This window comes from Collinsella sp. OM08-14AT, from assembly GCF_003438115.1.
In the GTDB taxonomy this organism is placed as follows: Bacteria; Actinomycetota; Coriobacteriia; order Coriobacteriales; family Coriobacteriaceae; genus Collinsella.
In genome coordinates this window covers 94,864-152,534 of record NZ_QSTE01000002.1, presented here as the reverse complement: position 1 = coordinate 152,534, position 57,671 = coordinate 94,864, and the positions used below count along the sequence as shown (strand labels likewise).

Sequence of the window (57,671 nt, the reverse complement as noted above, 5' to 3'; positions counted from 1 at the left end):
GCCGCGCCTCCGCGCAAGGACGAGATCATGCGCTCGGTGGAGTATTACGAGAAGATTCTGCCCGGCCTGGGCGTAAAGGTTGAGCTCAACCATGCCGCTACGGCCGAGGACCTCAACGCCGCCGACGCCGCGATTGTGGCTGTGGGCGCGCACGACGTGGTCATCCCCGTTCCGGGCGCCGATTCGGACAAGGTCGTCTCGAGCTGGGACGTGCTGGCCGGCAAGGCGGAGCTCGCGGGCTGCGTCGCCGTTATCGGCGGCGGCCTGGTGGGCACCGAGACTGCCGAGTACCTGCTGCAGAACGGCTGCGAGGTGGCGATTGTCGAGATGCTCGACAAGATTGCCGCAGGCGAGTCCGAGACCATTCTGCCGCTGATTATGAACGACTTTGCCGCCCACAACGTTGAGCAGCATGTTAAGACCCGCCTGACCGCCATTACCGACGAGGGCGTGGAGGCCGTTCGAACCACCGAGGACGGCGCCGAGGAGCCGGTGAAGATCGCCTGCGATTACGTGGTGATGGCCGTGGGCTCCAAGGCCAACGGGTTTGACCTGGACGGCGTAACGGTGCCCGTGACCTGCGTGGGCGACTGCTCGGGCGAGCGCACCGCCGACATTGCGAGCGCCATTCGCACGGCGTATCACGCGGCCAACGAGCTCTAAGTAAGAAAGCTGTCGCGTATTGAGTGGGCGGGGAGTGCCGTATCGGCGCTCCCCGCCTTTTTTGCCAATGAGGGCGCCCCTGACCAGCGGGTTCAGAAAATCCGAATTTCATGCACCAGAAAATCCGACTCCTTAGAACATGAAAATCCGAATCGCAACCACCCGAAAATCCGAATTTGCTACAGTGGAATAGAGGAATCAGAAAGCAGGAACTGGAAATCTGCGGGGGTGGCTCATGGCGGGCGAAAGGCTACATCGGGACGGATACATCCCGCGTATCGTGGATGCGCAAATCGAACGCTACCTTCGCGTCTTTGGCGCGGTCGAGATTGCGGGCACCAAGTGGTGCGGCAAGACGTGGGCCGCGCTTGAGCACGGGGCGTCCGCCTCGTATGTCGACGAGAATCTCGACCTCGCGCGTGCCGACCCGGCGATGATGTTGCTGGGAGACCGTCCGCATATTATCCATGAGTGGCAGCGAGTTCCCCAGATTTGGGACTACGTTAGACACGAGGTTGACCGCACCCGGGGCACGCGCGGCGCCTATATCCTCACGGGTTCCGCCACGCCTGCGTTTGGCTCAAAGACGGAGGCACCCGCGCATAGTGGAGCCGGCCGCATCGGCCGCGTCCGCATGTACCCCATGACGCTTGCCGAGACAGGTGAGTCCAGCGGCAAGGTGAGCCTGGCGGGCTTGTTTGAGCATCGTTTTGAGCCCTGTCGGTGCAATGGCGATACACCGGGGCTTGTCGAAGCCGCCTGCCGCGGCGGCTGGCCCGAGGCGATCGATATGGTTTCGGCTGACGCCCAGCTCATCGCTCGCGAATATCTCAACACTACGTTTTCGAGCAGCTTCCCGGCGGTTGGTCTCGACCCCGATATTGCTCGTCGAGTCTCCGCATCGATCGCGCGCAATCTGGGACAGGCGACCACGTATAAAACGATTCTTATGGATATGTTCGGTGCCGAGGGGGAACCCGCAGCGTTTGCCGACGAGACCAAGGTGCGCAGGTACCTGGATGCCCTCAAAGGCATGTTCATTCTCGAGGAGGTCCCCGGTTGGGTTCCCGCCGCGCGCGACAAACGACGCTTTACCGTCAAGCCCAAGCGCTATCTGGCAGATCCGAGCCTTGCTTGCGCCTTGCTAGGTATGTCCTTGCAGGCGCTGCTTGCCGACTGGCAGACATTTGGTCTGGTGTTTGAGAATTTGGTCATACGCGATCTTTCGGTCTACGCACGTTCGCTCGACCTGCTGGATAGCACGCCCGTGCGCTATTATCGCGACGATTCGGGCCTTGAATGCGATGCCATCGTGCAGCTAGCCGATGGACGGTGGGCCGCCTTTGAGATTAAGGTGAGCGAAGATAAGGCGAGCGCCGGCGTTGAGAGCCTCAAGCGCGTTCGCAAGAAGGTCTGTGGAAATCTTCGTTCACGCACACGCGAACCGGAGTTTATGGCCGTGATTGTGGGGGTGGGTGAGTACGCCCGCGAGGTCGAGGACGGTATCTACGTGATACCCGTGCGCGCGTTGGGGTGTTAAGGGGCGGCACGCCGTGTGCCCGCTGCCCGGTGCTGCGGATTGGTGCAAGTGGTCAGGTTTGTTTGCACCATGTCCTTGGCATATGGAAGAAGCTGCTATTCGTAATCTTTAAGACATCATTAAGGCTTGCGCTGTGGAGCAAACCGCAGGTCAATGCTATTCTTTTACCTTATCGTATGGTGTTGTATTCTGCCTGAATTCTATGCCTACGAGCAACGGATTGATCGCGACCAAGCGGAAAGGACGGCACGCCCGCTAGCAGGGCAAACGCAAACGATGAGTGGCATGGACCGACATAGCGAGCTCCAGCAGCACAAGACGGCGGCCGAGTACCGCCAAGCTGCCGACGAGCATGTGCGGACCCTCAAGGATTTCTGGAAGGATTTCCTGGTGAGCGGTCTGTTTGTGCTGGCCGCCATCGTTGCCATCTTTGCATGCCTTGCCTGGTTTGCCGCGAACAATCGAGTGAGCGCCACGGGGAGTACGATCGGGGCGAAGGGCCCACGGTTTGTGCTCTCGGGAACGCAGGGCGGCACGGCAGGTAAGTACGACGCCCAGGACAACTACGCGTCGGACAGTACAAGCCTTGCCGTGAACAATCTTTTCAACCTCAATAACATGAGTGCCGATGGCAGTCTTTCTCCGGGGTCGGCGGGCCAGCTTCAGCTCAACGTCAAGCCGCTCTGCAACGACCTGCACGATATTACGGTGGAGATGACCTGGGAGATTTCTGTCCAGACGAGCGTTGCGGGCACGGACTCCGTTGTGGACGCATCGACAAACGAAGAGATCATCAACTCGCTTAAAGATTTGGTGCGCGGTCATATCCTGGTTTTCCAGGGCAAAGACACCTCTGGCTTTTACTCCAATCCGCTGGTTCCCACGACAACCACGGTGACCCAGGACGGAGCGAGCGTCACCGTCATTACGCAGAGCTTTACCATCCCGGCGCGGAGCTTTTGCGCTGAGGGCTCAAATAGCACGACCAAAACCGCAACCAAAACCCTCTACTGGATTTGGCCGGAGCAGTTCAAGAGCTATGTTCGCACGGGCAACGCCGGCTACGGTGGCAACCTTTTCGCTAACACAGGCGACGAGGGGGGATACACAACCCTCGTCGGCGACATCAACAATAACCACGCGCGCTATTTCCGCGCCGATAGCACGAGCGTGCCAGGTCAGGCGCCTAGCGCGGTTCCGCCTGTCGGAGCCGGCATGTCCTCTGCGGATGTGGAAACCTGCGCCAGCTACTACAACAACGCCGACGAGATTATCGGCAAGAACGTCAAGTACATTCGCGTGCGCTTCACCGCCAAGGAGGCGGATAAATAAATGGACGAGCAGCTTAATGCCCGCGAGCAGGGCGATATCAAACACAACGAAGGAGCGGCAAACCCCGGCGGCAACGGGTTCGGCTCGCACGGCGAAGCGCGTCCGGCTGGCCGCATCGAGCGCATCAAGGCTTGGGTGAGCGACCACCGTCGCGAATCCCTGGCCATCGTGGGTCTGGTGGCCGTGCTTCTCGTGTTGCTGGGATTGACGCTCGGATGGTTCGTCGATGCCAATCGCGGCTCCACCGTTGGCAAGATCAAGGAGCCGGCGGAGCTCAAAGTGCTGGGCCCCAACGCTACGGCAACAGAGCAGGTCGACCTGAGCTACAACCCCGAATACGGCGATACCAAGACCGGCAACACGGTGACGCTCAAGCGTGCGTTTTGCGTGCAGACGGGCGGTGACGGTTTTGAGCTGCAACTCGCGAATACGACCAACATTACGGGTCTCACTATTGAGCTGTACAGAGCCGAGAACACGTCTGCGCTCCAGACGCCCGACGTGAGCGGTACCGCAGACGGCAAATCTTATAGCTGGAAAGCAACCGGAGAGAACCTGCTGACGAGCTTCGAATATATCAACAAGGAGAACGACGGTCTGGCAGCCGTGCCGGGCGAGGGCGCAAGCGACCCTACATTCAAGGACTATCAAAACGTCCAGCGCAACGCGCGCCCGCTCTACCGATACAAGAAATTCGGCAAAGGCGACCTCAACGCTAAGACACTCGACAACTCGACTGGCAATGACACGCTTAACTTTATCATCAAGCTTTCGTGGGACGAGAGCGCCAAAGAGACCGACGTGATTTACCTGATCGCGCGCAACACGAGCGGCAAGTAGGAGAGGGGGCGCACATGGAGAAGCAAGAGAAACAGCAGGATGCCGAGCGCGAGCAGCTGGCAAAAAGCAAGAGCCTAGTCAAGAACAAGCTGGTTGTGGCGGCAATCGCACTTATTTGCGCCGTGGCGCTCGTGACGGGTGGCTACTTTACCTATTCCGCCTACACCGCCAACGGATTTCTAAAGTCCGTCGCCGCAACGGGCACTGCGCAGAGCCTATTTGCAAGCGATTTGCTCACGGGCTATATGAGTGCGCCTAGCCCCGACGAGCTCGCCCGTGCCCAGCGCTCCGTTACGGTGTATCCCAACAACGGGCAGTGCAACTTTACCTTTAGCATCTACAACTACTTGCTGGGCAACAGCAACTTCTGCAACGACAAAAATGTGACATACACCTTGACGGTCGAGGGGCACGGGCTCGATGGCGCCACGTGGAGCTATGCGCCCCAGCCCGGTAGCAGCGTCACGCTTCCGGAGAATCAACCTACCAAGAACGACTACACCGTGACGTTCCCTGAGGACAAGCTGGGACATGCCTACTTTGTGATTAAGGCCACGGTCGTATCGGAGAAGAGTCCCGGCACCGAGCTTACCTGCCTGGCGGCGAAAGTCGTGCCGTCAAAGAGGGCCGAGGTCAAGACCGCGGCGGTCGAGGGCGCGCTGGTCGATGAGGCTGGTAAGTTTACTGATTACGCTGCGTATAACTACCGCGTGACGGTCACGGGAGCACCGGCGAACGTCACGCTCACGTGGGGGGAGAACGTGGAGATCGACCCGTTCTTCGCGACCAACCATAGCGCGACGGTGGATGCTACAGCTCGCACGGCTACGTTCACCATGGAGCCGGGTTCGATGGTCGTCAACTTCTACCGAGCGGACGGCAAAACGCCTGGTGGCTGGGATGACCTGGGCATTAGCGCGAGCGGAACCACCCAAGCGGGTACGACGGAGACTCAATAACTCTGGCAGCAGAGTTTTTAGGATAAGAGGTACGGAATCGATGAGAACGGCAAAGCGCATACTCGCAGAGTTCATGACGGTGGTCATGGTGCTCCAGGCATGCTCGCCCACGGTGGCCGCTGTGGCGGCCGGCTGGCAGAACATCTCGAGCGAGATTGCCGCCGCGTCTGCGGAGGCATCGGACGCTGCCGAGAGCGGTGAGACCAACGGCGATGCCGCGACCGGGCCTGGGTCGAGTGATACTGGTGCCGCGGGTGACAGTGCCCAGGATGGCGCTGCGAATGGCGACGCCGCAACGGGCGATACCGTCGATAGTGCCACGGGTTCCGATTCCACGGGCGATCAGGCGGAAGGCGACGATGCGGCAGGGGATGCCGCCGCTGGCGATGCCGAGCAAGATGCCGATGCCGCGGTTTCGGAAGACGCTGAGGCCCAGGCCGATGCTTCGATTACAAATCTTGATGAGCTTGTCGACCTGCTCAAGGCGAACGGCGCGGAAAGCATCGTGTGCAAAGACGACAGGAGCGGAATCCAAAGCCTCAATGTCACGTTGTCGAAAGCGTTCGCCGTCCTGTCTAACGCCGACGCTTCGCTTTACTATGATGCGCAGATCAAGGTTATCATCACGGGCGATGCGAAGCTCACTGAGTCGGCTGATAACGGCATGTCTTTCCAGGGCCTTGGCAGCGATGAGCGTCCGTTCGAAGGCAGGATCTATAGGTCGCTGGACGATGATAGTCCCGTCGAGCTTACGACTGATCGGACGGTCTTTAATAACCTCAAGCTGTCTGGCCAAAAAAATAGGGTCAGGATAAAGTGGGTGGGCGCGACTAGCTATAGCGCGCCGATGGTCGCTTCGAAGGTCAGCGGTGCGGAAAACAGCGAAGAGAGCAAGGCGCTCATCGCGTCGGTTGACATCGCGGATCCCGTGAACGCTGATGTGAAGGACACGACTTCCGCCTTGACGGCACCTCTCCTGGGTACGACGACGGGCAACCTTACCGCGAACGTTACCTATAGCCTCACCCCCACCTGTTCCCGAAAGAATCTCAACGCGAATGCGACGGGCAACATTGGCTTGATTGCCAACACGGTCGAGAGCGGGACCTTGACGGTTGAGTCCGTCACGTTCCCCAACGATCTGGCCTCAGACGGAACCGTCAAAACGAGCTCTGGCAACGCTGGCCTGCTCGTAGGCGAAGTCAAGGACGGTGCGACCCTGAGTATCGGCGCCCTGACCAACGTTCCCACCACAACCGTCCAGTCCACAAACGGCTCCGCCGGCGGTGTCGTAGGCCTCGTTGGCTCGAGCGCAGGTGCCATGGTCAACGTCACGGAAGCTCTCGACCTACGCGCGCTCACCGTCAAGGGCACCACCGCCAGCGGCGGTTTTATTGGCAAAGCGACCGTGCTCACGCTGGGCGCGGATAATAAGCAGATTAGGTGTCCTCTAAATATTGGCGATGAGAACAGCGCTTGTTCTGGTGGCGTTATCGGCGACGTGAGCTTTGCGCAGGGATTTATCGTTAAGCCCAATATGTTCGACCTGGGCAACCTTGTGACACTTGGTGCGTCGCAGCGCGCCGGCGCTCTTTTTGGCATGGCCGATATCTCTAATGGAGACATCGTGGTGCAAGGCGGGGCGTATAAGAGCAAACTCGCCTTACCAGAAGATGTTAGTGTCAACGGCAGCTACGGCGGCCTTGTCGGCAAGGTGTTCGCGACGAAAACGGACGACAAAGGCGCTTTGCGTGCCTTTGTGGTCCAAAAGGATGCGGATAAGAAAACGTGCTCAATTGAGTTTGAACTTGCGGGCAAGCTGTCCGATACGGGCGGTGTTGTTGGCTATGTTGGCGATAACGCGGATTCCAATTCGCAGCCTGTCAATTCGCAGCCTGTCGCCGCTGTGCTCGACGGCGTGACGGTTACGTGCAAGGGAGTTGCTTCGGCACGAACGGACGCCGGAAAGTTCGGTGGCGCCGTGGGTGTTATCGACACGCGCAGCGTGCTCGACGTGCGCGATTTTACGCTTACAAGCGATAATGCCATTGGCGGTGCAGCAAACAATCGCGCGGCTGGTATTGCGGGCTCCGCACGGAATGCCGTAATCAAGTTCAGCGGCATCACAAACCTGTCGGGCGCAAGCTTTGCCGAGAACGCCACGACGGGTCAGCTTGTCTACGAGAACAACAACGCACTGATTTTCGCTGCCGGCGATGGCTCTAACGGTAACGTAACCGATGAAGGCGCTACGGGTTGGACCTATAGGCGCAGCAACAAGGCCTCGAAGACGGATGATATCGCGACCTATGGCGAAGTTATTCGCTTGGGCGATAAATTTATTACGCTTGACCCCAGCACTCACAAGCTGACCTTGCCGGCATCGTTGGCGCTGACTAACGGTGCCTACACCCTAACCTCTGTTGAGGATTTCGCCAAACTTGTAATCACCTGGCAAACCAACGGCTACTACTCCATGGTCGAGGGCGTTTCTGAAAACAACCCGAACATCTTGCAGTCCTCGACCATTACGGTGAACGGCACTATTGATCTCAAGGGCACGGGCCTGACGGGTTTCACGCAGGATCGTGCAGACGGCTCGCAAGTTTTCTCGGGAACGTTGAACGGCGGCGGCACAAATGGCAACGGCACAATCAACCTTGCCGTCGGCGAGCCGTACGGCAAGCGTGGTGAAGCTGTGCTTGACGGCAATGACACGAGCAACGGCAACGGCAAAATCTACCGCCACGGCCGCTTAGGCTTGTTCGCGGCCGTCAACGGCGCAACCATCTCCAACGTCACAATCGCTGGCTCCATGAAGTTCGATAACGGTTCGGCTGTCGATGCCGGGTCGCTGGCGGGTGCCATCGTCGGCAACCTGTCATTGTCTAGCGTAACGTGCAAAACGAATAACGCGTGCGATGATACGTTTGCCAATGACGTGAACATTGGTGGTATTGCGGGCAGCGTGTCGGCGGCTGCCACGGTTACGTTTAAGGGTAACAGCAAGGCGCAAACGACTATCACTGCAGCCGGATCGCTTAACGGCAATAGCCGTATTGGCGGTGCCATCGGCTATGTGAGCGATTGCGCTTCGACATTCAATGTTACGGGCCTCGAAGTCGGCGGCGAAATCAAAACCGGCGATTGCGCCGGCGGCAAGATTGCCCAAGTCGGTGGTCTTATCGGCTGCATCGCACAGAGTACCTACAATGCAGGGACAATAGCCAACTCAGCTGATAAGTACGTGAACATTTCGGGCCTTTCGTTCAATTCATTCAAGATGAACGTCGGTAGGAACGGTGATGCGCTCAACGGTGCCGGTGGCCTTTTGGGCTACAGCTGGGGCAACGCCATCGTCACCATTGGCGATGCTGCTGCAAACACCAGCGGCAGCACCTACGCCCTCAAAACGACCAACAACACGACTGTGGCTGCAAGCGACTCTACCGAGGTCGGCGGCCTCGTATACGCAGCCAGCGGTCACTGGATTATCAACAACTACGCCATCGATCTCTCGGGCACAAAGATTAATGCAGGCGCCGCTCAGACGCTCGGCGTTCTAGTTTGCCGCGGCTGCAAGGTGGATGATAAGACGACATATGGCGTCGAGAGCTACCTAGGCCTGTACTTGGAGGACAGGGCTTATTGGGATACCGCCTATAGGGTGCCCAGCGGCGAGGGGGCCATCGTTGCACCGGGCGTAACGTCCTTCGATGAATGGGTTGGCAGCGGTGTAAAACCAAACAACGGCAGCAAGCTCATGGACGCCGACTGGAACACGGTCGTTTCGCTACACACACAGAAAAACAAGCTGGACATGGACGGCGATTCCACAAAAGACAACAGCTACCATAATCGCTCGTCTTTCGGTCGAAGCCAGAATACGAACGGCAATACCCGCTACTTCTACAACCTCGACATAGCCTCTAAGAATTGTGAAGGCGGCTTTAGTGGCAGTCAAATCGATACAGCGGAAAAGCTGCTCTTATGGTCTGCTTACCGTTATGCTCCCGAAGGTATTCGTTCGACAATCGTTCCCAATGGCACGACAGGGCTCGATGATTCCATAACCATAACGGGTACAATCGATTTGGCCGGCTACAGCTATTATCCCACTCAGCCGAGCGGAGAGGTGACGGTTGAGAATGCGACCATTACCTTCTGTTACTCCAAGATCAAGGCCGAGCAGAATGGCAACAAGCTAAATTCCGATGCTACCCAGCACGAGAACATGCACTGCGGTCTTTTTCGAACGGTGGCAAACGGCGATCTCACAGTAAAAAACGTCACTTTGCGTGGTACTGTTGGGCCCGTTATTAATGACGGAAAGAGCTCTGAAGACACTGATGGAGCAAGCGGAAGCTCTTCGGGCGCGCTCGTGTGCCGCTACGTGTATGGGTCCAGCGACGGCAATGGCACCAAGATTAGAAAGATCTCAATTGATGGTCTTACGCTCAACAATCTGATTGTCGACGGCGCCAACAGCGCCACGGATGCTAACGCCTATATGCCTCTGCTCATCAACGAGATGCAGAAGTACGTGAGCCTGAACGCGAAGAATATCAAGACTACTGGGTACACGAGTGACACCAAGGCGGCTACGTCGCTGTTCGGAAAGCTTGGTGTAGGCAGTGAGGCCGATCAGGTGACGGCAAAGTTTGAGCAAATCAGCTTGCCCAGCCAAAAGAACAAAACGATCTTCACCCATGCGAGCCTGCTGGAGAGTTTTGGCTACGGAAGCACGAGCACGGGCTCTGCGGACTACACCTTTACTAAGGCCGATGCCGATGCCGATGCAGGCAAGGTGACATACGGATCTGAGATTGATGGGAGTACGGAGTACCCGGGCAAGCAGCTTTGGTATTACGACGAAGCGACGTATGGTGCCGTGAGCGGCTATGTGACGGTTGATGGTAAGAAGGACGGTGACGTCAGGCCTTGGTTTGGTGGCTATCTTCCTTATGTTTATAAGGGAAAGGCCACCGAGAGCGGCGTCCAATATCATGAAATTAAAGTCAACCAGCGCATTCCAAAGCTGGTAGAGGGATGCGGCACATATGGCGATCCGTATGCCGTTAAGGACGCGACTGAGATGAACGCCATCGCCAACTACATCAACAACCAAACTGCGCTCGACGGTTGGGAGGTCACCATTGCCGTCAACCAGAGTACGCTCTGTACTCGCCGCAGCGACAATAAAACCGACAATGAGGTTACGTACGTCTATAAGCAGGCGAAAGACACTGGGAAGAAGTGGGAAAAGAAGACCGGCGACACCACTGATCCTTCGGCCACACTTTCCGACGAGATGATGCACCGCTATATCCAAAGCGCGTACTACAGTATTGAACCTACCGGGGGTAATACGATCACCCTCGACGGCGCATCGTTTGGCGGTTTTGGCAACAAAGCCAACCCGTTCCGTGGCGTCATCGTTGGCAACCCTAAAGGTGATAAAAAGGCAACCATCAAGATAGAGAATAACGAGGGTTCGCTTCGCGGCCTTATTCCCTATAGTTACGGCAGCGTGGTGCGCGATCTGAATATTCGCTATGTGAACGCGTCGGCGACTATTACTTATTCTGCCAAGGATGCCGACGGTGTTCCGACGCCGTTCTTCGGTGGCGTTATCGGCTGCATCCTTGGCGGCGATAACATTATCGACGGTGTGGCCGTGAATGGGACAACGCCCGATAACTCCACAACCGGCTTTACGGTTGCTGGTGGCGGAACTAAGCCACATCTTGTTCCCATCGGCGGTTACGTTGGTGCCATTGCGGGCGGCGGTGTGATCTTCCGCAATATGTCAGGGACGTCTTGGCGCGCTGGAACCAGCGACAAGTCTCAGGGTCTTGGAACGGGCAACTTCCGGCAGTACGACAATCCCTACGTTGGTCGTGTGATTGATGGCTATGCCTTTAGCGAGGGCTGCAAAGTCGAAAACGGTAACGCTAACTACAAGATCAACGAGCTCACAAACAAGGGAGCTGCCTGCGTCACTACCACGGGCACCGACAACAAGTATATCGGCACTGATGCCGAGGCACCCGTGACCACGGTGGAAAACGCCCAGGGCCTTTTGGTGCTCTCGGCCATCATTAGCTCGGGTGCGGGTGCTGGAGCGGCACATACTGACTACGCTAATTATGGCGTGTTCCGCGGCTCCAAGGCGTACTGGGGCAGCGATAAGCAGGACCCGGCGATAAACGGCTACCTGTTTGGCAACAAGGAATATGGTAAGGTGCGAAATGCCAGCTACGACTGCGTGGGCAAGCCTGCGAGCGCTTCCGGCGATTTCGAAACCGCCAAAAACGATGACCAGAAGGCCCCGGGCAAACAGGGGTGGCACGGCCCGCTCAACCATGATGACGATGTAAATTCGCCCTACCTGGTGGCGTCCTACGCTGCCGACTACCAAACGGGCTACGTGTGCGCGTCGAAATCGATCGGCATGAGCCTGGAGTTCAAGGAAAATGCCACCTATGATATGACTGGCTACGGCACGGGATACGTGGGTCTCAGCGGCCGTTACTATTCCAATGCTTGCAGCTCGAACGAGGCGTCCACCGATCGCGACCGCATCACGCCGCACGTGGCAACGATCGACGGCAACGGGGCCACCATCACGGTGGGCACCAAAGATGCCACTTACGGCGTCGTCGAATATGCCGATGACGACTATAAGGTCTCGGGCGTGGGCGGCCTATTCAGCACCGTGATGTTCACCTCAACCAATGTGGGGCAGAGCGTCACCGCGAATGACGGCGCTCAGGTCAAAGACCTCACCTTTAGTAACTGCAACGTATCGCTCACGTACAAAGACGCCAACGGTAGCATTGCCTCGGGACCGGCATCGAACGACCTCATCGGCACCGGCCTTTTGGCGGGCGCAACGGCCAACTACGACGGCAACACGCGTGGCGTCTACCGCAACGTACAGATGAAGAACTGCACCGTGTTGGGCGCAAAGAGCGTAGGAGGGCTTCTTGGCAGCTCGGGCCGTACCAGCCGAAGGACGGATAACGACGTGACCTATATGGTCAATTTCGGCTCCGGCACGCAGGCGCCCGCGAATCTCTGTGACTGCTCATACACTGGCCTTAGCGTCACGGGCGAGAAGTACGTTGGCGGCTATGTGGGTGCGATCGCCTCGCCGTGCGGCGTGTGGACAACCGCGGCCACAGGGGTATACGAGAAGACTATTGGCAAAAACTCGACCATAACCGCCACGGGTACAACACCCTACGTGGGCGGCGTGTTCGGTTATACCTCCAGTAACGTATCGGTGAACACCAAAATTGGCATCACGGAAGCCGTCGCATCGAGCACGGCAGTCATCTCTGGGGTAAATGTACTCGCCACCGGGTCGAACACCGATAAGTACATGGGCGCCGGCGGTGTGGTCGGAAGCGCCTATAGAGGCGTTATTTCTATAAGCAACGTGCGCATTGATGCCGGAGGCGATGCCAAGAGCGCCATCATCGGCGATGCCACCGGAACGAACAATAGCATCCGTAATGCGGGCGGCTTGATTGGCGAGGTCACGAGCAGTGGCAGCCCCAACACGTACTGGTTTGAGGACTGTAGCGTCGAGAATATCAACATTGCCGGCACCGACCAATGCTCGGGCGGACTTATCGGTTACTACTTCAGCAATGTGAACATAGCCTGCAACAATATCGCGATTGAGAGCGCCACGATCAAGGGCAGGTGGAGCGGCGGTCTACTTGGCGCGATTAACAGCGGTGCCGACGTCATCAACGTCACCAACACAAAGGTATCTAACACAACGTTTGGCGGAACCTCCAACGGCGGCATTGCGGGCGACGGACGCGGCCAGTTCCATCTGGTAAACGTGCTCATGGACAGCAATACCTACAAATTGGGCTCTAAGCAGGGCGTGCTCTTAGGCGAGGTTGACACAAACGGCTATAGCCTCTCCGCAGCGGGCGTGAACGTAAAGCTCGGCAACGGCAAGACCACGCGTGATCTGCCGCCGATGGTTTACACGACCAATGCGGCCGCCGTAAACATGAAGTCGTATATCGCGTTTGGTGACTATAACGACACACTGGAAGCACCTGACAAGGGGATCACGCTCTACGGCGCGGACAATACCGCCACCACGGCAGCGAGCCCGTATGTGACCACGAGCCCCGTAAGCACGCTGGCGGCGCGTGCCTCCGACAACGACACCACCGATCGCTACCTGTTTGGCGACGGCGCCACCATCGACACCGCGGCGACCGTCCAGAGCGAGGCAGGCACCGGTGTTGCCGATCGCTACACCTACACGAATATCGGCGGCATTAATGACAACGGCGCCTATCAAAATAAGTCGAGCTACGATGCCTCATCCGTGGCCAGTAAGTTCAATTCGAATAATGATACAAGCAGCAACCAAGCCACAGCGGATTTCCCCGTTTTGGTGATCTCGGGTACCGATAATACGACGGTCAAGAGCTATCTAAACATCATCACGAACGGCGGCTTCTCCGACGCTTGCAGATTGAATAACGAGAATGGCACCAATCCGCACGTGACGGCCAAGGCGGAGGTGTTCCAACTCAAGAACGGTGTATTCGTTAAGGACGATGACGCGTCGAACAATCCCACGCTTCGCGTAGTGAACAATGGCAAGAACAATATGTCGTTTAGCCCAAGCTCCGATTGGGACAACGGCAAAGGTCGCTTTACGCTCCTGACCGTTACCTTTACCGAGGCGGGTCAGAGCTACAACGTTCAGGTGCCGATCATCGTTAAGCGCAAGCTCGAGATCGATTTCACTGCAACGTATGATTACGGCACTCAATTTAAAGAAAAAGACTACGCTAACCTTGGAAAAGATGCACACGTGCTTACGAGCTTTGGCGAGCCGATGACGGGTCTGCTTACCTGGACATACAATTCTGCCAATGGGAAGGAAGTCGACTTTGGCTGGGACAGCTATATGGCTGCTGGCGGCTCGATGAAGGGGCTCGGCAAGAGTATCCTCTTCAATGGTGCCGACGGAAGGTTGCCCCAGGGCACCCAGCTTACGCTCATCGATGCGAACGTTGATGGCAAGGCCGGTGGCAGAGAGTATCACTATACGGTGGGCGAAGGCGGAGCAACGAGCGTTTCGCTGAGCGGAAACGACGGCTTTAGGGATCCTGCGCGCAATCCATATCAGGAGCGATGGCTGAGCGAGATTTTGGATGTGTCGGCCACGCAGGATGGCGCCGGCACATGGACTAAGTGTGATAAGGAGGCTGAGGCGACCGCTAAGGCGAAACTCGATGGCAAGTGGACGCTGTTTAAGGTTGCGGGTGCTGACGTTCCCAGCAACAGTCGCTATACGCTAAAGGTACCTAAGGAGAAGGATACCGGCAGGGAGAAGCGTGCATCGGAGAGCGTCTACCTAGTTGTCAACGTGCCCAAGTCGGGCGACGGCGTGACGCAAGCTAGTATCAACGGTTTTACGGCTTCGTCTATTGACTCGAATTCTTCGGGTGGCCGCATATCTTGGAATCTGCATCATGTTTTACGCACTGATGGCAGCGACGATATTCAAAACAGTACGGCATCGACATACAGCATCTTGTCCAATTATGAGCAGAATGTAGTCGACAAAAAAGATGGGGCGTGCATTCCGGTTTCGAAGTCGGAGGACGGTGCCGCCTACGTTCTTTCTCTCGATGTCATGGATACGGTTGCGTTTAGCCCGAGCCAATACTATACAGAGAGCGACCATCTGTTCTATCAGCTCGATACATCGCTGTGTCGCTATGGCGCCAACAACAACCTAATGGGAGTAAGCAGTTTCCCGAGCGGAACCTCGGCAATTGCGAAGTTCTATGTTGCCGTCGGCGATCAGAACTACATGTGGAATGGCAGCGATTGGAAGAAGTGTGACGCTTCGACGCCTGCGTTTACACAGATTGTGACGGATACGGGTGATGACTCACTGAGGCTCACGCTCGACCATGATCTTGCCGGAATCCGCAAGCGTGCAACGGGCGGATCCTTTACCGTGCGTACGGCAGTGGAAGAGATTCGTCTTACGCCGGACGGCTGCAACAAGGTCATCTCCCTGTCCAAGCAGTCTGGCGAGGACGCCTGTACCAAGATGTCCTATACCGCCAACCTTTCGACGCGCGATTCTGGTCTTGCCACCTCGAGCCTGGCGATGACGAAGCGCGGTAACGTTGGATACTATCGCATGGACACGGGTGATACGACCATTACGCTATCGGCGCCTGAGAAGTCGCAGCTTGGCATTAACGTGGACGACCTGCGTCCGATCGCGAATGGCACGATTGGTCTGGGTGCCACGTATGAACTGGGTGGACTCAGCAACGCCGCCGAGGCAATTGCGAACGCAGACTCTGTTGTGTACACGCTCGAGCTGCAGCGCCGCGGAACCGACGGCACGTATGAGAGTGTAACGGATGATATCTCCAACTACGTAACAGTGACGGAGAGTAAGCTTGCCGCGGTCGCTCCCTCCGGTAGCACGATCACCTTCACTGACTCGAAGGAGAATGGCAAGTTCAAAACGCAGAACGGTGACACTACGTTTAGCCTGCCCTTTACCGTTAAGGTCAACACGCAGGTTGAACAGCGTGAGCAGTTCTACGCGAACTATCGCTTGGTGATGACAGCGAGCCTGGTTAAGGGTGACGTGGCGAGCGCAACGCCTCAATCGCCCGACTATGTGACCTATACGCTCACGAGGGTGAACCTCAACGGCATCGACCACTAGTTCCGAAGCCAACTGGCTTCGCAAAGGGGGCGGCAACCACCCGGTTGCCGCCCCTTTTCTTGTTCTCCTGGCCTGCTGCTGCCCCAGCTTCCCACCTAGCTTTCCAGCTTTCCACCTTAGGTGGTAAGTTAAGTGGAAAGCTGGAAAGCTAGGTGGAAAGCTGGAAAGTAAGTGGAAAGTTGACATGTAGGTGCGGGCTGAAGAGGGGTTAATAATTACACAAACCATACCAGCCAAACAAAAAGATACCAATCTGGTTGGTAAAACACCGTCAATGAGCCGCGAGCTAACTAGCTGCGTAAATAAAACCTAAAGAACTGTTGCAAATTAATGGCAAATGCCCAGATGCCGCCGTGCGATTTTCAATTAACTGTTACGCGCAAACAGCAAAATGCTACTATCTAACATGCACGTAAGAAAGCAGATTAACGGTTAAGGCTAAGAAGTGGCAGGTATGTCGGAAGCAACAAGGACTCGCACGCATGCGCCCGAGGTTAGGCAGCGCGCCGTCGAGGTCCTCCAAGAGGGGGTCGGTCATCGCGCCCTCGCCGCGGAGCTCGGCATTCCCCAGGCCACGGCTCGTCAGTGGGCCCGCGCATATGCCGTGGGCGGTGCCGACGCCGTTCTCAACGCCGGTTCGCATCATCACACCTATTCGTACGAAGTTAAGCTCGCCGTGGTCAAGGACCGCTTGGAAAACGGCTTAACGGTTCGCGAGGCCATGATCAAGCACAAGATTCCTAGCGAGTCTTCGGTCAAGGCTTGGTGCCGTCAGTACCGCGAGAGCGGTGAGTCCGCACTGGTCGATAAGCCGCGCGTTAAAAAGGCGGAATAGCAAACGGGATGGTGCACCCACAGGGGCGCATTTTTCTTGCCGCCCCTCTGCTCCAATGCGGGCGTGCCCTTACCCCGTACGCCTAAAACTCCCCAGTTGACCGAAAACCCGCCGCCGCTACTCCTCAATTGAGCTATAACGTTAAACAATTGCAGCGTTTTAGCATGGGGGAGTGATGGTATGACGCTACTGTATTTCCTTACCCTGTTTCCGCTGGTACTGGCGCTGGGCATGCTGCTCGCGCGCGGTGACCGCGCCCGCGATGCGGCGGGGCTCATAGGCTCCGGCATTATTATGGCGGTGACAGTTGTAGTCGCCGTCATGTTTTTTGGCACGGGTCCGCAGAGCTTTGAGGTTGCCCCCGGCACCTCGCATGTGCTCTCGATCATCAGTTCCGTTATCGACGTCATCCTGTGCGCTGTCATCCTGTACAACGCGTACAAATATAGGAACGCGCTCACCACGGTGCTCGGCATAGTCCAGCTGGTGGGCTCGCTCGCCTTTGCAGCCATGACGCTGCCCGCGGCCGAAGCCGTCACGGCAACGCCACTCTACCTGGACTACATGAGCGTGATCATGGTCCTCGCCGTCGGCATCGTTGGCAGTCTAATCTGCTTGTATGCCCTGGGCTACATGAAGGACTTCCAGGCCCATGACGAGCACGAGGCCGCGCTGCGCGGGCAGACCGCGCCCGACCGTCGCCCGCAGTTCCTGGCGCTCATGTTCCTGTTCCTCTCGGCCATGTTCGTCATCGTGACGAGCGACAACCTTGAGTGGCTGTTCTGCGGCTGGGAAATCACCACCGTGTGTTCGTTCCTTATGATTGGCTACACGCGTACGCCCGAGGCCATCAAGAACGCCTTTACCCAAATCATCCTCAACATGCTGGGCGGCATCGCGTTTTTGGCCGGACTTATGTATCTGCACGTTAACGGCATGCCGCTGACCATCTCGGGCATGATCGAGCTTTCCGGCACCGGAACCGCGCAGTCCGCGCTGCTGGTGATGCCGGTCATCCTGTTGTCGCTCGCCGCGCTCACCAAGGCCGCACAGATGCCGTTCCACACTTGGCTGTTGGGTGCCATGGTTGCACCCACTCCCACGAGCGCCCTGCTGCACTCGTCAACCATGGTCAAAGCCGGCGTGTTCCTGATGGTCAAGCTGAGCCCACTCTATGCCATCTACCCCGTGACCGGCTTTATGGTCACGAGTGTGGGTGCCATCACGTTTTTGCTCGCTGCACTCATGGCCATCTCGCAGAGCAACGCCAAACGCGTGCTCGCGTACTCCACCATTTCCAACTTGGGCCTCATCAGTGCCTGCTTGGGTGTCGGCGCGCCCGAGGCCGTATGGGCGGCCATCTTCCTGATCTTGTTCCACACGGTGGCCAAGTCGCTGCTGTTCCTGTGCGTGGGCACGGCCGAGCATCATATCGGCAGCCGCAATATCGAGGACATGGACGGCATGTTCAGCCGCATGCCGCACCTGACGCGTCTGATGATGCTGGGCATTATGGGCATGTTTGTGGCGCCGTTTGGCATGCTCGTGTCCAAGTGGGGCGCCCTGGTGGCGTTTGCGCAGACCGGCAACGTGCTCATGATCATGGTGCTTGCCTTTGGCTCGGCCGCGACGTTTTACTTCTGGGGCAAGTGGCTTGCCAAGCTTTCGGGCGTCGACCCCACGGCTCAAAACGTTGAGGTCAATGTCCATAAGACCGAATGGATGGCCCTCAACACCATCGCCGCGCTGCTGATTCTGTGCTGCGTGGCGTTTCCGGTTATCTCGAGCGGTCTGGTGTCGCCTTACTTGGCCATGGTGTTTGGCCGCGTGCCGTACGTTATTGGCAAGGACGCCATGTATCTGATGGTGGTTATCGTGGCTTTTATCGCCGTGGTGCTGCTGACGTCATTCCGCGTGAGCAACAAACCGCACGTCAACGTGTACCTTTCGGGCGTGGGAACCGACAAATATCGCCATTTCCGCGGCTCGATGGGACACGAGGTGAAGGCCGAAAAGCGCAATTGGTACTCGGAGGACGCCCTTGGCGAGAAGCGTATTGGCCCCGCGGGTAGCGTCGTATGCTGCAGCATTATCTTGTTTGCGCTGCTGTGTTGCGCATGGATTGGGCCCGAGCGGCTTGCCATGAGCGCGCCCTCGGTGCTGCGCGGCAAGTATTTCGAAGGTTCGGGCGTCGTGGGCATCTTTATTGGCACCGTGGCGTTTGCCTTGCTGGCGCCGCTTGCGGGCGGCTTGATCGACGGCATCGACCGCAAACTTTCGGCTCGCATGCAGGGCCGCGTGGGCCCGCGCCTGCTGCAGCCCTTCTACGACGTTGCCAAGCTGCTGCGCAAGGCCCCTGCCAGCGTAAACACCATGGACGATACCTATATGGCGTGCGCGCTCATCTTTACCGTCGTGGGCGGCGGCATCTTTGTGTCGGGCTCCAACACGCTGCTGTGCGCTTTTATGGTTACGCTCGCCGCGATCTTTGTGGTGCTGGCGTCCGCCTCGACGCAAAGCCCGTTTGCCCAGGTCGGTGCCGACCGCGAGTTGCTGCAGGTCATGAGCTACGAGCCCGCCGTTCTGCTGATGAGCGTGGGCCTGTACCTTGCCACCGATAGCTTTGATTCCATCGCCGTGACCGGACAGTCGGCGCCCATCATCGTGTACAGCGCGCCCATTTTCTTGGCGCTGCTTGCGGTGCTCACCATCAAGCTACGCAAGTCGCCGTTCGACCTTTCGTACTCGCATCACGCGCATCAGGAGATTGTCCAGGGCGTCGCCACCGAGATGAGCGGCGGCACGCTGGCCAAGATGACCCTTATGCACTGGTGTGAGACCGTGCTGTTTTTGATGTGGGTGGGCATGTTCTTTGTTTGGGACAACCCGGTGAGCTGGGTCGTAGCCCTGGTCGTGATGGCCGCGACGTATTTTGTCGAGGTGCTGATCGACAACACCTTCGCACGCAGCACCTGGCGCAGCTGCTTTAAGCTCGGCTGGGGCGTGGCGCTGGTGTTTGGCCTGCTCAACCTTATGCCCATCCTCGTCGACGTGTTTATTTAGGAGGCGGCATCCATGGATCATAAAATGTCGCGCTCGCCGTGGGTTATTCATTACGACGGCTCGAGCTGCAACGGATGCGATATCGAGGTGCTGGCCTCGCTCACGCCGCTGTTCGATGCGGAGCGCTTTGGCGTGGTCAACACCGGCAACCCCAAGCATGCGGATATCTTTTTGGTGACGGGGTCGGTCAATGCCCAGAACCTGCCCGTCGTGCGTCAGATTTACAACCAGATGCTCGAGCCCAAGTGCGTGGTGGCCTGCGGTATCTGCGCATGCTCGGGCGGCGTATTCCGCGATGCCTACAACGTGATCGGCGGCGTGGACCGCGCGATTCCCGTGGACGTGTACGCGCCCGGGTGCGCCATTCGCCCCGAGACGGTGATCGATGCCATCGTGGAGGCGTGCGGCATCCTGGACCAGAAGGAGACCGTGTTGCGCGCCGGTGGCGATCCGCTCACCGTGGGCGGTGCCGCTACCTGGGACGGTGGCGTTGAGCTGGGCGAGGACGGGTTTGTGGCTGCGGGGGCCGGGACTGACGGTGCCGGTGACGCGCCTGCCGGGAAGCCTGCTGCGCCCGCCGCTGGCGACGCACCTGCTGAGACGCCCGCCGCTGCAAAGGAGGCCGAGTAATGCAAAAGGCTATCTATACCACCGTCGGGATCGACAAGCTCCTGTCGCATGTCCAGGCGCTCAAGGGCGTCGGCGCGCGCTTTGTGCAAATGCATGCCGAGCGCAACGTCGACGACGGCTCGTATCGCTTGGTCTATACGTTTATCAACGTCCGTGCTGCTCAGGAGCATATTGCGCAGGACGGCAGCTATGCGATCGAGAACCTGGTGGTCGAGGGCATCGACCAGTACCAGGAGATTCCGTCCATCAGCTCGTATTACCCCGCGGTGTTCCCGTTTGAAAATGAGGCCCACGACCTGTTTGGTCTTGCCATCACCGACATGCAGATCGACTTTAAGGGCTTTTTCTACCAGGTCTCGACTGCCGAACCCATGAGCGTCATCACGCCCGAGGTGAAGGCTGCGCGCGAGAAGGCCATGAAAGTCCGCGCGGCCGCCGAGGCCAAGGCGCGCAAGGCCGCGGCCGAGAAGGCCGCCGCGGCTGCGGCTGCTGCGGGGGAGGGTGCCGCGGGTGCCGGCGATGCTGCGGGCACTGCCGCTGCTCAGCCCGCTGCTGCTGCCGGCTCCGATGCCCAGCATGACGATGCCGCTGCGAAGGCCGCGCTCGAGGCCGCCGAGATGGAGGCAAAGCTCGCCGCCATGGATCCCGAGAAAGCGGCCAAGGTCCGTGCGGCGCTTGCCGCCAAGGCCGCCCGCGACAAGCAGAAAAAGGAGGCGTAAGGTCCATGGCTCATCGCTCCGTAATTCCGTTTGGCCCGCAGCACCCGGTGCTGCCCGAGCCGCTTCATCTGGACCTGGTGATCGAGGACGACCGCGTCATCGAGGCAATTCCGCAGATCGGCTTTGTGCACCGCGGACTCGAGAAGCTCACCGAAAAGCGCGACATGCACCAGTTTGGCTACATCGCCGAGCGCATCTGCGGCATTTGCGCCGTGGGCCACAGCTACGGCTATGCCAGCGCCTGCGAGCGCATGCTCGACATCGAGGTGCCCGGCCGCGTGCAGTATATCCGCACTATTTTGCACGAGCTTTCGCGCATCCACTCGCACCTGCTGTGGCTGGGCCTGCTCGCCGATGCCTTTGGCTTCGAGGCGCTGTTCTATCGGTCGTGGACCCTGCGCGAGCAGATTCTCAAGATCTTCGAGAGCACGTGCGGTGGCCGCGTGATCCTTTCGATTAACGAGATCGGCGGCCTAAAGCACGACATTGAGGACTCCGAGCTGGCTGGCATTGTCCAGACGCTCGATGCCATGCGTCCCGACTACGAGGCCCTGGTGCATACGTTTTTGGACGACGTCAGCTGTGGCGAGCGCCTGCATGGCGTGGGCGTGATCAGCAAGAAGGACGCGCTGGATCTGTCGATGGTCGGCCCGTTTGGGCGCGCCTCGGGCGTGGACTACGACGTGCGCATGTTTAGCGACGGTGCCTATGCGGACCTGGCTGCGTTTGAGCCGGTTGTCGCCACCGATGGCGATTGCTATGCCCGCTGCCAGGTGCGCTGTGCCGAGGTCACGCAGGCCATGGACATCATTAAGGAGCTTGTGGGCAAGATTCCGCACGACGGGATCGGCGGGCGCACCAAGCTTACGCCGGCCGACGGCGCACGCGGCGAGGTTGTGATTGAGCAGCCGCGCGGCGAGGCGTATTACTATGTGCGCGGTAACGGCACCAAGAACCTGGACCGCTTCCGCGTGCGCACGCCGACGTCGCAGAACCTGGCGGGTCTGACACATGCGCTGCAGGGCGTGCTCCTTGCCAACGTGCCCATGATTATCCTGACCATCGACCCCTGCATTAGCTGCACGGAAAGGTAGGCGCGGCATGAGTTTGCTGACATTTGCCAAGACGGCCTTGGGCTCTATGGTCAAGCAGCCGGTAACGGTGTGCTATCCGCAGGAGAAGCTCGCGGCACCCGAGCGCTTGCGCGGGCATATCGTCAACGACATGGACGCGTGCATCTGCTGCGGCATGTGTGCGCGTCGCTGTCCGGCGGGCGCGCTCGCAGTCGATCGCAAGGGTGGAACGTGGTCGATCGACCCGTATGCCTGCGTGGTGTGCGGTGAGTGCATCGAGAGCTGCCCCAAGCACTGCCTGACTATGGACACCGCCCGCACCCCAGTCGCAGCGGACAAGACTCCCACAGTAGAAACCAAGCCGGAGTAGCGCAGGGGTAGAACTGGAATAGGGGCCGGCGGGGCAAAAATGCCCCGCCGGCCCCGCGCGTGAGCGCGCGGTTGTGCCGCTGCGAACAAAACTATGCCGGTTTACTACGACGAATTCGACATTCCCGACCATGACTGCATTTTTCTAAATATCGCAAGCGTTCTACCTGCGGTTTTGCAAGCGCTCAATTTGCCGTGATCGAAGGTGGGCGATTCATCGTAGTAAACCGACATAGTTTTGAAATGGCATTAAATCGGTAACAGCCATTTTACTCTGCCGGGGCGGTCAATCTTCGGGCAACTGCCCTCGCAGGTAGGCGATGGCGATCTGCGTACGGTTGCGCAGGTCCATTTTGGCCAGGATCGAGCTGATGTGGTTGCGCACGGTGCCTTCGCCCATGTAGGCTGTGGCGGCGATCTCCCTGTTGTCGAGACCGCGGGCGATGAGCTCGGCGACTTCGAACTCGCGGTCGGTCAGACCGGCAAAGGCCGCGGGCCGGCGGGTCGCACCGGCTTCAGCGTCCGCCCCATCAAAGTCGACATCCTCGATCGCCTTACCCTCGAGCACGCGTTTACCGTCCATGACCTGCGCCAACGCCGGTGGAATGGCGGAGACATCGGTTTTGATCAGATAGCCGCGGGCGCCCAGTTTAAGCGCCGACACAATGTACTCGTCATCCGAGAATGTCGTCAGAAACACCACGCGCGCCGCAGGGTCGCGCTCAAGGATCTCGCGTGCCGCCGAAAGTCCGTCGCGCCCCGGCATCTGAATGTCGAGCAGCGCGATGTCGGGCGTGTGCTCAGCGTAGAGCGCGACCGCGTCGTCGCCATTGGCGCCGGTACCCACCACCTCGATCTGCGGCTGGGCGCCTAGGATAATCTTGAGTGAATCGACTACCAAGTGGTCGTCATCGACAACTATGAGCCTCATCGGTCCTCATCTCCTTGCTGTTTGGGAACGGTGGCAAACACGCGCCAGCCGCCGGCGCCGGCGCGCGGACCGGCGGTGAAGGTGCCGCCAAGCGCCTCGATGCGCTCGCGCATGGAGACGAGCCCCATGCCCTCCGCGGCGCCACGGCCGATTGCTTGGACCCCGCCCACGCCATCGTCGGTAACGATGAGCTGGTAAAACGACGGATGCTCCATGCATCGTGCGGTGACGGTCTGGGCGCAAGCGTGGCGCATGGTGTTGGAGAGCGCCTCGCGCAGGACCGCCGCAAAGCAGTTGGCGACGTTGGCGGGCGCATGCTCGGCCAAAACTTCAAGCTCAATCTGTGGGCCGCTGTCCGAGCGTACGCCTTCAACGATGCGCTCGAGCTGCACGGAGAGGTTGGTTGCATTGTCGTTGAGCGCGTGGACGCTGGCGCGCACGAGCTGGAGCGCCTCGTCAACCGTGCGTTTGACATCGGCGAAATCGGCGGCGACGCCGGGCTCGTTGGCGTGGACCACGCGCAAGGCTTCGGTTTGGAGCGAAGCGCGCGTGAGCTGGTGGCCCACGTTATCGTGGATCTCGCGCGCGATGCGGGCGCGTTCGGCGAGCGTTGCGAGCTCGACTTCGTAGTCCTGGCGGTCGGCGAGGTCGCGGTTGCGTGCCTCGAGTACCAGGGCGCGTTCTTGCAGCTTGTCGCGGGTGCGACGCATGCGATCCTGTTCGCGCTCCAGCTGCGCGGTGCGCAGCGACAGCAACGTGGCAGCGATCGAAAGGATGGCGGTTAGCAACAGCGTTCGGGTGGTGAGCACGCCGCCACGAAGGTCCGCGACAAGCGCGCAGACAAACACGGCGCCAATCGCCAGCGCGGGCCAGATGCGTTCACGGCGCACGCGTCGCGCGATGTCATAGAAGGCAAGGGGTGCGAACGGCATAAATGGCGGCACGAAGACGGCAGCGATGATGTAAGCGTAGCTCGCGGCCTCGCTCGCGCGATGGGCGTGTTCTTCTCGTGCGACTTCCGACGCCGAGGTGGCCATAACGCCAAGGCAAAACGCCACAACCAGACGAGCGTCCACGGCAAGACCCATGGCGGCCGCAATACAGCACGCCAGCACAATCGATTTGTCGAAAAGCCTGTTCATACGGGTATTGTACGCGATGCTGCGCGCGGGGGAGGCGCCGCCCGGGGCAACCGTGACATTCCTCCCGCGCGGCAAAGCGGCGTCGATCGCTCGCGCGAGCGGGGGTTTCGCCTCTGCCCCCTCGCACTCGTGACAAAGCTCACTGGTGCGCGCCGTCCTCTCCTGCGATGATGCAATCGTACCGGGCCACGACCAACAGAAGGGCCGCCTCATGACAGATATCGTCCACGTCGAAAACCTCGTCAAGCGCTACGACGATCTTATCGCGCTCGACCACTTTAACCTGAGTATTGCCCCTGGCGAGATCTTTGGCCTGCTGGGCCCCAACGGCTCGGGCAAGACCACGTCCATCAACTGCATCCTGCAGCTGCTCGCTTACGACAAGGGCACCATCGAGCTGTTCGGCGAGCCCATGACGCCCACCCGCTACGACCTTAAGCGTCGCGTCGGCGTGGTGCCACAGCAGGTGGCGGTGTTTGACGAGCTCACCGTGCGCGAAAACATCGACTATTTCTGCAGCCTCTACGTCAACGACCGCAAGCGCCGCCGCGCGCTGGTGGACGAGGCGATCGACTTTGTCGGCTTGGGCGACTTTACCAAGTTTCGCCCCGGAAAGCTCTCGGGCGGCTTGGCACGCCGTCTCAACATTGCCTGCGGCATCGCGCACAAGCCCGAGCTCATCTTCTTTGACGAGCCCACAGTGGCAGTCGATCCGCAGAGCCGCAACGCCATTCTGGAGGGCATCTGCCGCCTGCGCGACGAGGGCGCCACGGTGGTGTATACCAGCCATTACATGGAGGAGGTCGAGCAGATCTGCAGCCGCATCATGATCATGGACGGCGGCCGCGTGCTGGCGCAGGGCACCAACGACGAGCTCAAGCGCATGATTCAGATGGGCGAGCGCGTGACCGTCGAGGTCGGCGCCGTCGAGCCCGCCACGGTCGAGCGGCTGCGCGCTCTGGAGCACGTGCTTTCGGTTGAGCTGTCCGGCGGCGAGCTCATCTGCACCTGCGAGGCGAGCCCACATAATCTGGTCGACATCCTTGACACGCTGCGCGCCGCCGACGTGGCACTCGGTCGCGTGTGGAGCGAGCCGCCGACCCTCAACGACGTGTTCCTCGAGATCACCGGCCGCGAGCTACGCGACTAGGGGGCAGCCATGATCAACACCATCATTATCACGGTCAAGACGCTGCTGCGCCGGCCGAGCACATGGGTCTGGGGCGCGCTCTTTCCCATTGCGCTTTCCACGATGTTCATGTTTATGTTTGCGAACCTCAGCTCCGACGGCAAGGTCGATCCGGTGCCGGTAGCCGTTGTCGCCGACGAGGCCTGGGACGCTTCGACCTTTAAGGACGTGGCGACGTCGCTTGCCAAGGAGGGCGACGACCAGCTGCTTAAGATCCACGAGTGCGACGACGCGGCCGAGGCGAACCATGCGCTCAAGTCCGGCGAGGTTGCGGGCGTCTACACGGTCGACGACGCGGGCGCGCCCAAGCTTACGTTGCTTTCGAGCTACGATAGCTCGCGCGCCAGTACGGTGCTCACCGACCGCAGCATCCTGGAGACGGTGGCGAGCTCGTATACGCAAAATGCCGAGCTCATGCGCCAGATTGCCCAGGACAACCCGGCGGCGCTCGCCGACCCGGAGGCGGTTGCGCGCGCCCTGTCGCTTAAGGGCGGCACTCGCCGCGTGAGCCTTACGCGCACCACGCCCGACGGTACGACCATCTACTATTACGCGCTCTTTGGCCTGGTCGCGATGATGTCTTCCGAGTTTGCGGCCCTGGCCGTCGTCGATCTGCAGCCCAATCTGTCCGGCCTTGGCGCGCGCCGCTGCGTGGGCGGCGTCTCCAAGACGGCGTCGCTGGCCGGCATTTTTGTCGGCTCGTGGCTGGTTTCCTTTGCATCGATGGCGGTTGCGATCGGCTACGTGCGCCTGGTCGTGGGCGTCGACTTTGGCGGGCGCGAGGGGTTGTGCCTGCTGGGCGGGGCTGCATCCGCGCTTGCCGCCACGGGCCTGGGGCTTTTTGTGGGCACGCTTCCCGTTAAGGGCGGCAAGGCATCCAAGTCGGGCATCCTCACGGGCTTTGCCACCACGTGCGCCCTGTTCGCCGGCCTCTACGGCGAGCCGGCGATGGCGCTTGCCGACGACGTCGCCCGCGCTTGTCCGGTCGAGTGCTGGCTCAACCCCGTCAAGCTCATCTGCGACATGTTCAATCGCCTGTATTTCTTTGAGGACCTGGGGCCCTTCGCTGTTCGCGCCGGCGCGCTCGTCCTGATGGCCCTGGTGTTTGTCGCCGCCGCTACGCTGATCTTTGGAAGGAGCCGCTATGAGCACCTTTAAGACCGCGCTTCGCATGGCGCTGGCGCACCCGTTTTACCTGCTCATCTATACGGTGTTCATCTCGCTCATGGGCGTATTCATCGCGGCTTCGGTGAGCTGGAACTCGTCGCAGCTTACCGAGTACAAGCCCTACGACACCAACGTGATCGTGGTCGACCGCGACAATAGCGACCTTTCGCGGGCACTTACCAAGCACCTGGGCTCACGCTTTGACCTGGTCACGGGCGTCGGCGACGACACGTACGACCTTGCGGATGCGCTCGCCAAGAGCAACAGCGCCAAGGGCAGCGCCGATTGCGTGTTCTTTATCCCGGAGGGGTTTGAGGACGATCTTGTTGCAGCCGCCCGCGCGGGGGAGGCCCTGCCCAAACTCGACGTGACGTACGGCTCCGGCACCATGGCGGCAGCGCTTTCGTCTGCCGAGGCCTCGCGCTGGATCTCGCTTGCGGGTGCTGCGGCGGCACTTGAGCCAGCTGCTTCCGACAGCGATGTCGCCAAAGCTGCCGAGCATGCCGCTGCAAAGCGCGCGGAGGTCCAGATCGAACAGGTCAAGGTCGACTCGACTGCCGCCGCCACGCTCGAATCGTACTTCAATTTTGGCGCGTACGCGATCATCTCGTCGGTCATCGTGTCGGTGGGATTGGTGTTCTCGGGCATGAATGAGCCCGAGCGCGTGCGTCGTATGGATGCCGGCCCAATCCCCGAGCGCCAGCGTTCGCTCGCTGTGTTCGCGGCCGCCGCCGTGCTCACCGTCTGCATCTGGCTCGTGTCGAGCATGATGGGCGTCGTGGGCTTTGCCAGCGCGGTTGCCGAGGTCGGCGTGGGTCGCGTGTGCCTGGCGCTGGCGGCAACGTTTGCCCTGGCGTGCACGCCGCTGGCCGTTGGCTTTACGCTGTCGAGCCTGGGCGCGCGCGAGGAGCTGCTCAACGGTGTGGGCAACCTGCTCGGCATGCTCATGACGTTTTTGGGCGGCGCCTGGATGCCGCTGTCGCTCATGGGCTCGGCCGTGCAGACGGTGGCGCACTTTGTGCCGACGTATTGGGTGAACGACGCGATCGGCAAGGCGCTCGCCGCGGACCTGACGTCCACCGTGCTGGGCGACATCGCCTGCGATCTGGGCGTCACGGTGCTCTTTGCCGCGGCCATCGCCGCCGTAGGCCTAGCCCTCGCGCACAACAAATCCCACGCCTAGCCACCTAGTCATTGGGGACGTTCTTAAACGACTGGTCGCTGGGGACAGTCTTTGCCGATTCGCCGGCTCGCCGGCCGGGCTGGCAAGGACTGTCCCAATATGTCGGCACTTGGGGACGTTCCTTTCCTGCCGGCACTCATTGGGGACAGACTTAAATGAGCGATTTCACTCATTTAAGTCTGTCCCCAATGAGTAGGTTGGAAAAAATCGCGCCTGTCGCTTAAAAATAGTTCACCTGGGTTTACTATTAGCCTAGAAAAGTAGCTGAAGGCTAACAACGGGGGATAGCATGGCGACAAAGCAAGCCTATGTCCAGGTCAGCGGGCTCAGGAAACACTACGGCGACGGTGATGCGCGCCTGACGGTACTCGATGGCATCGACACGTCCATCAACCGCGGCGAGATCTGCGTCATGCTGGGGCCCTCGGGCTCGGGCAAGTCGACCTTTCTCAACCTGATCGGCGGCCTGGAGGATGCCGACGGTGGTTCCATCATGGTGGACGGCTGCGACCTTACGGTGCTCAAGCCCGCCGATCTGGGCGAGTACCGACGTCGCGAGCTGGGTTTTGTCTTCCAGTTCTACAACCTGGTGCCCGACCTTACCATCAAGGAAAACATCGAGGTCACGGCGCACCTGTCCAAAAACCCGCTCAATGTCGACGACCTGCTGCGTTCGCTGGGCCTCTACGAGCACCGCAACAAGTTCCCGCGCCAGGTCTCGGGCGGCCAACAGCAGCGTTGCGCCATCGGCCGCGCACTCGTCAAAAACCCGGGCTTGCTGCTGTGCGACGAGCCCACCGGCGCGCTCGACTACAAGACATCCAAGGAAATCTTGCAGCTCATGGAGGATGTTAACCGCACCTACGGCTGCACCATCATCATCGTCACCCACAACGCCGCCATCGCCCGCATGGCCAACCGCGTGCTGCGCCTGCGCGACGGCCGCATCGTCGAGGATGAGCTCAACGAGTCGCCCGTTGCGGCCGCCGAGCTCGATTGGTAGGCGATGCCATGACACCTCTCGCAAAGCGACTCCCGCGCGAGCTGCGCCGCAATATCGGCAAGTACCTGGGCATCTTTTTGCTTATGTGCGGGAGCATCGCTCTCACCTCGGGCTTTTTGCTCGCGGCGCATTCCATCGGTTGCCTTATCGACGACATGCGCGATGCGTACACGATTGAGGACGGCCGCGTGACTACCTCCTTCGAGGCTACCGACGACCAGCTCAAGGCAGCCGAGGATGCAGCCGACGACGTCGGCGGCGTCACGCTCTACAAGAATTTCTCCATCGACGCCATCATCAAAAAGACCGCCGGCGACGACGGCACCAAGCGCACGTTGCGCACCTATGCGCACCGCACCAAGGTCGATATCGCGTCCTACTGCGAAGGCAAGCAGCCCAAGACGGACGATGAGGTGGCTATCGACCGCGTTTTTGCCACCAACAACGACCTTGTCGTGGGCGATAAGGTTGAGCTTGAGGGCCGCACCTACACCATCTGCGGCATCATGACCCAGCCCGATAGCCAGGCGCTGTTCCTCAACAATTCGGACTTTACGGTGAACACCATCACCTATGGTGTGGCCGAGGTCACCGACGCCGGCTTTGCCGCGCTCGAGGATGCCGGCGGCGCGCCTGCCTACACGTACTCCTTTACCTTTAACGACCGCGACCTCCCCACCGCGAATCGCATCGATGCGGAGCAGGATATGGTCGAGGCGCTGACCGATGCCGATGCGCGCGTGGACGATCTGATCGACGCCGATTCCAACCAGGGTATTGGCTACGCGCGCGACGACGTAGACGGCGACTCCATGATGTGGATGACGTTGCTCGACATCATCATCGTGATCATGGCATTTGTCTTTGTGGTGCTCACCGACGCCACCATCGAGGAGGAGAGCGCCATCATCGGCACGCTGCTCGCCAGCGGCTATCGCCGCCGCGAGATTGTGCTGCACTACCTCGCGCTTCCCGCCATCGTGGGCGTGCTCGCGGCGCTTTTGGGTACCGCGCTCGGCGTTGCGTTCTTTACCGAGCCCATGCGCGGCCTCTATTACGGTTCGTATAGCCTGCCTCCCTTCCAGGTGTACTGGAGCTGGGAGATCTTCGTGAAGTGCGCCGTGGTTCCCGCCGCCGCGCTCATCCTCATTACGCTGGTGGGCCTGCTCCGCAAGATGGGCAAGACGCCGTTGCAGTTCCTTCGTCACGAGGCGAGCGGTAAGTCGGGTACCAAGCGCGGTCTGCAGCTGCCGGAACGCATGGGCTTTGTCTCCCGCTTCCGTCTGCGCGTTTTCCTGCGCAACCTGGGCAACTTCGCCACGCTCTTCGTGGGCATTGCGTTTGCGTCGCTGCTACTGCTCTTTGGCCTGGCGATTCTGCCCACGATGACGCACTATGCGGACAACCTGGAGACGAGCCTGGTCGCCGAGCACCAGTACACACTCAAGGCTCCGCTAGAGCTCGAGGGCACTGCCGAGGAGCGCGAGCAATGGTCGGCACTCGAGCGCTTGCAGTCGGTTGACGGCGCGCTGCTTTCTGCCGCTCAGGATGCCGATGACGAGCTTGACGACGCGGCCGATGCCGCGCAGACGGCAGCCGATGCCGCGACCGCATCTCCGTCTGCCGAGAGCCTGACTGCAGCGCAGGATGCGCTTGCTAAGGTCAAGGACAAGAAGGATGCGCTCTACGCACGCCTCGACGATCTTGCCGATGCCCTCGGCTGCGACCGCGATGAGGCTATCGACCTGATCGACAAGGCCTCTAAGATCGACACTGACAACGACGATATCCACCCGGTCAATACGACCGACAACGGCGCGGGCGCAATCGCGCAGGCCGAGAAATACGCCGTTTACCAGCTGCAATACGACCGTGGCGATGGTAATGGCGAGGAGACGATTTCCGTCTACGGCATTTCATCCGATTCGCGTTATTGGAAAGACCTCGACGTCGGCGATGGGCGCGTCGTCTTTGGCGGCGGTCTGCTCGATAAGTTTGGCTGGAGCGAGGGTCAGAAGGTCACGCTCAGCGACAAGTACGAGGGCGAGCATTATTCCCTTGAGTACGCGGGCAAGGACTGCATCTGGGGTTCAAAGTCGGACATGAATATCTATATGAGCATCGATGACTTTAACGAGCTGTTCGGCAACGACGCCGCCTACTTTAACGGCTATGTGAGCGACGAGAAGCTCGACCTCGATGCTCGTTACTTTGCCGGTGACACCACGCCCGACGACATGCGCGCCGTGGGTGACCAGTTCATCGGCATGATGAGCAAAATGATCGGCATGATGGTCGGGCTCGCGGTGTTTATCTTCCTGCTGTTTATGTACCTGCTGACCAAGGCGGTGATCGACCACAGCGCCCGTTCGATCAGCTACATGAAAGTCTTTGGCTATCGCGATAGCGAGATCTCGCATCTGTACATCCGCTCGATCACGCTGTGCGTGGCGGCGTCGCTCGTGCTGAGCCTGCCGGTCATTATTGGCTCGCTCACGGCCATCTTCCGCTCGATGCTGCTCGCCTACAACGGCAATATCGAGATCTACGTGCCCGCTTGGTCCATGGCTGCATGCATCGGCATCGGCTTTGCGACCTACCTGGTCGTGGCGCTGCTGCACACGCGCTCTATCAAGCGCGTCAGCCTGGCCGAAGCCCTCAAGGTGCAGGAGTAGTCATTGGGGACGTTCTTAAACGACTAGTCGTTGGGGACAGTCTTTGCCGGATCGCCGGCTCGCTGGCCGGGCGGCAAGCACTCATTTAAGTCTGTCCCCAATGAGTGCCTAGCGACTCGGCGTTGCGCTTGACTTCAACCCCACTTCAACGGGTACCATCCTCTATGTCTGTAACGCCATATAGACCGAGGGGATAGATCTATGACCGCAACCGCACCCGCAGCACCGGCAAAGGTGTACTTCACCAACCTGCGCACGCATGCTCGCGAGAGCCAGCTCGACAAACTCAAACGCCTCATTCGCCGCGCCGGCATTGAGCAGATCGACTTCGAGAACAAGTTCGTCGCTATCAAGATTCACTTTGGCGAGCTGGGTAACCTGAGCTTTCTGCGCCCAAACTACGCCCGCGCCGTCGCAGACGTCGTGAAGGAGCTGGGCGGCAAACCCTTCCTCACCGACTGCAACACGCTCTATGTGGGCAGCCGCAAAAACGCGCTCGAGCACATCGACACCGCCTACCAGAACGGCTTTACCCCGTATGCCACGGGTTGCCAGATCATCATCGCCGACGGCCTCAAGGGCACCGACGAGGCGCTCGTTCCGGTCGAGGGCGGCGAGTACGTGCGCGAGGCAAAGATCGGCCAGGCACTCATGGACGCCGACATCGTGATTAGCCTCACCCACTTTAAGGGACATGAGCAGGCCGGCTTTGGCGGCGCCATGAAGAACCTGGGTATGGGCGGCGGTAGCCGTGCCGGCAAGATGGAGCAGCACGCCGCTGGCAAGCCGAGCGTCGATACCACCAACTGCGTTGGCTGCCGTGCCTGCGAGAAGATATGCGCGCACAGCGCCATCACGTTTGACGGTACGCGTGAGCGCGAGCTTGCCAACGGCAGCGCTCGCACGGTTCATGTGGCTGCCATCGACCACGATCGCTGCGTGGGCTGCGGACGCTGCATTGCGGCGTGCAACCAGGACTGCATCAAGCCCGACTATGATGCCGCGGCCGACGTACTCAACTACAAGATCGCTGAGTACACCAAGGCCATCGTCGACGGCCGCCCGAGCTTCCACATCTCGCTCGCCATGGACATCAGCCCCAACTGCGACTGCCATCCCGAGAATGACACGCCCATCGTCAACGACATCGGCATGTTCGCGAGCTTCGACCCGGTCGCCATCGACCAGGCCTGCGCCGACGCCGTCCTGGCGTCCGAGCCGCTGCCTAACACCGAGCTTACCGACAGCGCGGCCAAGATGGAGCATAATCACGAGCATCTGGAGGGCGAGCAGGCCAAGGATCCCTTCTGCATCACGCATCCCGACACCGACTGGCGCGCGTGCATCGCGCATGCCGAGAAGATCGGCCTGGGCACGAGCGAGTACGAGCTCATCGAGGTCAAATAGCGCCTAGCTATTGGACATATCAAGCGCTTTTGTAGCGCAACGTTAGTAAAAACCGCCCGTGAGCACAGCGCCCACGGGCGGCTTTTTGGAAGTGCTAGGGGCCAGATAGACCAGTAAACCGTACTATTTGCTTAAAAATTCTTGTCGAGGAACTCGTCGACCGTATTCCAGTAGAGCTCGGGGTCAACTTGCGCGCTCTTGGCGTGGGTGGCGCCATGGATGGTGAGCTTTTGCTTGACCTTGCTGGCGCACACGTCGTAGTTTTGGTCGAGCATGTCGTACGGCACAAAGGTGTCCTGGTCGCCGTGGATGAACAACATGGGAACCGTCGCGTGTTTGAGTTGCTCCACACTGCTCGCCTTATGAAAGTCGTAGCCCGCGCGCACGTTGCACACCAAGTTTGCTACATCGAGCAAGGGAAAACTGGGCAGGCCAAATACATCCTTGAGCTGCAGGGAAAACTCGTCCCAAACGCTTGTATAGCCGCAGTCCTCGATAATGCATTTCACATTTGCGGGCAGAGATTCCCCCGCTACGTTCATGGCAGTCGCCGCGCCCATCGACTCGCCAAAGACCAGGATGCGCGCCTTGGGATCGGCCGCAACAATCCGCCCGATCCACGCGACGACATCGAGTCGCTCGGGCCAGCCCATGCCGATGTAGTCACCGCCGGAACGCTCGTGGGCGCGGGCGGCGGGTGCGAGTACGTTCATGCCGCGGTCGTGGAATCGCTTGACGTATCGGGCCATACCGATGGGCTCGTTGGTATATCCATGCAGGCAGACGGCGTAGTCGTGCGTGCTCTCCGACGCAGCAAAATACCAGGCGGCAAGCTCGGTCCCGTCATCTGCGGTGAGGCTGCTGCTCTCGCGATTCTCTTTAAACCACGCCCGCGCCTCGGTTCCCTCGGCATCCGGCTGCTCACTTTCTTTGCCGTCCTTGCCGTCCTGCATCATCTTCATGGTGTATGGCGCGCGGGGATTCAGCGCGAAGTCAAACAGAAAGTTGCCGGCAAATCCGAGCAGCGCAATGACAACCACCAGCGCAACGACGCCGGCTATCTTGAGCTTTCGATGGGAACGTGCGTTTTGAGACATAAGAAGCTTTCCTATAAGATGTTAATACATCAACATTTAATGCAAGCGCATTATGGACGTTCACCGTTGATGCGTCAACAGGCAAAGAATGGGTAAACAAAGGGTCACGTATGGTGCAAATTTCGCACGCACCCAGACGCTTTGATATAGTGTTGAGAACTCTTTACGTTGGAGGATGTAACCGGCATGTCCGATTCGAGCGACAGTTCCAAGCCGCGACCCAAGGCCGCGGCCGTTCCGCACTACACGGTGGGCGAGGAGATTATGAACTCCGTCACCCATGGTGTCGGCTGCTTGCTGGGTATTGCGGGTCTGGTGCTCCTGATCGTATTCGCTGCACTGCGCGGCGGTGGCCCGGCCCACATGGCCGCGGCAATTGTCTATGGCGTCAGCATCATCCTCGAATACCTAGCCTCCACGCTCTACCATGCGATTCAACCCGCGCGCGCCAAGCGCGTGTTTCGCATCATCGACCACAGCTGCATCTACCTGCTCATAGCCGGCAGCTATACGCCGTTTTGCCTCATCACGCTCGCAAACGACGGCGGCGCTGCGCTGTTCTTCGCCGTATGGGCCATCGCCATTATCGGCATCGCCCTCGAGTGCTTTATGCGCGAGCGCCAGCCGCACTGGGTAAGCGGCCTGGTCTACCTGCTGATGGGCTGGCTCGTTGTCTTTAAGCTGCCCGAGCTCGTGTCGCTGCTCAACCCCGTGGCACTTGCCCTGCTCGCTGTCGGCGGCGTGTGCTATACCGTGGGCGTGCCGTTCTACATCGCCAAAAACGTGCGCTATCTGCATAGTGTGTTTCACCTGTGGGTGCTCGCCGGCAGCATCTTCCAGTTCATGGCGGTGATTCTCTTCGTAATTTAGCGACCACGCCTGCGCGCCCGCGTCCTCGTTTGGGCGCCGGTGCAATTGCCGTATCCGTCATCAACGTTTTGACCTGACGTCCCGAATCTTGGAGGTTCGAGAAACTCCCGATGGACATAACCATCTCCCTTATCACTACCCTCGTTTTGACCCTCATCAACGGCTACTTCTCTATGTCCGAGATGGCGCTCACCACGGCCAAGCGCGCCGTGCTGGAGCATGAGGCCGAGGAAGGCGACAAGCGCGCCGAGCGTGCCATTAAGTTGGCTGCCGACTCCGACCAGCTGCTCGCCACCATCCAGGTCGCCATCACGCTCGTGGGCTTCGCCTCGTCCGCCGTTGCCTCGACGAGCCTGTCCGACCCGCTCGCCACGTGGCTCATGAGCTTTGGCATCGCGCCGCTCTCCGCCATCGCGCGCGGCCTGGCGCCGGTCATCATCACCGTCGCCGTCGCCTTTGTGTCCATCGTGATCGGCGAGCTCGTGCCCAAGCGCATCGGCCTTGCTAACGCCGAGGGCGTATCCAAGCAGGTCGTGGGACCGCTCTCCGTATTCCAAAAGATCGCCCGTCCGCTCGTGTGGCTGACTGGCGCTTGCTCCGATGGCCTGGCCCGCATCTTGCGTATCAAGAGTGCCGACGACCGTCAGAACGTCTCGGAGGAAGAGATCAAGTACATGGTCTCGGAGCAGGACGACCTGCTCGACGAGGAAAAGCGCATGATCCACGAGATCTTCGACCTGGGCGACACCGTTGCCCGCGAGGTCATGGTGCCGCGCGTGGACACCACCATGTGCGAGGACGACGAGACGGTCGCCGACGTGTTGTCCACCATGCGCCAGACCGGCTTCAGCCGCATCCCCGTCTATCACGAGGACCCCGACAACGTCGCGGGCATCGCGCACATCAAGGACCTGATCCAGCCCGCGCTCGATGGCAAGGGCGACCAGCCCATCGCCGGCTTTTTGCGCGACGCCACCTTTGTGCCCGACACCAAGGACATCCTGCCGCTGCTGTCCGAGATGCAGACCTCGCACGACCAGATCGTGGTCGTCGTGGATGAGTACGGCGGCACGGCCGGCATCATCACCATCGAGGACATCGTCGAGGAGATCGTGGGCGAGATCGAGGACGAGTTCGACCCCGACAACAAGTACCTCACGCGCCTTTCGCGCCGCGAGTGGCTCGTCGATGGGCGTTTTTCGTGCGATGACGCGATTGAGCTTGGTTGGCCGCTCGAGGAAAGCGATGATTATGAGACCATCGCCGGCTGGATTTTGGAGCTTTGCGACTCGGTGCCCGACATCGGAGAGGTGTTTGAGGTCGCGGGGTACAAGTTTAAAGTGCAGTCGATGCGTGGCCAGCGCATCTCGCTCATTCGCGTGATCGCTCCGGCCGAAACCGATAAGAAGGATTCCGAGTCTTCGGCAGAGAAGCCGGCGGCGTCGGGTGCGGGCTCTGTGGATCCGCACGATGGCGACGAGTAGGACAAGGAAGAGTAGGGGAGAGTTATGGCAGGCCTGTTCAACATCCTTAAGGTCACCGTCAGCGAGGACAAGATCTGTGCGCATGTGCTGGTGAACCCCGGCATGCCGCTCATGACCTCGGAGGACATCGAGGCCACGGCGCGCGTGTACTACCTGGTACCGGCGATTGCCAAGCACCTGTGCCTGGGCGATTCCGGCCGCGAGTTCCAGGACTGCATGGGTCAGACCGAGCTCTGCCACCTGCTGGAGCACGTGACGGTCGAGCTCATGAACGAGACCGGTCTTGCCGGTAGCATCTCGTGCGGCCGCACGCGCGTAAGCGAGCATGACGAGCGTGTCTTTGAGGTCGAGCTTTCGTGTCCCGACGACGCACTGGCCATCGGTGCGCTGTCGTCGGCCACCTTTATGATGGACTGGGCGTACCTGCACGCCGACCAGCCTGCCCCCGACGTGGAAGGCACGGTCGCGGGCCTGCGCAACCTGGTGCTGGGCATGCGCGCCGAGGCCGAGGGCAAGGATCCTCACGAGGCCGTCGCTGCTGCGAACGGCGAAGATGCTGCCGAGGACGAGGGCGCTGACGAGGGCGATGTGCCGGTCGACGCCGAGCCCGTTGCCGATGCGACCGCCGAGCCCGTTCCCACCGAGCCCCAGGGCGTCCCCAACTTTGACGACGAGCCCCAGGTGGCGATTGATACCGAGGGCGCGGTTGCCGAGAACCACGAGGCCTCCGCTGCCGTCTTTGGCGGTGCGGCGACGGTTCCGGCAGGACCTGCGCATGAGGGCGGCCTGCCACTCGTGGACGGCGCCGGCGAGGACCCGGGTGCCACGGTGGCCATGCCGGCTATGCCTCAGGAGTAGGCCTACGCGTTTATCACCATCACGTACCTGCGCCTTTGCCGTACGCAGATGAGCGGAGCGGCAAGTGATGCGCTGCGGGTATAATGGACAGCATTCAAACGGTGGGCACCGACGTGCCCGCAGGAGAGGAATGATCATGGGTAAGACTTTCAGCTTTGTCTCCGGCGCACTTTTTGGTGCCGCTGCCGGCGCTATTATCGGTGTTGCTCTGGCCCCGCGCTCGGGCGCCGAGACCCGCGCCATGGCTGCCGATATCGCCAACGACGCCTGGGACAATATGCGCGACACCTACGAGCACAGCGCCGAGGAGGCCCGTGCTGCGGTGAATGACTTTGGCCCGATGGTCGACGCCAAGACCGACGACCTGCGCGCCAAGGTCGACCTGGCCCGCGAGCGCATGGACCAGCTGCGCGAGCAGCTCAACGACGCCATTTCGGGTGGCAACGTGACGCCTGCCGCCGACGTCATGGTCGAGAACGCCGTCGAGGCTGATGCCGAGGCTGCGGAGCCCTCGACCGAGGCATAATGCGCGCCGGGGATTTTGTCGGCGCCAAGATCTATCGCAAGCCTGCCGAGGACAAGCGCACCAAAAAGGACGGCACGCCGCGCAGCCCTAAAAAGCTCGGAAAGATTCACTTTCCGGTCTTTACCCCGGGCGGTACGCGCGTGGTCGGCTTTATGGTCCGCCAGTCCGATATCGCGGGCATGATCGAGCGTCCCGACCGATTCGTAGCGCTCGACGCCATTGGTGTCTACGAGGGCGCCATCGCGGTTGACGACGTCAAGGGCACCTACGATACCGCTGCGGCCAAGCGCCTCGACATCAACCTGGACGATTGCATCATCTGGGTCGGTATGGACGTGCGCACGGAATCGGGCGACGTCGTGGGCTATTGCTCGGACGTTGAGTTCAAGCCGCGCTCGGGCATCGTGCAGGCATTCTATGTGACCGCCGGCGCTGCTTCGAGTGTTTTGGTTGGTGACACGCAGGTGCCGCCGACGATGCTGCGCGGCTACGAGAACGGCGCGATGGTCGTCTCGGACGAGGTCAAGTCGCTCGGGTATTCGGGCGGTGCGGCTGCCAAGGCCGCCGAGGCCAGCGTCGTGGTGGGCGACAAGGTCAAAAAGGGCGCCAAGGTGCTCGATGACAAGGGATCGGTCGCCGTGGACAAGGGCAGCCGCGCACTGGGCAAGCAGCTCGGCAAGACGCGCGGTATGTTCAAGGCCTTTAAGGACGAATACCAAAAGGCGAGCGGAGGCTCGTCAAAAGCTACAAAATAGCGACGTACCAAATGATGGGAGGCAAGCCGGAGACCTGTTGCTCCGGCTTGCTGTGTTTATGGGGGAGGGCACATGCGCCAAAACGGATCCAACTTAAACGGGCGTTCGGGTGCGCGTCCGACGGCGCGCCGCGACCTGGGGCAGCTGCCCAGCGGTCAGCGCCGCCGTCACCGTAAGCCCGGCGCGATGTATCTCAACCATAGCCGCGGCTTTAGCGATCGCAGCGCGCGCATCGGCAACAGCCGCACACCCCGTCGTTCGTCTCGCCTGCCCTACGCGCTCATCGCCGTGGGTTGCGCGCTCGTGCTGTTTATCGCTGCCGTCGTGGGCTACGTCAACCGCAGTGTGGACGTGGAGCTCAACGGCCAGAAGACAGCGGTGCGTGTGGGCTCTACGCTGCAGAATCTCATCGACGACCAGGAGTTGACTGACACCTACGACGCAGGCGACCTGCTGGCCGTCGATGACAGCGTGCTCAAGCGCCATGGGGGCGAAAAGCTGTCGGTGAAGGTCGACGGCAAGCGCGTGAAGCAGGGCAAATGGGATAGCCGCGAACTTGAGGGCGGCGAGAAGGTGACGGTCAAGGATGGCCGTAACACCTACGAGAAGCACGAGGTTCAGGCTACGGTTATCGAGCCCAAGCTCAAGGTCGAGGGTACGGGCGCTATCGAGTATGTGCAGACGTGGGGTGTCCAGGGCCGCTCCGAGGTGTGGGTCGGCGAGCAATCGGGCAAGACACAGGACCGCGGCGAGGTCGTGCCCGCCACCGATTGCGTCGTTGCGTGCGCCAGCGTGGCGCCCAAGGGCAACAAAAAGTACGTGGCGCTGACGTTTGACGAGGGTCCGAGCAGCGCTACCAAGCAGATCTTGCAGGTACTCAAGGAAAAGGGCGTCACCGCGACGTTCTTCCTGTCGGGCGATGCGGCCGAGGCATCGCCTGCCACGGCCAAGGCGATTGTCGATGCCGGGTGCGAGATCGGATCCAACAGCTACAGCGACGATTCGCTCAAGGGTCAGGACCGTGAGGCGGTACGCGAACAGATCACGAAAGGCACCGATGCGATTAAGTCGGCGACCGGCGTGAAGACGATGCTGCTGCGTGCTCCCTACGCTGCCTTTGACGAGCAAAACTGGATTGATGCGATGGACCTGGTCTCCGCCGTGGTCTCGTGGAATATTGACTCGGGCGACTGGCTGCTCAACGGTGCCGACGAGCAGGTCTCGACGGTGCTCGATTCGGTGACGCCGGGCAATATCGTGCTGCTCACCGATAGAGACGAATGCGCCGAGCAGACGCTCGAGGCGCTGCCGCAGATTATCGACGGCCTCATTGCCGACGGCTACAAGATCGTGACGCTCAGCGACCTGGTCAAGACGGACGCGTCGCTGAGCAAAAAGCTCACCTCGCTGACGAAGGTCACCATGCCCAAGGATGCCGTGTTCCCCCAACTTGCCGAGGACAACGACACCACAGAGTAGTTATTGGGTAGTCATTTAAGAACGTCCCCAATGACTATGTCACGGATGCGTCAGCGTTTGGTATGCCTGCAATGTGCAGCGCTTAAATTCGATGCCGCAGGGCGATGCTGATGCTATAGTTACTGCGGTTAATGAGGGTCAAGAGAAAGGTTACAGGTGAAATCCAAACCTCGACCATACAGTCGATGACCCCATGCAGGTGCTTTTTGCGCATGCACGGGGTGTAAGCGTCGAGCGGCGTGCCGCCCGCGCATGCGTATACATATCCAGAAGCCCCCGGACGCCGCACGCGCGGCCGCGTCCGGAGGAATAATGATGGGGAGCACCATTGAATTATCTGAGTGAGATGCTCAAATTGCCAGTCTTGGACGTCGACGGCGAAAAGCTCGGCGTGGTCAACGATTTTGGCATTGCAACCGGCGAAGTTTTTCCGCACGTGACGTCGCTCGCGTTCCGCGGCCCCGGCAAGACGCCGTTTATGATCAGCTGGCGCAAATGGGTCGACCGTATCGACGAGACAGGTGTACACCTTAAGACGTCGGCCACCGAAATCCGTTTTTCGTACCTGCAGCCGACCGAGCTCTTGCTCGCACGCGACGTGCTCAACAAGCAGATCGTCGACACGCAGGGCATGAAGGTCGTGCGCGTAAACGACATCAAGTTTTCCATGTCGGGCGAAAACCAGCTGCGCCTGCTGGGCGCCGAGGTCGGTGCCCGCGGTCTGCTACGCGCCATCAGCCCCGCGCTCGAGCATATCGTCGAAGGCTTTATGAAGCACCTGGGCAAGCCGCTCAGTGAGGACATCATCGCTTGGTCCTACATGGACCTGCTCGACCGCTCGACCAAGAACATTCAACTCTCGGTGTCGCACAAGACGCTCGGCGAGCTGCACCCTGCCGACATCGCCGACATTATCGAGCAGCTCGACCCGCGCCTACGTGCGCAGGTGTTTGCGCAGCTCGATACTGCCCAGGCCGCCGAGGCCATCTCGGAGTTCGATGACGACGAGCTCATGACCGAGATGCTCGAGGGCCTGTCCGACACGGACGCATCGTCGATGCTGGCCATGATGGACCCGGATGACGCTGCCGACCTGATCGACGAGCTCGATTACGAGAAGGCCGAGAAGCTCCTGCGCCTGATGGGCGTCAAGGAGGAGAAGGCGATTCGTAATCTGCTGGGGTATGAGGACAACACCGCCGGCCGCATCATGACCTCGGAGTTTGTCTCCCTGCCCGCCACGGCAACGGTCGGTGACGCCATCGAGGCGATTCGCGAGCTCGACGAGGACTTCGAGAGCGTCTACTACGTCTATACCGAGGATCCGAGCGGCATGCTGACCGGCGTGCTTTCGCTGCGCACGCTGATCGTAGCCGACCGCGACGCTACGCTGGGTCAGCTGGCCTATCGCGACCTGGTCTATGTGTCGCCCGACGAGGACCAGGAAGACGTGACGGATGAGATGACCAAGTATGACCTGGTAGCTATCCCCGTCTGTGACGAGAACCGCCACATCCTGGGTATCGTGACCTTCGACGACGCCATGGACGTTATAGCCGAGGAGCATCAGGAGGACCTGCAGATCGCCGGTGTCGGCTCGGGCGATAGCGCATCGGACGACTCGACGAACGTGCTCAGCTGGTTCGTACATCGCCAGTACTGGGTTGTTGTATGGGGCGTCGCGTCGTGCATCATGGCGACCGTGCTGGGAACGGCGCTCGGCTCCGCGCATCTGGTGGTGTTCCCCATGTGCGCCATGCCGCTCGTGCTGCTGGCGGCCTCGCGCATGGTGTCGTTCGTCAAGAACTACTTCCTGGAGTATGACGGTCACGACGACGAACCCAAGCCGTATCTGGGGTTCTTCTTCCAGAGCACGGGTATGGGCCTGATTCTGTCACTCGTGACCTACCTGTGCGCCCAGCTGGTGCGCACCGCTGCGTTCCCCGATGCGTCCATGTTTGAGGAGCAACTCTTTACCGGGTGCTTTAACATCGCGGCCATCGTCTGTCTGATTGGCAACATGAGCGCCGTGATTTACCTGATGGTGCTGTTCTGGCGTGACGAGCACGACCTCAATACGTCGGGCACCGCCATGAACGTTATTGCCGTCATGATCTCGTGCGTAGCGTACTGTGCCGCTGCGGTGCTGCTCACCATGTCGGTCATGGGTTAGGTGGTCGCGTGCAAAATACCAAGCAAAAGTCGGGCACCAAGCAAAAGTTGACCATCGCGGCCATCTTTGGCGCTATGGGTCCCGGTCTGCTGGCGGCGCTTTCGGGCAATGACGCCGGCGGCATTGCAACGTATTCCAGCGCGGGCGCCAGCTATGGCTACAAGATGCTGTGGATGCTTCCCGTCATGACCGTGCTGCTCATCGTGACGCAGGAGACCGCGGCGCGCTGCGGCTGCGTCACGGGCAAGGGCCTGGCATCGCTCATTCGCGAGCGCTTTGGCGTGCGCAAGAGTGTACTTGCTATGGCGGCGCTGTTGATCGCCAACACGGCTGTGACCATTTCGGAGTTTGCGGGTATCGCCAGCGGCCTTGCTCTCTTTGGCGTGCCGGCGAGCATCTCGGTGCCGTTGGTGGCGCTGCTGGTGTGGATGCTTACCATGTCGGGTAGTTTCCAGCGCATCGAGAAGATTCTGCTGTTGGTAAGCTGCGTCTTCGTGACCTATATTGTCGCCGCGTTTATGGCTGGCCCCAACTGGGGTGAGGTCGCGGTCGACCTGGTCGTGCCTAACATTCAAAATGACCCCAGCTACGTGTCGCTCGTGGTCGCAACGATCGGTACCACCATCGCGCCGTGGATGATTTTCTTGGCGCAGAATAACGTGGTCGATAAGAATGCGGGCGAGGACGACATCGTGCTGCAGCGTATTGATACCGTGAGCGGCTCGATCGCTGCTGATATCATTGCGGGCTTTATTATCATCACGACCGGTACGGTGCTGTTCCCGGCGGGTATTCAGATTAGCGATGCTGCCGATGCTGCCCGCGCGCTGGAGCCTATTGCGGGTCAGTGGTCCACGGTGCTGTTTGCCTCGGGCCTGGTCGCGGCGAGCTTCTTGGCTGCTTGCGTGCTACCGGGCGTTACGTCGAGCGCTATCTGCGAGGCATTTGGCTGGGAGCGCGGTGCCGACCGCAGCTGGGACGAGGCCCCGGTCTATCGCGGCATCATTACGGCCATCATCGGTATCTCTGCCGTGCTGGTGCTTATGCCCGGCGTCGATCTGTTCCAGATTATGATGACCTCGCAGGTCATCAATGGCGTGCTACTGCCCGTGGTTCTGGTGTTCCAGGTGGTTATCGCCGCCGACCGTCACATTATGGGTGCCAACCGCAACGGCCGCGTGTGGAACGTGCTCACTTGGGCGACTATCGGCGTGATTACGGTGCTCACGGTCGTCATGTTTGTTCTGCAGGCGATGGGTTACAGCGCTTAGCGCCTCTTTTTGACTCCAAACAGGCCGCAGCGATGGGCTGCGGCCTGTTTTTTGCCTGTTATAGGGGGTTGGTAATATGCGAGTGGACAAAAAATGCCAAATATGAGTACTGTTGGGTAGCGCGCAGAGATGTGGTGTAAGAGGCGGGGCATTCCCCGCCTCTTACACCACATCTCTGCGCGCTACCTCGCGCGCTACCGCATGGGCGCCATTTTGGGTGGTTTTGCCTGCTACTAAAATGGTAACAGTACTCATATTTGCTCCTTTTTGTCCACGACCTCTTGGGGCCGGCTCGAAAAGAGTGATTTTGGGTTGTTTGCTGCGGGTTACTTGTCGGTGCCCAGCTTGTGCGGCTTGAGAGCGAGCGCATTGACGAGCGCGTCGGTGGCAGACTTGACGGCTGCCGGCTGCGGATCGTTGACGTGATCTTCGGGGTGCACGGGCAGGTCCTTCTTGACGGCATCGTGGATCAAGTTGAGGTACTCAGTCACGCCAGCGGTCGATAGGTGCGTGCCATCGCCATCGAACAGGTCGTTGCGGTTGGCGCTGTATCCGTACCAGTCGATAACGCGCACGTTCTTGTAGCGCGTAGCGGCGTTGGCGATGGCCTGGTTGGTAGAGCCAACCCACGGCTGCGGGCTGCGTGTGTTCACAAACACCACAATACGCTTATCTCCTGCATCGGCCATGATGGCGTCGATCTGATCGTCGGTTACCAAGCCGTTGGTGCCCAGCGCAAAGACCACGATCTTGCCGGCAAGGTTCTGTTGGAGATAGCCCTCAAATGTCGCGCGGCCCGCATCAAACTGGCGGCCCTTTTCGGCATCGATATGGCTGTGCGGGAACACGCCGTCAAAGGAATCAACGGCGCGCAGCGACACGGAGTCACCGATCATAAGCAAATCGTAGGAGCCATCGGGGAAGCCGTCGTTGTCCTTGTCGGTGTCGTCGGCCGCCTGTTGGTCGGCGGGCGCGGTGTTTTTGGCTTCCTTGTTGAGGACTTCGGCGCCCTCACCGCTCAGTGCGGAGGTCTCCGGCACAAAGATCAGGCCGCCCAGTGCAACGACCAACACGACAGCGCAGGTTGCGTAGACAGGGACGTGCGCGCGTGCCCAGTTGGCGGGCGTGGCGGTGCCGTCGCGGAACTCGGATACGGTGCGCTCAAAGGCGCCCTTTCTAAACGGCGTTTCGATAAAGCGATATGAGCATTCGGCCACGGCGACCACCACAAGTACCTGCAAGATGTACTGCCACCACGGTGTATCGTTGATGTTGGCGACCGGGTTCATGAGCAACAGCAGGGGATAGTGCCACAGGTAGATGCTGTACGAGCGCTTGCCAACCCACACGAGCGGCTCGGCGGACAGCGCGCGGGCAACCATTCCCTGGGGCTGCACGCAGGCCGCGATGACCATGAGCGTGAGGACCGAGCACAGCAGCGTGCCGCCGCGATACTGGAACGCGGTGTAGCCGTTGGTGAGCGCGACCATGGCGGCAAGGCCAACCAGACCCACGACGCCCAACACATCGATGGATGTGGGCGAGGACCAAAAGCGCACGAGGGTGCTCGGCTGTGCCGGGGCGGTCTCGGCTGATTCGTCGGCCTTCTCGCTAGGTTTGCCCTCGGCGTTCTTGTCGTGCTTGGCGGCGCCAGCCAGGCGATTGAGCCCCAAACGATGAGCGAGACGCACTGGCGCCAGGTCGCGATCGGGGATAAAGGCCATCCAGGCACCCAGCAGTAGCGAGAACACGCGGGTGTCGGTGCCGTAGTACACGCGGCTGGGGTCGGCGGCAGGGTTGTAAAGCACCATCATGGCGAGGGCAGATACCGCGGCAAGGCCCAGAACCAAGCGGCGCGTGTTGGGCTTGCTCACATGCATGGATACCATGGCAAACAGCAGTGGCGGCCAAATCAGGTAGAACTGTTCCTCGATGGCAAGCGACCAAAAGTGCGTGAGCGGCGAGGGGTCGCCCAGAGCATTGAAGTACGAGACGTTTTGGGCAATCTGCCACCAGTTGTTGAAGAACAGCAACGACGGCAGGATGTCGGGGCGCATCTTGGTGAGCATCACGTGGTTAAAGATGGTGCACAGCGCGCAGGTCACGAACACTACCGTTACCACGGCGGGGACCAGGCGACGGATGCGGCGAATCCAGAAGCTCTTGAGGTCGATGCGGCCGGTCTTAGCGACTTCGTTGAGTAGCAGGCGTGTGATCAGATAGCCCGAAAGCACAAAGAAGATCGTGACGCCGAGCAGACCGCCCTGCGCCCACGTGAGGTTGAGGTGATAGAGCACCACCGCGACGACGGCAAGCGTGCGTAGGCCGTCAAGGGCAGGGATGTAGCGGGACTTGGGGCGAGCGGGCGTCTGCTCCGCGGCGGGAGTGTTGGCGCGGCCCGCGTTGTTGGTAGAAGCGCGATGAGGGCTTGCGGTGCGTCGCGGCTCGTTGGTACGGCGTTCGCTCTTCACGCGTTCGTGCGGCGCCGGCTCGTTGCCTGTGCGGCGTCGACCGCGCGAGCCCGATTGCGAGAATTGTTCCATAAAACATCATCCAATGACGAGAATAATCAGCACGTATTTATTGTAGCTGCCTGCTCCTGTGAATGCTTGCTGCTGGCGCAAGCTCAAGCGTGCGTCCACATCAAAGTGAACTAAAGTTATAGGGGGTGCGAGGGCGCACAATCGATGGTCGACGGTGGGCATAAGGCCCGCAGATGAGGAGGTTTCCATGGCAGATCGCGACATCATTGCGGTGTTCGGCAGCATGAACATGGACCTTTCGGTGGCGTGCGAGCGCATGCCGCGTGCGGGCGAGACCGTCGGCGGCAGCGGGTTTATCACCAACGCCGGCGGTAAGGGCGCTAACCAGGCCGTTGCCGCCGCGCGCATGGGTGCGCGCACATGCATGATCGGCGCTGTTGGACGTGATACCTTTGGCGATGCGCTTGTGGCGGGGCTCCAGGATGCCGGCGTGAGTGTTGAGTTCGTGGCGCTTCGCGATGACGTGGAGACCGGCACCGCGACTATCATTCGCTGCGAGGGCGACAACCGCATCATACTGTCACCGGGCGCCAACCATGCGCTTGCGGGCGCGGACGTTGCCTGCGCGTTGAGGCGTCTGGTGGCCCATGAGCTCGACGGCGACGCCAGCGAGATTGCCCCGGCTGCCGGAAGCGTCTTTATCGCCCAGGGCGAATGTGACCTTGTGGCGACGGCCGAGGCGCTTGTTTGCGCTCACGAGCTGGGGTTCTATACGGTCTTTAATCCAGCGCCCGCCTGCGAGCTGCCTGCGGAGGTCTGGCCTGCGGTCGACCTGGTCTGCCCCAACGAGACCGAGTGCCAGGTGCTGACGGGCATTCTGCCCACGGATGATGCGAGTTGCGTCGCCGCGCTCAATGCGCTGCTCGACAAGGGCGCCGGGGCTGCGGTCATCACGCTAGGCGGTGCCGGCTCAGTTGCATTTGGCGATGACGGTGAGCTGCTGCGCATGCCGGCACTTTCGTGCGCGGTGGTCGATACGACGGCCGCGGGCGATACGTTTATTGGTGCGCTTGCGGCGGCTCGCCTGGAGGGCCTGCCGCTCTTTGAATGCATGGCCGCCGGCGCCCGTGCCTCGGCGGTGACGGTGTCGCGTTTGGGCGCGCAGCAGTCGATTCCCACGCGTGCCGAAGTTGGGCGCATGTTTGGTTTAGACGATTAGTACAAGACGGAGAAGCGGAGTAAAACAATGGCAACTAAGAAGCTGATCCTTGATCTGGATATGGGTGTGGACGATGCGATGGCGCTTGCCTATGCCATCGCGAGCCCCGAGGTGGAGCTCGTGGGCATCACCACATGCTTTGGCAACGTGCGCGTCGAGCAGTCGGCGCACAACTGCCTGGCGGTGCTCGACCTGTTGGGCCGTCCCGAGGTGCCGGTGTACCTGGGTGCCGACCGTCCTCTGCAAGCGACTGAGCCCTATACGCCGCCGGCGTCCACCGCGCTCATTCACGGCAAGAACGGCATCGGCGGCGCGAGCGTGCCCGCGTCGCCCTACGAGCCGGTGGGGGCGACCTCGGCCGACGGCAACGCTGCGGTCGATTATCTGATCGATGCCGCGCGCACCTATGGTCCCGATCTGGTCTACGTAGCGACTGGCCCGCTCTCCAACCTAGCGCTCGCCCTGGAGCGCGATGCGGCGGCGATGATGTCCATCGGCCGCGTGGTCGTGATGGGCGGCGCCCTTACCGTGCCCGGTAACGTGAGCGCGGGCGCCGAGGCCAACATGGCGAGCGACCCCGAGGCAGCCGACGCGGTGCTGCGCTCGGGCCGTAAGCTCACCATGGTGGGCCTGGACGTGACGCATCGCGTGGTGCTCACGCGCCGCGACATTGCCGGCTGGACGGGTTCGGGAACCATGGCCGGCTGCGCATTTGCGAGCATGGTCGAGCACTACATTGGTTCGTACGAGATGAACGCGTCCTACCTGGGCGGCTGCGCGCTGCACGATCCGCTGGCGGTTGCCGTGGCGATTGATCCCACGCTCGTGGGTGCGCTCGGCTGTAACCTGCGTGTTGACTTGCTGGGTGAGTATCGCGGCCGCACCATCTGCGATGAGCGCCGCGTGGCAGATCCCGACAAGAGCACACTCGTGGCGCTGACCGTCGATACCCCGCGCTTCCTGTCCGAGTTCAAGGCCCGTATGGCCCGTGTCCTTGGCTAAGTTGTCTTTTTGGGACGGGGCTTTTTTGACTGGTATGATTGGTGCGACCATTCGAACCAGCTAAAAGAGCCCCGTCCCAATTTGACTATCGAGAGGATCTGCCATGGAGCGCATCGCGAGCTTTTCCGTTGACCATCTGCTGCTTGAGCCCGGCGTGTACGTGAGCCGCATCGACCGCGATCCGGCGACCGGCGCCGCCGTCACCACCTTTGACCTACGCCTGACCACGCCCAACAAAGAGCCGGTCATGAACACGGCCGAGTGCCACACCATCGAGCACCTGGGCGCGACGTTCCTCCGCAATCATGCCGAGTGGTCGAGCCGCATTGTCTACTTTGGGCCCATGGGCTGCCGTACGGGCTTTTACCTGGTTGTCTTTGGTGAGCTGACGAGCGAGGAAATCTTGCCGCTCGTGCGCGAACTGTTCGAGTTTGTCGCCGGCTTTGAGGGCGATGTCCCCGGTGCCGCTCCCGAGGAGTGCGGTAACTACCTGGACCAGAACCTTCCCATGGCAAACTGGCTCGCGCGCCGCTACCTCGACCGCGATCTGGCCGATATCGATGAGAAGCACCTGCACTATCAGCAGGCATAAGAGCTTTATCGCCCAAAACGAGCGCATTGGGCGTCTTCGCTTATGCGGGGGCGCCTTTTTGTTGATTGGTCGGGACGAGCGTTCAAAATCGCTCATGTTTGTTCTAGAATGTTCGTATAGTCACATTTACAAACAGGAGTGAACATGCATATCTACTCTGTCAACGATCCCGAGTTCAAATCCTATGGCAACGTTTGGGATAACGTTCCGTCCGTGCTCACGTCGCCCGTGCTCGAGGCGCTCTCTGCCACGCCCATCCCCGAGGGCAGTAAGTACGTAGCAAGTGCGCCGGAGCTCGAGGGCGTCAAGGATGCCGACAAACTGGGCTTTCTCATGTTTGGCGGCCGCCCCTTCCAGCTCGGCTGGTGCAACGGCCACAACACACGCCTCAACTGCCTGGAGTATCACCGCGCCAGCGAGTTTAACCTGGGCGCCCGCGACTTTATCCTGCTCGTGGCGCATCGCTGGGAGATCGAGGACGGCAAGCTCGACACCGCGTGCGTCAAGGCGTTCCGCGTGCCGGCGGGCAAGGTCGTCGAGGTATTCAACACCACGCTTCACTACACGCCCTGCATGGTCGACGACGGCGGCTTCCAAGTGATGGTTGCGCTGCCGGCGGGTACCAACGGCCCGCGCCCCGAGGCGGCGGCCGACATGCCCGCGGCCGGCGACAGCTACTGCTACTGGAAGGCCGACAAGTGGGTCCTCTGCCACGCCGACAGCCCCAAAGCAGCCGAAGGCGGCTACGTAGGCCTCGTCGGCAAGAACCTCGACATCGCCTGCGACTAGAATCTTCCATCTCGATCTGTAACATCTAGCGGGCTAAATCGTCTCTACCTGTTACAGATTTAGACAAACTGAAGGGGCTGCCCGAAAAATCTCGATCTGTAACACCAGGCCCGGTTTTGGCTGCCTAACTGTTACAGATCGAGACAAACCGGGCCCAATCCGCCGCAAAGGTGCCTGTCCCCTTTGTGGTGGTTGGCGGTTTGGGCGGGCAGGTATCAAAAAGTGTCAGACGGGGGCGGCTGCCGGGCGTCTGTGCGCGAAAAGAAGTGCCGACCTGCGCCGTTGCCGTTGAGTGGCGCGCTGCTTACGGGGATACTGAAGCCACGACAAACAGCGTGTGAAAGGATCGATGCATGGCTTTCCGTAATGACTTCCTGTGGGGCGGCGCGACGGCTGCCAACCAGTGCGAGGGCGCGTACAACGTTGACGGTCGCGGCCTGGCCAACGTGGATGTGGCGCCGCACGGCCCGGAGCGTTACGCGGTGGTCTCCGGCCAGCGCAAGATGCTCGACTTCGAGGACGGCTATTACTATCCCGCGCAGACCGGCATCGATTTCTACCATCACTACAAGGAGGACATTGCCCTCTTTGCCGAGATGGGCTTTAAGACCTTCCGCATGAGCCTGGCCTGGACCCGTATCTTCCCCAACGGTGACGAGGCCGAGCCCAACGAGGCCGGCCTGGCCTTTTACGAGGACGTGTTCCGCGAGTGCCAGGCGCACGGCATCGAGCCGCTCGTGACCATCACGCACTTCGACTGCCCCGTCCACCTCATCAAGGAGTACGGCGGCTGGCGCAACCGCAAGCTCATCGACTTCTACAAGAACCTCGCGACCACGATCTTCACCCGCTACAAGGGCCTGGTGAAGTACTGGCTCACCTTCAACGAGATCAACATGATCCTTCACCTGCCGTTTATGGGTGCCGGCCTGGTCTTTGAGGAGGGCGAGAACAAGGAAGCCGTCGAGTACCTGGCCGCCCACAACGAGCTCGTCGCCAGCGCTTGGGCAACCAAGATCGCCCACGAGATCGACCCCGAGGTCAAGATCGGCTGCATGCTCGCCGCGGGCACCTACTATCCCTACAGCTGCCGTCCGGGCGATGTACGCCAGGCTCAGCTTGACAACCAGGACAATTACTTCTTCGTCGACGTCCAGAGCCGCGGTTACTACCCGGCCTATGCCGTCAAGAAACTCGAGCGCCTGGGCATCGATGTGGGCATGACCGACGAGGACCGCGAGGTCCTGGCTGCCAACACCGTCGACTTCATCAGCTTTAGTTACTACAGCACCCGTTGCTCTGCCGGTGCCGACAACCCCGATGTCAAGCGCACCCAGGGCAACGCCTTCGCCGGCGCCAAGAACCCCTACCTGCAGGAGAGCCAGTGGGGCTGGGCCATCGATCCGCTGGGCTTCCGCATCACCCTTAATGACCTGTACGACCGTTATCAGAAGCCGCTGTTTGTGGTTGAGAACGGTCTGGGTGCCAGGGATGTTGTCGAGGAGGATGGTTCTATCAACGACGACTACCGTATCGACTTCCTGCGTCAGCATATTGCCGCGATGCGCGATGCGGTGACCGAGGACGGCGTTGACCTGCTGGGCTACACCACCTGGGGCCCGATCGACCTGGTCTCGGCCGGTACGGGCGAGATGTCCAAGCGCTACGGCTTTATCTATGTGGACCGCGACGACGCCGGCAACGGCACCCTCAAGCGTTCCAAGAAGAAGAGCTTTGACTGGTACAAGAAGGTTATCGCCACCAACGGCGAAGATTTGGCCTAGGCGTTCTCAACAGCAATAGCATCCTAACCAAGGCGCCCGGCGAGCAGCCTATGCCCGTCGGGTGCCTTGTTAAAAGAAGTAAAAACTTGCAATTGCACTACGGCGCGAGCACATCCAGCGGAACAACTTGGACGCCGCGGTCAGTGACATAGGCTTGTGAACCAAATCCAATGATTACGACTTTCGAAACTGGCGGGTTGTTTCCGGCGGCAACCATACGCTTCTCGACAGCAATAAGGCTGTCAGACGCCTCTTCGATTTGGGCGGAGCTGAGCTTGATTTCGACCGGGATCCACGTTCCACCGGGAGCCGCAATGACTGCATCGACTTCTAGATCGCGAGAATCGTGATAGTGATAGAGGCCCATTCCATTTGCCTGCGCATAAACCCACAAATCATGAAGGGCCAACGATTCAAAAAGCAGCCCAAGCGTCTTGAAATCTAGCAGCAATGTCGCCGGAGTCGCTCCGAGCGCAGCGGCCGCCAGTGACGGATCAGCGAGATGATGCTTCTTCGATTCTCTTAAGTGCACGGGAGATCTCATTGCGGGGTTCCATGCGGGAATATCGCGAACGAAACTAACCCGAGCGAGAAGGGATATATATGATGCCGCCGTTTGTCTCGATACTTCTCCACCAAGATCGGCTACGAGCGTCTTGAGTGTCGCCAAAGTGGATTCATTGCGCGCAAGCGATTCGATGACAGCTTTGACCTTTTCAGGGTCGCGGCGAGAGCCGTCGACACGAGACAAATCTTCTTCGGCGACTATGCCGATGTAACGTTTCGCCATCGCCGACGCAGCCAGCGCATCGCGACCGACCGCCGCGGGCCATCCGCCACGGACAACGTACTCGGCAATCGAGGCGGAATCCAGCGATCCGAAAGCGCCATTGAACTTTTCGCCAGAAATAATGCCCGACAGCTTAACCGCGCCGCTGGATTTCCCAAGCTCGAAAAGCGTCATGGTATCCATGCGCAATTTAGCGAACCTTCCAGCGCCACTGTGCATTGGACGTTCGTCGTCTCGCGGTGTCGCTGACCCCGTAAATATGAACTGACCAGGCTCGCCGCTGCGGTTGTCGCACTCAAACCGTGCCGCGTCCCAAAGTTTCGGAACCTCCTGCCACTCGTCAATCAGCCGCGGCACCTCGCCGGAAACGGCAAGAGCCGGGTCAGTCTCGGCACGCAAGCGATTCTCGAAGTTGCGGGACGGGTCCATGAGAAGGAGCCTGGACGCCGCACGGGTCTCGGCCGTGGTCGTCTTTCCGCACCATTTCGGTCCTTCGATGAGAACGGCGCCGAATATACCCAGCAGCTGGTCAAGCTCATTTTCGATAATTCTAGTGTAGTACTTCTTTGGCATAATTATCACCATTGTTTACCAGTACATTTAACCAAATATACAGTTACTATTTAACCAAATATCAATTCTTTGGTTAACCATATTTACGCATTTCAATTAACGAAACAGATTAAACATGTACTGTTTGAGTTGGCACTTGGGAAATCTCTCGCTGGGCAATCCGTTGCTACGGCTGAGGCCTCTTCGTCGAACCGACACCCCCGGCGAGCAACTTATGCCCGCCGGGCGCCTTGTTAAAAGAAGTGAAAGAAAGCAAAAGAAGTTAAAACTTGCAAAAGAAATTAAAGCGGGGGTGAGGGGCGTTTTTAGCTGTTTTGGGCCGCCGCGGCCAGCGGGGGCGGGTCGCGGCGGCCCAAACATCCTTGACGAGGGTGCCTGTGGAGTTACAGCAGTTCGCCGTGGCGGGCGATGTAGCGGCGCTTGGCCAGCTGGGTGAGTGCGATGTAGGCGGCGACGATGCTGACGAGCAGCGCGAAGAAGCTCGGCGGCAGCGGCATGAGGTCTAGCGCATCGGCGATGGGGCTTGCCGGCAGCCAGGTGACGAGTACCAGACCCAGCACGGTGAGAGCGCACAGTGCCGGCGCGGCGTGGTCGCGCGCGCTCGGCAGGCGCGGGGAGCGCAGCATGTGGATCACGAGCGTCTGCGACCACATGGACTCGACAAACCAACCGCTCTGGAAGAGCGCCGTAAAGGCCGCCATGCCTGCGACGTCGCCTACAGCGGCAAGCTCTGCCCAGCTTGAGCCCACGGCGGCGGGGCACACCACAAAGAAGAGCACGGCGAAAGTCACGATATCAAACAGTGAGCTCACGGGACCCAACTCGAGCATAAAGCCCTTAATGGACGCGGCATCCCAGGCGCGCGGACGGGCGGTCCAGGCGTCGTCGACGGTGTCCCACGGCAGCGCGATGCACACGATCTCGTAGACCAGCGACAGCAGCACCAACTGCAGAGCGCTCATGGGCAAGAACGGCAAGAACAGGCTCGCGACGGTCACGGATAGCACGTTGCCAAAGTTGGAGCTCACCGTTGTCTTGAGGTACTTGAGTAGGTTGCCGTAGGTGCGGCGGCCTTCGATGATGCCGCGCTCGAGCACGCCCAGGTCCTTCTGGAGCAAGATGATATCGGCAGATTCCTTGGCAATGTCGACGGCCGAATCGACCGAGATGCCGCAATCGCTTGCACGCATGGCGGCGGCGTCGTTGATGCCATCGCCCATAAAGCCCACGGTGTGGCCGAGCAGCTCGCGCATGACACGCACCAGACGCGCCTTCTGCAGCGGCGAGAGCTTGGCGAAGAGGTGGGTGTTCTCGGCGCGCTCGGCAAGTTCGGCGTCATCGAGCGCATCGATCTCGGAGCCCAGCAAGACGTTGCTCGCGTCGATACCGATCTGTTCGCAGACGGTGGCCGCGACGCGGTCGTTGTCGCCGGTCAGGACCTTGACTGCCACGCCCTTGGCCTCGAGGGTGGCGATGGCGCCCACGGCACTTGCTTTGGGCGGATCGAGGAAGGCCAAAAAGCCCATCAGCACCATGTCGCACTCGTCGGCGATGCCAAACTCACCCACGCAGCGCGGATTGGTCTTTTGCGCCACGGCGATCACGCGCAGGCCCTCGGCATTGAGTTCGGCGACTTGCTTGCGAATCTGGGCGAGCTTATTTTCGCTGAGCGGCTGGGCGACACAGTCAACCTCGACAAAGGAGCAAATCTCGAGCATTTCCTCGGCAGCTCCCTTGGTAACCATCTGGGTTTTGCCCTGGGCGTCGGCGACGACTACGCTCAGGCGACGGCGTGAGAAATCGAAGGGCACCTCGTCGACCTTGGTATAGCGGTCGCGCAGGCTCTGGCCCAGCGTGGAGTCGGGCGCGACAGTCGAGGGCGTCACGTCGGCACGGTCGATGACGGCCAGGTCGATAAGGTTTTTGAGGCCGGTCTGGAAGAAGCTGTTCAAAAACGCATGGCGCAGCACGCGTGCGTCCTCGTTGCCGTCAGTGTTGAGATAGCGCTCGAGCACGATGCGGTCTTCGGTGAGGGTGCCGGTCTTGTCACAGCACAGGACATCCATGGCACCGAGGTTTTGGATCGCCGGCAGCTCCTTGACGATAACCTGGCGGCGGGCGAGGTCCTTGGCGCCCTGCGACAGGCTCGTGGTCACGATGACGGGAAGCATCTGCGGCGTGATGCCCACGGCCACGCTCGTGGCGAACAGCAGCGCGTCGATGACGCTGCCCTTGGTGGCGGCGTTGATGGCAAAGACGGCCGGCGCCATAACGAGCATAAGGCGTACGAGCAGCATGGAGACGCTCGAGACGCCGCGGTCAAACGCGCTCTTCTCGCCGCGCCCGTTGAGCATCTTGGCGATGCCGCCCAGGTAGGTGTCCGAGCCGGTGGCAACGACAAGTGCTATAGCGGTGCCGTTTTGCACGGAGGTGCCGGTAAAGACGATGTTTTTGCAGGCAGAGAGCGGCAGCGCGGGGCTGCCGGCACCCTCGGCGACGGTGATGGCAGCGGTCTTTTCGACGGCCTCGCTCTCGCCGGTGAGTGCGGACTCGATCACAAACAGGTCGCGCGCGGTGATGATGCGGGCATCGGCCGGCACCATGTCGCCGGCAGAGAGGCGGATCACATCGCCGGGGACGAGCTCGTCGAAGGGAATCTCGATGCGCTCGCCGCCGCGCAGGGCACAGCAGGTGTTGGAGACCAGGTCCTTGAGGGCCTCGGCCGCATTGCCGCTGCGGGCCTCCTGGATAAACTTCATGCCGCCCGATACCAGCAGCATGATGCCGATAACGATGACCGTGGAGGGGTCGCGCTGGGGCTCGGGCACGGCGAGCACGTCGATGTAGAGCGAGACCAGTGCGAGGGCGGCGAGGATGCCAGCGAAGGGATCGACGAACGCGTCGGCGATGCGGCGGGCGAGCGTCTTGGTCGGCGCTTCGATGGTGTTGGGGCCGACGGCGCTCAGGCGCTCGGCGGCGCGCTCGGCGGTGAGGCCGTTTGCCGTGGCGTCAAGCAGTACGAGAGTGTCCTCAGCACAATGGGTGGCGGCGAATATGGTGTTCTTGGGCAGGCCGGCGTGGGCGGCAGGGCGCGCCGTGCGGCGGCGCTTGGAGATAGCTTCGAGTACCGTAGCGGTTTTGAGCATCAGCATAGGGTCCTCCTTGTTGAAGGGAGTTAGCGTACGTGTCGTATTTGCTTCAAAAAACCTAGATGTCGCTCACGTCAAGCTCGCGAACCGCCACAAAGGGGACAGGCACCTTTGTGGCGGTTTTGACGATCGGTTCGTGACGCTTATGCGAATACGGAATCCTCGCGGCGTGCCGAGGGCGACATGCAGGTTTTTCGACTATGACTGCCTTCCATGGCACACCTCCTTATGGACGGGCGCAGCGCGCTTTGGGTATCTCGTACCCGTTTTAATCCGCCCGTATTCTTGATGAGGGGGTTTGTCGTGTCAACCCCTTTGTTTGGAAAACCATTGCCCCTGACAAAGCCTTTACAGAATGCCGAGGCCCCAAAGCGCGCCCGCAACGCGCCCTGCCTGCGCTAAACTGGAAGGCACGTACGCGATTACGAGAGGAGCCCGCATGGAGGCTTACAAGCAAGAGTTCATCAAGTTCATGGTCGAGTCCGACGTTCTTAAGTTCGGTAGCTTTACGCTCAAGAGTGGCCGTCAGTCCCCGTTCTTTATGAACGCTGGCGCTTACGTGACGGGCTATCAGCTCAAGAAGCTGGGCGAGTATTACGCCCAGGCCATCCACGATAACTTTGGCGACGACTTCGATGTGCTGTTTGGACCGGCCTACAAGGGTATTCCGCTGGCCGTCGTGACCGCAATTGCCTACCACGAGCTGTACGGCAAGGAGGTCAAGTACTGCTGCGACCGCAAGGAGGCCAAGGACCACGGCGCCGATAAGGGCAACCTGCTGGGCTATGAGCCCCAGGACGGCGACCGCGTGGTCATGGTCGAGGACGTCACCACCAGCGGTAAGTCCATCGACGAGACCTATCCCAAGGTTAAGGCTGCTGCCGATGTCGAGATCAAGGGCCTCATCGTGTCCCTCAACCGCATGGAGGTCGGCAAGGGTGGCGTGACCACCGCGCAGAAGGAGATCGAGGCCAAGTACGGTTTCCCCGTCGCGAGCATCGTTTCCATGGCCGAGGTCGTCGAGACCCTCTACAACCACGAGATCGACGGTAAGGTCGTCATCGATGACGAGCTCAAGGCCGCCATCGACGCCTACTACGAGCAGTACGGAGCTCGGGAGTAGGTAGTTACGCGGGTTTACCAACCCGCGTAACCAGTTGACGCTGCAAACCCGCCAGAGCGGCAATCTGCCTTTCAACTGCGGCGGCATGACCAGAAGGTCAATGCCGCCTCGTTTCAAGGCACCTTGCTCGCTCTGGTGCCCGCTCGCTCATATGACCCAATCCGCTGTCAAGGGCCACAATGGCCCA

General features: G+C 60.3%; 38 protein-coding genes (1 of these 38 running past the window's edge). 32 read left to right on the top strand and 6 right to left on the bottom strand.

The window, feature by feature from the left end; translation table 11 throughout:
- From bilR to DXC18_RS02040, 12 genes are all read left to right on the top strand, one after another.
- On the top strand, positions 1 to 663 hold the 3' end of the coding sequence (bilR, locus tag DXC18_RS02095; protein WP_233505698.1) for a bilirubin reductase, long form. The gene continues 1,368 nt to the left of window position 1, outside the view; 663 of the gene's 2,031 nt are visible here — the last part of the coding sequence; the start codon falls outside the window, past its left edge; the stop codon is at positions 661 to 663.
- 235 nt (positions 664 to 898) lie between these two features.
- On the top strand, positions 899 to 2,203 hold the full coding sequence (locus DXC18_RS02090; protein ID WP_117629808.1) for an ATP-binding protein: 1,305 nt from the start codon (positions 899 to 901) through the stop codon (positions 2,201 to 2,203).
- 285 nt (positions 2,204 to 2,488) lie between these two features.
- Positions 2,489 to 3,535, top strand: a complete 1,047-nt coding sequence (locus tag DXC18_RS02085) for a hypothetical protein (RefSeq protein WP_117629809.1) — start codon at positions 2,489 to 2,491, stop codon at positions 3,533 to 3,535.
- A complete protein-coding gene (locus DXC18_RS02080) occupies positions 3,536 to 4,375 on the top strand; it encodes a hypothetical protein (RefSeq protein WP_117629810.1) in 840 nt (279 codons plus the stop codon).
- A gap of 14 nt (positions 4,376 to 4,389) precedes the next feature.
- Positions 4,390 to 5,334 carry a hypothetical protein gene (locus tag DXC18_RS02075; RefSeq protein ID WP_117629811.1) on the top strand — a complete coding sequence of 315 codons (945 nt, stop codon included), beginning with the start codon at positions 4,390 to 4,392 and terminating at the stop codon, positions 5,332 to 5,334.
- Positions 5,335 to 5,374: 40 nt separating this feature from the next.
- The gene (locus tag DXC18_RS02070; RefSeq protein WP_117716180.1) at positions 5,375 to 16,081 is read left to right on the top strand and encodes a hypothetical protein; all 10,707 of its coding nucleotides are present in this window, start codon (positions 5,375 to 5,377) and stop codon (positions 16,079 to 16,081) included.
- A 454-nt stretch (positions 16,082 to 16,535) separates the two neighbouring features.
- The gene (locus DXC18_RS02065) at positions 16,536 to 16,916 is read left to right on the top strand and encodes a helix-turn-helix domain-containing protein (protein ID WP_117716179.1); all 381 of its coding nucleotides are present in this window, start codon (positions 16,536 to 16,538) and stop codon (positions 16,914 to 16,916) included.
- Between the two features lie 180 nt (positions 16,917 to 17,096).
- Positions 17,097 to 19,979 carry a proton-conducting transporter membrane subunit gene (locus DXC18_RS02060; RefSeq protein WP_117630033.1) on the top strand — a complete coding sequence of 961 codons (2,883 nt, stop codon included), beginning with the start codon at positions 17,097 to 17,099 and terminating at the stop codon, positions 19,977 to 19,979.
- 12 nt (positions 19,980 to 19,991) lie between these two features.
- Entirely contained in the window at positions 19,992 to 20,609 is a 618-nt protein-coding gene (locus tag DXC18_RS02055) for an NADH-quinone oxidoreductase subunit B family protein (RefSeq protein WP_117630032.1), read from the top strand.
- Entirely contained in the window at positions 20,609 to 21,328 is a 720-nt protein-coding gene (locus DXC18_RS10395; RefSeq protein WP_158551697.1) for an NADH-quinone oxidoreductase subunit C, read from the top strand. Before DXC18_RS02055 ends, DXC18_RS10395 begins: the two co-directional genes overlap by 1 nt.
- A gap of 5 nt (positions 21,329 to 21,333) precedes the next feature.
- The gene (locus DXC18_RS02045) at positions 21,334 to 22,422 is read left to right on the top strand and encodes a nickel-dependent hydrogenase large subunit (RefSeq protein WP_117630031.1); all 1,089 of its coding nucleotides are present in this window, start codon (positions 21,334 to 21,336) and stop codon (positions 22,420 to 22,422) included.
- A gap of 7 nt (positions 22,423 to 22,429) precedes the next feature.
- Positions 22,430 to 22,771 carry a 4Fe-4S dicluster domain-containing protein gene (locus tag DXC18_RS02040; RefSeq protein WP_117630030.1) on the top strand — a complete coding sequence of 114 codons (342 nt, stop codon included), beginning with the start codon at positions 22,430 to 22,432 and terminating at the stop codon, positions 22,769 to 22,771.
- 285 nt (positions 22,772 to 23,056) lie between these two features.
- Here DXC18_RS02040 and DXC18_RS02035 read toward each other — a convergent pair whose 3' ends face one another.
- Both DXC18_RS02035 and DXC18_RS02030 read right to left on the bottom strand, forming a co-directional pair.
- A complete protein-coding gene (locus DXC18_RS02035) occupies positions 23,057 to 23,701 on the bottom strand; it encodes a response regulator transcription factor (RefSeq protein ID WP_117630029.1) in 645 nt (214 codons plus the stop codon).
- Complete coding sequence (locus DXC18_RS02030) at positions 23,698 to 24,843, bottom strand: sensor histidine kinase (protein ID WP_158551696.1); 1,146 nt, start codon at positions 24,841 to 24,843, stop codon at positions 23,698 to 23,700. Before DXC18_RS02030 ends, DXC18_RS02035 begins: the two co-directional genes overlap by 4 nt.
- Before the next feature lie 211 nt (positions 24,844 to 25,054).
- Here DXC18_RS02030 and DXC18_RS02025 point away from each other — a divergent pair, with 211 nt between their 5' ends.
- The 6 genes from DXC18_RS02025 (at position 25,055) to DXC18_RS02000 (ending at position 33,467) form a co-directional block, all read left to right on the top strand.
- Positions 25,055 to 25,993 carry an ABC transporter ATP-binding protein gene (locus DXC18_RS02025; protein ID WP_117630027.1) on the top strand — a complete coding sequence of 313 codons (939 nt, stop codon included), beginning with the start codon at positions 25,055 to 25,057 and terminating at the stop codon, positions 25,991 to 25,993.
- A gap of 9 nt (positions 25,994 to 26,002) precedes the next feature.
- Positions 26,003 to 27,190, top strand: a complete 1,188-nt coding sequence (locus DXC18_RS02020) for an ABC transporter permease (protein WP_117716178.1) — start codon at positions 26,003 to 26,005, stop codon at positions 27,188 to 27,190.
- Positions 27,177 to 28,382, top strand: a complete 1,206-nt coding sequence (locus DXC18_RS02015; RefSeq protein WP_117564067.1) for an ABC transporter permease — start codon at positions 27,177 to 27,179, stop codon at positions 28,380 to 28,382. The genes DXC18_RS02020 and DXC18_RS02015 overlap by 14 nt, the downstream gene beginning before the upstream one ends.
- A 289-nt stretch (positions 28,383 to 28,671) precedes the next feature.
- Complete coding sequence (locus DXC18_RS02010) at positions 28,672 to 29,385, top strand: ABC transporter ATP-binding protein (RefSeq protein ID WP_117583673.1); 714 nt, start codon at positions 28,672 to 28,674, stop codon at positions 29,383 to 29,385.
- Between the two features lie 8 nt (positions 29,386 to 29,393).
- On the top strand, positions 29,394 to 32,060 hold the full coding sequence (locus tag DXC18_RS02005; RefSeq protein WP_117716177.1) for an ABC transporter permease: 2,667 nt from the start codon (positions 29,394 to 29,396) through the stop codon (positions 32,058 to 32,060).
- Between the two features lie 201 nt (positions 32,061 to 32,261).
- On the top strand, positions 32,262 to 33,467 hold the full coding sequence (locus DXC18_RS02000; protein WP_117716176.1) for a DUF362 domain-containing protein: 1,206 nt from the start codon (positions 32,262 to 32,264) through the stop codon (positions 33,465 to 33,467).
- Between the two features lie 131 nt (positions 33,468 to 33,598).
- Here DXC18_RS02000 and DXC18_RS01995 read toward each other — a convergent pair whose 3' ends face one another.
- Positions 33,599 to 34,564: an alpha/beta hydrolase gene (locus DXC18_RS01995; RefSeq protein WP_117630021.1), complete on the bottom strand. Its 966-nt coding sequence runs from the start codon at positions 34,562 to 34,564 to the stop codon at positions 33,599 to 33,601.
- Positions 34,565 to 34,750: 186 nt separating this feature from the next.
- Here DXC18_RS01995 and DXC18_RS01990 point away from each other — a divergent pair, with 186 nt between their 5' ends.
- The 8 genes from DXC18_RS01990 to DXC18_RS01955 all read left to right on the top strand — a co-directional run bounded on the left by DXC18_RS01990 (position 34,751) and on the right by DXC18_RS01955 (position 43,980).
- Positions 34,751 to 35,434 (top strand): hemolysin III family protein, encoded by a 684-nt coding sequence (locus DXC18_RS01990; RefSeq protein WP_197032173.1) that lies wholly within the window; start codon positions 34,751 to 34,753, stop codon positions 35,432 to 35,434.
- Between the two features lie 110 nt (positions 35,435 to 35,544).
- Positions 35,545 to 36,918, top strand: a complete 1,374-nt coding sequence (locus DXC18_RS01985) for a hemolysin family protein (protein WP_117716175.1) — start codon at positions 35,545 to 35,547, stop codon at positions 36,916 to 36,918.
- Positions 36,919 to 36,942: 24 nt separating this feature from the next.
- Entirely contained in the window at positions 36,943 to 37,776 is an 834-nt protein-coding gene (locus tag DXC18_RS10635; RefSeq protein ID WP_233504106.1) for a hypothetical protein, read from the top strand.
- A gap of 136 nt (positions 37,777 to 37,912) precedes the next feature.
- Entirely contained in the window at positions 37,913 to 38,302 is a 390-nt protein-coding gene (locus DXC18_RS01975) for a YtxH domain-containing protein (protein WP_117716231.1), read from the top strand.
- Positions 38,302 to 39,057 (top strand): PRC-barrel domain containing protein, encoded by a 756-nt coding sequence (locus tag DXC18_RS01970; RefSeq protein ID WP_117716174.1) that lies wholly within the window; start codon positions 38,302 to 38,304, stop codon positions 39,055 to 39,057. The genes DXC18_RS01975 and DXC18_RS01970 overlap by 1 nt, the downstream gene beginning before the upstream one ends.
- A 72-nt stretch (positions 39,058 to 39,129) precedes the next feature.
- Positions 39,130 to 40,536, top strand: coding sequence for a polysaccharide deacetylase family protein (locus DXC18_RS01965; RefSeq protein WP_233502315.1), 1,407 nt, complete (start codon positions 39,130 to 39,132; stop codon positions 40,534 to 40,536).
- Between the two features lie 328 nt (positions 40,537 to 40,864).
- The gene (locus tag DXC18_RS01960; protein WP_117716173.1) at positions 40,865 to 42,709 is read left to right on the top strand and encodes a magnesium transporter; all 1,845 of its coding nucleotides are present in this window, start codon (positions 40,865 to 40,867) and stop codon (positions 42,707 to 42,709) included.
- Positions 42,710 to 42,783: 74 nt separating this feature from the next.
- Positions 42,784 to 43,980, top strand: coding sequence for an Nramp family divalent metal transporter (locus DXC18_RS01955; RefSeq protein WP_055252163.1), 1,197 nt, complete (start codon positions 42,784 to 42,786; stop codon positions 43,978 to 43,980).
- Positions 43,981 to 44,306: 326 nt separating this feature from the next.
- Here DXC18_RS01955 and DXC18_RS01950 read toward each other — a convergent pair whose 3' ends face one another.
- Positions 44,307 to 46,523: an acyltransferase family protein gene (locus tag DXC18_RS01950; RefSeq protein ID WP_117716172.1), complete on the bottom strand. Its 2,217-nt coding sequence runs from the start codon at positions 46,521 to 46,523 to the stop codon at positions 44,307 to 44,309.
- Between the two features lie 187 nt (positions 46,524 to 46,710).
- Between DXC18_RS01950 and DXC18_RS01945 the strand changes: the two genes are divergently transcribed.
- The 5 genes from DXC18_RS01945 (at position 46,711) to DXC18_RS01925 (ending at position 51,849) form a co-directional block, all read left to right on the top strand.
- On the top strand, positions 46,711 to 47,682 hold the full coding sequence (locus DXC18_RS01945) for a ribokinase (RefSeq protein WP_117583667.1): 972 nt from the start codon (positions 46,711 to 46,713) through the stop codon (positions 47,680 to 47,682).
- Positions 47,683 to 47,709: 27 nt separating this feature from the next.
- The gene (locus DXC18_RS01940) at positions 47,710 to 48,684 is read left to right on the top strand and encodes a nucleoside hydrolase (protein ID WP_117583666.1); all 975 of its coding nucleotides are present in this window, start codon (positions 47,710 to 47,712) and stop codon (positions 48,682 to 48,684) included.
- A gap of 103 nt (positions 48,685 to 48,787) precedes the next feature.
- On the top strand, positions 48,788 to 49,276 hold the full coding sequence (locus DXC18_RS01935) for an S-ribosylhomocysteine lyase (RefSeq protein ID WP_117583665.1): 489 nt from the start codon (positions 48,788 to 48,790) through the stop codon (positions 49,274 to 49,276).
- 144 nt (positions 49,277 to 49,420) lie between these two features.
- The gene (locus DXC18_RS01930; protein ID WP_117583664.1) at positions 49,421 to 50,065 is read left to right on the top strand and encodes a DUF4867 family protein; all 645 of its coding nucleotides are present in this window, start codon (positions 49,421 to 49,423) and stop codon (positions 50,063 to 50,065) included.
- Positions 50,066 to 50,418: 353 nt separating this feature from the next.
- Complete coding sequence (locus tag DXC18_RS01925; protein WP_117630016.1) at positions 50,419 to 51,849, top strand: 6-phospho-beta-glucosidase; 1,431 nt, start codon at positions 50,419 to 50,421, stop codon at positions 51,847 to 51,849.
- Between the two features lie 97 nt (positions 51,850 to 51,946).
- Here the strand turns inward: DXC18_RS01925 and DXC18_RS01920 are convergent, their stop codons facing one another.
- Both DXC18_RS01920 and mgtA read right to left on the bottom strand, forming a co-directional pair.
- The gene (locus tag DXC18_RS01920) at positions 51,947 to 53,212 is read right to left on the bottom strand and encodes an ATP-binding protein (protein WP_158549353.1); all 1,266 of its coding nucleotides are present in this window, start codon (positions 53,210 to 53,212) and stop codon (positions 51,947 to 51,949) included.
- Between the two features lie 383 nt (positions 53,213 to 53,595).
- A complete protein-coding gene (mgtA, locus tag DXC18_RS01915; protein WP_117630015.1) occupies positions 53,596 to 56,364 on the bottom strand; it encodes a magnesium-translocating P-type ATPase in 2,769 nt (922 codons plus the stop codon).
- Positions 56,365 to 56,800: 436 nt separating this feature from the next.
- On the opposite strand from mgtA, the gene pyrE reads away from it, so the two are divergent.
- A complete protein-coding gene (pyrE, locus tag DXC18_RS01910; RefSeq protein WP_117630014.1) occupies positions 56,801 to 57,484 on the top strand; it encodes an orotate phosphoribosyltransferase in 684 nt (227 codons plus the stop codon).
- Positions 57,485 to 57,671 lie beyond the last annotated feature (187 nt).

What these genes read in the sequence shown, in the direction of transcription:
- DXC18_RS02090 (WP_117629808.1), top strand. Translation starts at nt 899, where the DNA reads ATGGCGGGCGAAAGGCTACATCGGGACGGATACATCCCGCGTATCGTG.
- DXC18_RS02085 (WP_117629809.1), top strand. Translation starts at nt 2,489, where the DNA reads ATGGACCGACATAGCGAGCTCCAGCAGCACAAGACGGCGGCCGAGTAC.
- DXC18_RS02080 (WP_117629810.1), top strand. Translation starts at nt 3,536, where the DNA reads ATGGACGAGCAGCTTAATGCCCGCGAGCAGGGCGATATCAAACACAAC.
- DXC18_RS02075 (WP_117629811.1), top strand. Translation starts at nt 4,390, where the DNA reads ATGGAGAAGCAAGAGAAACAGCAGGATGCCGAGCGCGAGCAGCTGGCA.
- DXC18_RS02070 (WP_117716180.1), top strand. Translation starts at nt 5,375, where the DNA reads ATGAGAACGGCAAAGCGCATACTCGCAGAGTTCATGACGGTGGTCATG.
- DXC18_RS02065 (WP_117716179.1), top strand. Translation starts at nt 16,536, where the DNA reads ATGTCGGAAGCAACAAGGACTCGCACGCATGCGCCCGAGGTTAGGCAG.
- DXC18_RS02060 (WP_117630033.1), top strand. Translation starts at nt 17,097, where the DNA reads ATGACGCTACTGTATTTCCTTACCCTGTTTCCGCTGGTACTGGCGCTG.
- DXC18_RS02055 (WP_117630032.1), top strand. Translation starts at nt 19,992, where the DNA reads ATGGATCATAAAATGTCGCGCTCGCCGTGGGTTATTCATTACGACGGC.
- DXC18_RS10395 (WP_158551697.1), top strand. Translation starts at nt 20,609, where the DNA reads ATGCAAAAGGCTATCTATACCACCGTCGGGATCGACAAGCTCCTGTCG.
- DXC18_RS02045 (WP_117630031.1), top strand. Translation starts at nt 21,334, where the DNA reads ATGGCTCATCGCTCCGTAATTCCGTTTGGCCCGCAGCACCCGGTGCTG.
- DXC18_RS02040 (WP_117630030.1), top strand. Translation starts at nt 22,430, where the DNA reads ATGAGTTTGCTGACATTTGCCAAGACGGCCTTGGGCTCTATGGTCAAG.
- DXC18_RS02035 (WP_117630029.1), bottom strand. Translation starts at nt 23,701, where the DNA reads ATGAGGCTCATAGTTGTCGATGACGACCACTTGGTAGTCGATTCACTC.
- DXC18_RS02030 (WP_158551696.1), bottom strand. Translation starts at nt 24,843, where the DNA reads ATGAACAGGCTTTTCGACAAATCGATTGTGCTGGCGTGCTGTATTGCG.
- DXC18_RS02025 (WP_117630027.1), top strand. Translation starts at nt 25,055, where the DNA reads ATGACAGATATCGTCCACGTCGAAAACCTCGTCAAGCGCTACGACGAT.
- DXC18_RS02020 (WP_117716178.1), top strand. Translation starts at nt 26,003, where the DNA reads ATGATCAACACCATCATTATCACGGTCAAGACGCTGCTGCGCCGGCCG.
- DXC18_RS02015 (WP_117564067.1), top strand. Translation starts at nt 27,177, where the DNA reads ATGAGCACCTTTAAGACCGCGCTTCGCATGGCGCTGGCGCACCCGTTT.
- DXC18_RS02010 (WP_117583673.1), top strand. Translation starts at nt 28,672, where the DNA reads ATGGCGACAAAGCAAGCCTATGTCCAGGTCAGCGGGCTCAGGAAACAC.
- DXC18_RS02005 (WP_117716177.1), top strand. Translation starts at nt 29,394, where the DNA reads ATGACACCTCTCGCAAAGCGACTCCCGCGCGAGCTGCGCCGCAATATC.
- DXC18_RS02000 (WP_117716176.1), top strand. Translation starts at nt 32,262, where the DNA reads ATGACCGCAACCGCACCCGCAGCACCGGCAAAGGTGTACTTCACCAAC.
- DXC18_RS01995 (WP_117630021.1), bottom strand. Translation starts at nt 34,564, where the DNA reads ATGTCTCAAAACGCACGTTCCCATCGAAAGCTCAAGATAGCCGGCGTC.
- DXC18_RS01990 (WP_197032173.1), top strand. Translation starts at nt 34,751, where the DNA reads ATGTCCGATTCGAGCGACAGTTCCAAGCCGCGACCCAAGGCCGCGGCC.
- DXC18_RS01985 (WP_117716175.1), top strand. Translation starts at nt 35,545, where the DNA reads ATGGACATAACCATCTCCCTTATCACTACCCTCGTTTTGACCCTCATC.
- DXC18_RS10635 (WP_233504106.1), top strand. Translation starts at nt 36,943, where the DNA reads ATGGCAGGCCTGTTCAACATCCTTAAGGTCACCGTCAGCGAGGACAAG.
- DXC18_RS01975 (WP_117716231.1), top strand. Translation starts at nt 37,913, where the DNA reads ATGGGTAAGACTTTCAGCTTTGTCTCCGGCGCACTTTTTGGTGCCGCT.
- DXC18_RS01970 (WP_117716174.1), top strand. Translation starts at nt 38,302, where the DNA reads ATGCGCGCCGGGGATTTTGTCGGCGCCAAGATCTATCGCAAGCCTGCC.
- DXC18_RS01965 (WP_233502315.1), top strand. Translation starts at nt 39,130, where the DNA reads ATGCGCCAAAACGGATCCAACTTAAACGGGCGTTCGGGTGCGCGTCCG.
- DXC18_RS01955 (WP_055252163.1), top strand. Translation starts at nt 42,784, where the DNA reads ATGGGTCCCGGTCTGCTGGCGGCGCTTTCGGGCAATGACGCCGGCGGC.
- DXC18_RS01950 (WP_117716172.1), bottom strand. Translation starts at nt 46,523, where the DNA reads ATGGAACAATTCTCGCAATCGGGCTCGCGCGGTCGACGCCGCACAGGC.
- DXC18_RS01945 (WP_117583667.1), top strand. Translation starts at nt 46,711, where the DNA reads ATGGCAGATCGCGACATCATTGCGGTGTTCGGCAGCATGAACATGGAC.
- DXC18_RS01940 (WP_117583666.1), top strand. Translation starts at nt 47,710, where the DNA reads ATGGCAACTAAGAAGCTGATCCTTGATCTGGATATGGGTGTGGACGAT.
- DXC18_RS01935 (WP_117583665.1), top strand. Translation starts at nt 48,788, where the DNA reads ATGGAGCGCATCGCGAGCTTTTCCGTTGACCATCTGCTGCTTGAGCCC.
- DXC18_RS01930 (WP_117583664.1), top strand. Translation starts at nt 49,421, where the DNA reads ATGCATATCTACTCTGTCAACGATCCCGAGTTCAAATCCTATGGCAAC.
- DXC18_RS01925 (WP_117630016.1), top strand. Translation starts at nt 50,419, where the DNA reads ATGGCTTTCCGTAATGACTTCCTGTGGGGCGGCGCGACGGCTGCCAAC.
- DXC18_RS01920 (WP_158549353.1), bottom strand. Translation starts at nt 53,212, where the DNA reads ATGCCAAAGAAGTACTACACTAGAATTATCGAAAATGAGCTTGACCAG.
- mgtA (WP_117630015.1), bottom strand. Translation starts at nt 56,364, where the DNA reads ATGCTGATGCTCAAAACCGCTACGGTACTCGAAGCTATCTCCAAGCGC.
- pyrE (WP_117630014.1), top strand. Translation starts at nt 56,801, where the DNA reads ATGGAGGCTTACAAGCAAGAGTTCATCAAGTTCATGGTCGAGTCCGAC.